The organism is Nonomuraea cavernae, from assembly GCF_014646355.1.
Classification (GTDB): Bacteria; Actinomycetota; Actinomycetes; order Streptosporangiales; family Streptosporangiaceae; genus Nonomuraea; species Nonomuraea cavernae.
On record NZ_BMNH01000035.1, the window covers coordinates 1 to 55,035 of the forward strand.

The following is a 55,035-nucleotide window of genomic DNA, read 5'->3' on the forward strand; positions in this document are numbered from 1 at the left end:
GAGTGCGATCAGAAGGGCGTCCAAGTCTGTCTTCACACACCGACCATGGACGCCCTTCGTCACGCCCGCAGCCGATTACCGAATTTCACATCAGCGATCTAGCCCACGTTTTCCGCCGGTCAAGGTGCTGAGGAACACCTACGTGCGGAAAAGTGGGCTAGCGCTCACATTCCTCATCATGTTTCGATCGACGGCATGAGCAACGACATGCTGTCCTTCTGGAACGGCATGGCCGTCGTTTGGCTGGTCATGACCATCCTTCTCACGCTCGGCATCTGGTGGGGCGTCCCGATCGAATTGTCCGATTACGTCGGGCTCACCATCGGCTGGGGCACGGTGAGCGTCGCCATCTGGCAGGAACTACGCAGGCCCTTGTCGGATCAGGGCCAGGGCGGCCCCTGGCAGCATCCTCGCTCCTCTTGACCGGGGCGGTCGGCCAGGTCAGAGCGCGATGCGATCGGTCCGGGAACCACCGAACCACCTGTTGTCGATGGCGCTGTTAAATCTGCTTACAAGGGCTTTACTCCTGATTGCTACACTTTCGCGATGTTCAGATCACCGGAATTCTGGAGGTCCGCGAAGAGCTGATCGAGGGGGCGTTCCGCTCGCGTGGGCCGAGACGGTGGTCCCGCGTCCGACCGGGGGTTGGGCAGGGGCTTCGCCGGTGGTTCTCCGATGCGACGGCACAGCCGGTGACGCGCGGGTCTCCCGCGAAGCGAGACGGGGGCACATATGACCCAGAGCGGCGCCGCTTGAGGGTTGCCGAGGCCGGGGTCACGACGGTGGCGGCCAAGACTGGTCCGGCGTCCCCGCGCCGACCGGTGGCCAGGGCGTCGGGGCGGTGCGACGCGGCAGGGCCCGGGTGCTGTTCAGGCGTGGGAAACAGGTCATGGACCGGGTGATCCGGTCCGTCCTTTCCGTGTGCGGCCCGGAAATTTCGCGCGCGTCCCCATAACGGCACAGGACCCGATTTTCCCCTCGCGCGCTCTCCTGGACCTCCGTTGTCGCCGCTCAGGAGACCGATGTCTTTTGCCTCACCGATCTTTCTCTGGTTCTTCATGCCGGTCACACTCGTGGCCTACTGGCTGCTCCCCGGCCGGTGGCGCAACGCGTTGGTGGCCGTGGTCAGCCTGGTCTTCTACACCTGGGGCGCGGGCGCCTACACCGGACTCCTGCTGTCAGCCATCGCGGTGAACTACGCCGCCGGTATCGCGATCGACTCCGATCGGCTGCGCGACCGGCCCCGGCCCCGCCTGTGGTTACTGATCGCCACCGTGGTGTGGAATCTGACGATCCTGGCCGTCTGGAAGTACGCCGGATTCGCCACCCAGCAGATCGACGCGCTGTCGAGCGCGCTCGGGCTGGGACACACGCCGATCATCAGTCTCGCGCTGCCGATCGGCATCTCCTTCTTCACCTTCCACCACCTGTCCTACGTGGTGGACGTCTACCGGCGCAGCCGGCCCGCGCAGAAGAGCCCGGTTCAGTTCGTCACCTACATCGCGATGTTCCCGCAGCTCGTGGCCGGACCCATCGTCCGCTACCACGAGATCTCCGAACAGCTCGCCGACACCGATCGCCGGAAACTGGACGACCTGGCCGCGGGCTTCCCCCGTTTCGCCCTCGGGCTGGCCAAGAAGGTGATCGTCGCGGACTCGATCGCGCCGGTCGCGGACGCGGCCTTCGCGCAGGCGGACGGGCAGATGACCACGGCGACGGCGTGGCTCGGGGCGCTCGCCTACGCCATCCAGATCTACTTCGACTTCTCCGGATACTCGGACATGGCCATCGGTCTCGGCCTGATGCTCGGCTTCCGGCTGCCGGACAACTTCGATCGCCCGTACTCGGCGTACTCCATCACCGACTTCTGGCGACGCTGGCACATGTCGTTGTCCCGGTGGTTCCGGGACTACGTGTACATCCCGCTCGGCGGCAACCGTCACGGCCGGTTGGCCACCTACCGCAACCTGTGCGTCATCTTCGTCCTCTGCGGGCTGTGGCACGGCGCCGACTGGACGTTCCTCGCCTGGGGCCTCTACCACGGCATGCTGCTCGTGTTCGAGCGGGCGTGCGGATTCGATCGGCTGCCGGAGAACGTCCTCGTCCTGGTGGCGCGCCGGGCGGTGACCTTCCTCCTGGTGGTGGTCGGCTGGGTGTTCTTCCGCGCGGAGACCATGACCGAGGCCGTGCACATGCTCGGCGCGATGTTCACCTGGCAGCCGGGCGCTCCGGATGAGTTCGTCGTGTTCGCGCTCGATCGTCAGCGCTCTCTCATCCTCGTCCTCGCGCTGGCCGTCGTGTTGTTCCCCGTCACGTTCTCGTTCGGCCGGCTGGTCGAGACGGGCCGGGGACCCGTGGCGACGGCGGCGCGTGCGGTGATGACGTGGGTGGCGGCTCCGTACGCCGGAGTGCTCGTCGCCGCCGGCACGTTCAGCCCGTTCCTCTACTACCAGTTCTGAGGCAGGTCAATGACGTCGTCCAACAGCACGAGACCCGTGGAGAACACCGGCGTCCGCCGGCCGCGCGCCCGGCGCGCGGCGGCCGTTCTCGCCGCGGGACTGCTCTTCTTCGGCCCCGTGGTGGCGTTCGCCACGGGCGAGCGGGCCGTGGAACTGGAGAACCGGAAGCTCCCCGACTTCCCGGACCTCACCGAGGGATGGGCGGTCATCCCCAAGCTCGAATCCTGGGCGAACGCTCATCTGCCGCTGCGGCAGCACGCGGTGAGCGGGAACGCCGCGCTGTCCCACCTGCTCTTCGAGCAGCCTCCGACCTACCACTCCGGCGGGCCGCCCACGTACCCGAGGGTGATCGAGGGCCGCGACGGATGGCTCTACTTCGGAGACGACGTGGCCGAGGGATGCAGGCCGAAGTGGTCGATCGACGAGACGCTGGACCGTGTCCACCGCCTCGCGCGGATCGTCCGGCAGTCCGGCAGGAAATTCGTGTTCACCGTGGCCCCCGACAAGACCACCATCCATCCCGAGCGGCTGCCGGAGCGGTTTCTCGGCAAGGGCTGCATGGAGCGGCGCAAGCGGGAGTTCTGGGCCGCGCTGGAGCGCGCCGATCCGGAGGGGTACGTCGACCTCCGCTCGGCCCTGTTGACAATGCGGAACGAGACGGGCAAGCCGGTCTACTGGCGCACCGACAGCCACTGGAACGACCGCTCCGCCGCGTTGTACGGCACGCTGCTCGCCGAGGCCGTCCAGCCCGGTCTCACCGAAGGCACCACGCTCACCCGGGCCGGCAGCCAGGCCAGGACGGGAGACCTCGGCCCGCTGATGGGCGTCCCCCGGGAGGAGATCATCGAGCTGTGGAGCCTGAAGCGCGACGGCGTTCGCCAGGTGAGCCGGGACGACAGCGGGACGCCCCTGTGGTTCGGGGTGTCCAACACCTCCAGGAAGGCCCCGCTGTTCAAGCCGAAGACCGTCCTGATCGGCGACTCGTTCACCCGGAACTCGGCGCCCTGGGTCACGCCGTACTTCGCCGACCTGACCGTGATGCGCAGCGACGCGCCCGCCAGGGCGGGGACGGGGCAGGTGGCCGAGCGGATCGCGGCGAGCGACGTGGTGATCTTCGAGATGGTGGAACGCTACTTCGTCGGCGGTCACGGCGAGATGCTGGACGACGCCACGCTCCTGGCCGTCGAGCAGGCGCTTCGGGAGGACACGTAGGAGCTTCCCGGCGCCGGGCGCGAGCCGGTGATCCTCGTACAGGTTCGATCCGGGTACGGTCCACGCCACAGTCCCGTTCACCCCAAGGGCGAAAGGCCCCTCGACAGGTAGCCTTTAGCGCAGGAATCCTCCTCGACTTCCCGAAGGGGTCATGCGCCATGTCCACTGGTAAACCCATGCGGCCCTGGGGTTTGGGACGAGCATCGGAAGACCTGCCAGAAGTCTCGCTCCCGTACGCCACGACACGACTCGATCCCTCCACCCAGCTCACCCACTTCTACGACGAGAAGCAGCGGATCGTCGAGATGAACGACCCCAGGGTCTTCGCGGCGCTCACGGTGTCCCAGCCGGGAGGCAGCACGAAGAACGCGGCCAACGCGGAGGATGACTCCAGCAGCGGCCAGCGGTAACGGATGCGGCCCCCGCGCGGCGCCGTCATGGTGATCACGTCCGCGGAGGACATCACCGCCAACCTGGTGATCGAGGCGCTGATCGAGCGCGACGTACGGGTTGCCCGCGTGGATCCCGCCGAGATCGGCGACGCCCTGTCGTTCGGCGCACGTATGGGAGCCGGCCGCGAGAAGTGGGCCGGCCGGCTCCGCACCCCGAGTCGCGACATCGAGCTCGACGACGTCAGGGCTGTGTACTACCGCCGCCCCACCCCTTTCTCCGCCCGATTCGCTCACCTGCCCGTCAGGGAGGCGGAGTTCGCCGCCGTCGAGGCCCGGCACGGACTCGGCGGCCTCCTTGAGGACCTGTACGGCGCCGCGTACGTCAACCATCCCGCGGCGATCAACCGGGCCGACTTCAAGCCCGCCCAGCTGCGGATGGCCGCGCAACTGGGACTGGCCGTCCCGGAGACCCTGATCACCAACGACGTGTCGCAGGCGCGGAAGTTCGCCGCGGAGCACGGCCCGATCGTCTACAAATCGTTTCGGGGCGTCCCCCGCGAGCCAGCTGACCGTGTCGCCGCGATCTGGACACAACGGGTCGCCGAGCACGAGCTCGACGACTCGATTTCGGTGACCGCGCACCTGTTCCAGAAGGAGGTGCGCAAGTCCGCTGACGCCAGGGTGACCGTGATCGGGCGTCAGGTGTTCGCCAGCAGGATCACCGCGCCCGCCGACACGCTCGACTGGCGCGGCGGAGATCCGGACCAGATCGGCTACGACCCGGTCGAGGTGCCCGCGTCGATCGAGCGCGCGCTACGCGCCTACCTCGACCGATTCGGGTTGGTCTTCGGCTGCTTCGACTTCGCGCTCGAAGCCGTCAGCGATCAATGGGTCTTCATCGAGTGCAATCCCAACGGGCAGTGGGCCTGGCTGCCCGACTCCGCCGCGATGGCGCACGCCTTCGCGGACGTACTGATCGGCGGGTGACCGTCAATCCCGGACGATGAGGCCCATGGAGCGGGCCGTCCCCGCGACGATCTTCTCGGCCTGGTCCAGGTCGGCGGTGTTGAGGTCGGGAAGCTTGGCCTGGGCGACCTCGCGGAGCTGGGCACGGGTGATCGAACCACCGCTCTGGTGACCTGGACGCGGGCTGCCACCGTCGAGCCCGGCGACGCTGCGGATCAGCGAGGCCGTGGTCGGCTGCTTGGTGACGACCTCGAACGACCTGTCCTCATAGACCGTGATGACGGCGGGGATCACGAACCCGCGCCGGTCCTGGGTCTGCGCGTTGTACTGCCGGCAGAACTCCATGAGGTTGATGCCGAGCGGCCCGAGGTCCTTGCCGACGTTCGCCGGGCCCGCCTCACCGGCCCGAATGTGCAGGGTGACGACCCTGGCTACCTTGTTCTTCGCCATGCCGGATAAGGTAAAGTCTCCCGTTACTGGAGACTCAACCGCATTATGAGCTACACGATCGGCCGCCTGGCCAAGCTCACCGGCCTGCCGGTGAAGACGATCCGCTTCTACTCCGACGCGGGCGTCCTGCCCGAGCGCGAGCGCACTCCCGCCGGTTACCGCATCTACGGCGACGAGGACCGGGCCCGGCTGGAGCTGATCCGCACGCTCAGAGAGATCGGGGTCGACCTGGCCACGATCCGCTCGCTCGGCGACCGCCGGCTGAGGAACGTGCTCGATCTGCACCTCAAGACGGTCGAGACGCAGCTCAGGTCGCTCCAGCGGACCAGAGCGGTGCTCAGGGCGACGCTCGCCCGCGACGGCGATCCCGCCGAGGAGGATCTGCGCAGGCTCCACGCGCTCGGCCGGGTCGGCGTGGCCGAGATGGAGCTCCTGCTCGACGACTTCGTCGACGAGGTCGGCGGCGGTGTCGAGGCGCTGCACGAGTGGCTGGCCTGCAGGCGTGACGCCCTGCTCCCCGAGCTTCCCGAGGAGCCGACCGTCGAGCAACTCGACGCGTGGCTGGAGCTGGCCGAGTTGCTCGCCGACGCCGACTACCGCGCCCGCCTGCACCGGCAGAGCAGGGAGTTCTGGGAGGAGGGAAGGGAGGTCGCCGCCTGGAACGAGGTCAACGCCCAGGTCACGCGGGAGGCGATGACCGCTTCGCGGGCGGGCGTCGAGCCCGGCTCACCCGAGTCCGAGCCGATTCTGGAGCGGATCCTGGCGCTCATGGGGCTGAGCCGCGAGGAGCTGCTGCGCTCGTTCGACGAGCACGATCCGCGGGCGGCCAGGCAGTGGGAGCTGGTGGCGATCATCCAGGGCACGCCCTGGCCGCCGGAGCCCACGATCGCGTACGACTGGATCGAGGCCACCTTGCGCAACCTGCCGAGCACGTAAGGTCGCCAGGGCGCCGCGGGCGGCCTCTGACCTGGCCGGAATCCGGGACGGAAACCACTTCCCCAAATAAGACAAACAGTGTTAAAGTCCATTTGCGGGCAATTGCGTCCCGTTAGTTATCGAATTGCGGACAACCTTTCGAAACGCCGCCCTAACAGCTGTAACTGGGAAGGTGGCCTCTCCTCCGATTCGCAGGATCAGGTTCACAGACGAGGTAGATCGTGATCAGACCCCTCACGTCGTCCGCGAATCTCGGCGAGAGTGCAACACACGAACGAACGCTCGCAAGGCGAGCTGCCGGAACGCGCGCGCAGCGGGCCCTGCCGTGACGGACAGGAGCGACGCCGTCCCCACGGCCGGAGGCTGGACCGGCGCGGAACGGCGCAGACTGGCCGGCATCGGCGGCGCCATCCTGCTGCTCCATGTGCTGGGCATCACCCTGTATCTCTTCCACTCCGGAGACCCGGCCACGGCCGGCGGGCTCGCGGGCGCCGGCATCCTCGCGTACCTCCTCGGCGTGCGTCACGCGTTCGACGCCGACCACATCGCCGCCATCGACGACACCACCCGCCTCATGCTGTTGCGCGGTCGGCGGCCGTTGGGCGTCGGCTTCTTCTTCGCGATGGGGCACTCCACGGTCGTGTTGCTGCTCTCGGTGGTCGTCGCGCTGGGAGCAGCCGCGTTGCACCAGTCCGACCTCGATGCGGCGCGTACGACGGGCGCCCTGCTGGCGCGACTCGTCGCCCTGACCTTCCTGGTGGTCGTGGCGGTGCTCAACGCGTTCGTCCTGCGTGACCTGCTGTTGCTGCGGCGCGGCGTGCGTCGCGCGGAGGTGACAGGGGAGAACCTGGAGCGGCTGCTCGCCAAGCGTGGAATCGTCCACCGGCTGCTGGGCAGTCGCCTACGCTCACTGATCAAGTCCTCCTGGCACATGTATCCGGTCGGGTTGCTGATGGGGCTGGGCCTGGAAACCGCCTCGGAGGTGGCCTTGCTGGGCCTCGCCGCCTCGGCCACGGCGCAGGGCGGGTTGCCGCTGCTCGGGATGCTGAGCCTCCCCCTTCTGTTCGCCGCGGGGATGAGCACCTTCGACACCGCCGACTCCCTGCTGATGACCAGGGTCTACTCGTGGTCATATCGCGACCCCGCTCGCACGTTGTTCTTCAACACGGCCACCACGGCGATGACCGTGGTGATCGCGGGATTCGTCGCCGCCATCTACTTCGCGGCGTTGCTGACCGAGCATGGCCCGGTGGACTGGCTCGGCCCGCTGGGCGCGCTGGCCGAGCACTTCGAGCTGCTGGGCTACGGCATCGCGGCGATCTTCGTCCTCTGCTGGGGAGGGGCGGCGCTGTGGTGGAGGTTGCGGGGACGCGGCAGCGGAACCGGTCTCACCCCTTCCTGAGAAAGGCTGCAGTCCCCATGAAAGCGATCGTTTGTTCACATGATGGTTCGCCGGTCACACCGGTGCGAGAAAGGGGCCGTGACAGATGAACGGCGCACATGACGTCGGCGGCGTCCTCGGCTTCGGGCCGGTGGTCAGCGAACCCGACGAGCCGGTCTTCAGCGCCGACTGGGAACGCCAGGCCTTCGCGATCGCCATCGCCTCGCTGTGCCAGGGCGTGGCCGCCGCGGACGAGAACCGCAACGCGATCGAGCGCATGGGCAACGTCGCCTACCTCTCGACCAGCTACTACGAGCACTGGCTGGTGGCGATGGAGAAGCTGCTGGTGCAGAAGGGCATCATCGACGAGCAGGAACGCGTGGAGAGGGTGCGGGCCTTCCTGTCCGGGAGGTCTCTGCCGAGTCGTGAGTCCGTGCCGGACGACGGCGAGCTGGCTCGAACGGTGCGCGACGCCATCGCCACCGGTGGCCCATCCGTGAGGGAGACGGGTGCCACGCCGAAGTTCGCGATCGGCGACGAGGTGGTCACCACCCCGTGGATCTCGCGCACCCACACTCGGCTGCCCGGCTACGCCCGCGGTAAGCGCGGCACGATCATCGCCTACCACGGGTCCCACGTACTGCCGGACAGCAGAGCCCACCTTCGGGGTGAGAACCCCGAACCTCTCTACACCGTCCGCTTCGACGCCCATGACCTGTGGGGCGACGAGGCGGAGGCACAGGCGGGGTGCGTGCACCTCGATCTGTGGGAGAGCTATCTGATCGAGCGAACGTCGGACGGCGAGAACATGGAGAACAGCCGGTCATGAGCGGACATCACCCCGAGCAGATGAGCGAGGTCGAGGCGCGAGCCCGAGCTCTGGAGTCGTTGCTGTACGAGAAAGGCATGCTCACCCCCTCGGCCGTGGACGCCATCGTCGACGCCTTCGAGCACGAGATCGGACCGCTCAACGGCGCGAAGGTCGTCGCCCGCGCCTGGGTGGACCCGGAGTACCGTGAGCGGCTGCGCGCCAACGCGACCGCCGCCATCGCCGAGCTGGGCTTCGCCGGCACACAGGGCGAGCACATGGTGGCCGTCGAGAACACACCCGAGGTGCACAACGTCGTGGTCTGCACGCTGTGCTCGTGTTATCCGTGGCCGGTCCTGGGCCTGCCGCCCAAGTGGTACAAGGATCTCGCCTACCGCTCCCGTGTCGTCCTGGAGCCCCGCGCGGTGCTGAAGGAGTTCGGCACCGAGCTCCCCGACGAGGTGGATGTGAGGGTGTGGGACTCCAGCGCCGAGATCCGCTACCTGGTGATTCCCGAGCGTCCGGCCGGCACCGAAGACATGACCGAGGAGCAACTGGCCGGCCTCGTCACGAGAGACTCGATGATCGGCGTCGCCCCGGCACTGGTCCCGGACAGGAGATAGTCATGGAACCGACCGTAGTGATCAACGACATGGCGGAAGCGGCGGACGCACCCCCACGCAGCAATGGCGAACTCGTCTTCGAGGCCCCCTGGCAGGGCCGCGTCTTCGGGATCGCCGTCGCGCTCCAGGAGCGGCAGGCCATCGGGTGGAACGACTTCCGCGACCGGCTGGTGCAGGCCATCACCGAAGGCGAGACCGGAGGCGAGGCGTACTACGAGAGCTGGCTGAAGGCACTCGATTCCATTTTGGTGGATTCGGACCACATCGACGCGGCCGAGCTGGAACAGCGAACTCGCGACTACCTCAACGGTGAGCGCGACGAGATCTTCTGACCACCGACGCGCCCGTTCTCCGAGGTGGGTGATCGTCGACGACGATCACCCACCTCGGAGGAGCCCACGGATCGGCTCAACCGGACGGACCCCGAGAGCGAACGAGAACCGAAGAGTCCCTAGTCATCTTCCGTGAACACCACCTCGCGGCGCCTGCGGATCGCCGGGAGGACGGCGACGACGAGCGCCGCCACGGTCAGGGCCAGGAGCACCGCGGAGATCGGCCGGGTCAGGAAGACCGACGCGTCGCCGCGGGAGATGATGAGCGCCCGCCGCAGGTTCTCCTCAAGCAACGGGCCGAGAACGAAGCCGAGCAGCAGTGGCGCCGGCTCGCAGCCACATTTGATCAGGATGTAGCCCAGGATCCCGAAGAACGCGATCGCGTAGACGTCGAACGCGTTGAACCCCAGCGAGTACGTGCCGATCGCGGCGAACAGGATGATCATCGGGAACAGCACCTGGTACGGGATGCGCAGCATGCGCACCCACAGGCCGATCAGCGGCAGGTTCAGCAGCACGAGCAGCACGTTGCCGATCCACATCGACGCGATCAGGCCCCAGAACAGCGCCGGTTCGTCGGTGATGACGTTCGGGCCGGGGGTGATGCCGTGGACGATGAACGCGCCGACCATCAGCGCCATGACCGGATGGGCGGGCAGCCCCAGGGTGAGCAGCGGGACGAACGACGTCTGCGCGGCGGCGTTGTTCGCCGACTCGGGGCCGGCGACACCCTCGATCGCGCCGTGCCCGAACTCCTGCCGCCGCTTCGAGACCCGCTTCTCGACGGCGTACGAGGTGAACGAGGCCAGCACGTGGCCACCGCCGGGCAGGACGCCGAGCGCGGCGCCGAGACCGGTGCCGCGCAGGATCGGGCCGACCATCCGGCGCCGGTCCTCGCGGGTCGGCCAGAGGTTCTTCACCTTGCCGACGATCGCCGTACGGGTCTGCTCGTTCTCCAGGTTGCGCAGGATCTCGGCCACCCCGAACATGCCGACGGCGACCGACACGAAGTCGATGCCGCCGTACAGCTCGCGCTGGTCGAAGACGAACCGGGGGGTGCCGGTGTAGAGGTCCTGGCCGATCGTGCCGAGCAGGACGCCGAGCGCGATCATCGCCAGTGCCTTGAGCGCGGTGCCGCGCGCCAGCGCGATCGACACGATCAGGCCGAGCAGCACCAGCGAGAAGTATTCGGCCGGGCCGAACTGTAACGCGACGCGGGCCAGCGGCGGGGCCGCGACGGCCAGCGCGACGGTGGCCACCGTACCCGCGATGAAGGAGCCGATCGCGGCGGCCGCCAGAGCCGCGCCGGCCCGGCCCTGCCGGGCCATCTCGTGCCCGTCCAGCGCGGTGACCGCCGCCGACGACTCACCGGGCAGGTTGATCAGGATGGCGGTCGTCGAGCCGCCGTACTGTGCGCCGTAGTAGATGCCGGCCAGCATGATCAGCGCCGTCACCGGCTCGAAGCTGAACGTGATCGGCAGCAACATCGCCACCGTCGCCGTCGGCCCGATGCCGGGCAGCACGCCCACCAGCGTGCCGAGCAGCACTCCCACGAAGCAGTAGAGGACGTTCTGGACCAGCAGGGCCGTGGAGAAGCCGAGCGCGAGGTTGTCGAGAAGTTCCATGCCTCATTCCGGATGTCGCGTCAGAACCCCAGCCACGGACCCCATAGCGGGATCCGCACCTGAAGTCCGACGACGAAGATGAGCGTGGCGGCCGTGGTCAGCCCGGCGGTCACGGCCACGGCCATGACCGGTCGTACGCGCGCACTGGCCAGCGTGGTGAGCAGGGCGGTCACCGCCGACGTCGGCACGAATCCGAGCCCCCGTACGGTGAATCCGAAGAACACCAGCGCGAGCACGATGACGGCGACCGCGCGCCACGGGATCGGCCCGAACGCGACCACCTCGCCGGCGATGAGTCCCTTGACGACGATCGCCAGGCCCAGCGCGGCCACGATCAGGCCGACCAGCAGCGGGAAGGCGCCGGGGCCCATCCGCAGCGGGGTGCCCAGCTGGTAGCCGAGCGACCCCACCACGAACGCGCCACCGATCAGGACGAAGATGCCCCCGGCGAGGACGTCCGGTAAGGACCGGCGGCGCTCCATCTCAGGAGGCCTTGACGCCGGCGTCGGCGATGACCTTCGCCCAGGTGCCGAGTTGCTCTTCGAGCTTGGCCCGGTGCGCCTGCGGGGTCGCGTTCTCGGCCGTGACCGGCGCGGTGCCGAGCTTGGCCATCTGGTCGATGACCTTCTGGTCGGCCAGGGCCGTCTTCAGCGCCTCGGACAGCTTCTGGACGACCTCCTGCGGCGTGCCCTTCGGGACGTAGAGGCCGTGCCACACGCTGACCTGGAGCTGGGGCAGCCCGGCCTCGGCCGTGGTGGGCACGTCGGGCAGGCTCTTCACCCGCTCCGGCGTGGTGACCGCGTACGCCTTCACCTCCCCGGCGGAGATCTGGCCGCTGGTGTTGGTCGTCTGGTCGCACATGAAGTCGACCTGGCCGCCGACGAGGTCGGTCAGCGCGGGGCCGGTGCCCTCGTACGGGACCTCCTGCAGCTTGACACCGGCGGCGCTCTGGAACAGCAGGCCGCACAGGTGGGACGCGGCGCCGATGCCGGCGTTGGCCAGCGTGACCTTGTCGGCGTTCGCCTTCACGTGGGTCACGAGGTCCTTGAGCGTCGCGGGCGCGAAGTCCTTGCGGGCGACGACCGTCATCGGCACTTCGGTGACCAGACCGACCATCTCGAAGTCCTCGAGCGGTTTGTAGCCCAGGTTCTGGTACAGGGCGGGTGCCGTGGACATGCCGATGTGGTGCATGAGCACGGTGTAGCCGTCGGGGTCGGCCCGCGCGACCTCGCCGGCGCCGACCGTGCCGCCGGCGCCCTCGACGTTCTGGACGACGACCTTGCCGCCGAGCTTGGCGGCCATCGGCTCGGCCAGCATGCGGGTGACGGTGTCCGTCGGGCCGCCCGCGCTGAACGGCACGACGAACGTGATGTTCTGGTCCGGATAACCACCGCTGGTGGCACCTCCGCCGGTGGTGCCCCCGTTGCCGGCACAGGCGGCGACTAGCGAAAAGACACCGATCGCGGCGATCATCCGCGCGGCAGCCCGGCACCTGCTGGTCGTTCTCATATCGCGGCCTCCTCGTCAGCGCATTCGCGTTCGTCGGTGAGTGCGCCGCCTCAGTCTGGGCTGGCGGGGACGCGGATAGTGTCAGAGGAATCCCAAGGAATGCGGCAGATGTCAGAGAAATCCCAAGACTGAAGGGCTAACACGCGCGTCGAGCCGGGTCGTACAATCCGGTATGCGGATCACCATCATCGAAGATGACGACCGCGTGGCGCGCGGTCTGGTGACCGTCCTGGCCCAGGCGGGCTTCGAGGTCCACCGCATCGCCACCGCCGCCGAGGCCGTGCGTGCCGCCCCGTCCGATGTGGTCCTCGTCGACCTGGGCCTGCCCGACGGCGACGGACTCGACGTGATCCGCAAGCTGCGCGACCGCCCGGAGACCGCCGTCATCGCCGTGACGGCACGCTCGGAGGAGCATGAGCGGGTCCGTGGCCTGCGCGCCGGCGCCGACGACTACATCGTCAAACCGTTCGGCATCCCCGAGCTGCTCGCCCGGATCGACGCCGTCCTGCGGCGCACCCGCGTGGCCCGCGCCCTGAGCCACCCGGACGAGCCGCTCGTCCTCGGCCCGATGCGGATCGGCATCGGCACCCGCGAGGTCACCGTCGACGGCACGCCCCTGACGCTGACCCGCAAGGAGTTCGAGCTGCTCCTGCTGCTGGCCCGGCGGGCGCCGAACGTGGTCAGCCGCGACGTCATCCTCGACCAGATCTGGGGCGCGACCTGGGAGTCCTCAAGCCGCACCCTGGACACCCACATCGCGGCGTTACGCCACAAACTCGGGCCGGCCGTGCTCATCGGCACGCTCCACGGGGTCGGCTATCGGCTCCTGGCCGACCGGCCGGAGCTCACCGGCTGACCCGCCGTGCACCGTCGCCTGCTGGTCGTCCTGGTCCCCCTCGCGGTGCTGCTCGTCACGGCGCTCGGGGTGCCGCTCGGTGTCACCGTGGCCGAACGGGAGGTGCAGGAGACGTACGTCGACCGGCTCAACGACGTCGGCCGGTTCGCGTCGCTGGCCGAGACCGCGCTGTCCACCGGGCGTACCGAGGCGCTCCAGCAGGAGCTCGCGCGCTACCACGAGCTGTACGGCATCCCGGTCGCGGTGATCGACACGTCGGGCACGGTGCTGCTCGGGCCGGCGGGCGCTTACGAGAAGGCGGCGCGGGCCGAGCCCGCGCTGCCCCGGATCGTCACCGCCGCGCTGGCCGGAGCGAGGCCCGAGCCGTCCGGGAAATGGGCCCCCTGGGACGACTCCGCGCTCGTGGTCGCCGAGCCGGTGGGCCGGGACAGCGAGGTCGTCGGCACCGTCGTGACGATCTCCGACCTGTCGCGCACGCGCCACCGCATCCTCGTGCGATGGGCGCAGCTCGCCGGGCTCGGGCTGCTGCCGTTGATCGCGCTGGTGACCGTCGCCTGGCCGGTGTCGGCGTGGGTGCTGCGGCCGGTGCGGGAGCTGGACGCGGCGAGCTCGCGGATCTCACAGGGCGACCTCACGATCCGCGCGGACGCCGAGGCCGGCCCGGTCGAGCTGCGGCGGCTGGCGGAGTCGTTCAACACCATGATGGACGCGGTCGAGAACGCCGTGCAGCGGCAGCGGGCGTTCGTGTCCGACGCGTCGCACCAGTTGCGCAACCCACTGACCAGCCTCCGGCTCGCCGTGGAGAGTCTGGAACCACATCTGCGCGCGACCGGCGACGGGCGGCAGGTGTACGACGTCGCCGTCGACGAGCTGAAGGCGATGCAGCGGCTGCTGAACTCGCTGCAGGCCAGCGCGCGGATGGAGAGCATCCGGACGGCGTCGCCGGTGGATCTCGACGCGGTGCTGGCGACCCGGGTCGACCGGTGGCGGGCGCTGACCGCGACGGCGGGCCAGACGCTGGCGGTGGACGTGCCGCCGGGACTCCGGTTGCTGGAGCCGTCGGGGGGCCTGGGCAGCATCCTGGACGAGCTGATCAGCAACGCCTTACGGCTGTCGGACGCGCGGGTGGTGGAGGTGACCGCCCAGGTCGTCCCTGGCGGGACGGATGCGGGACACGGCCGCCCTGGCGGAGCGGACACCGGACCCGGCGACGGCGCGGCGCCCGGAGGCGTGGTCACGATCGCCGTCCGTGACGACGGCCAGGGGATCGACGCGTCCGAACGGGCCCAGGCGCTCCAGCGGTTCTGGCGGTCGCCGCGGCACCAGAACGTGGCCGGGACCGGCCTGGGGCTGGCCATCTGCGCCGACCTGGTCGAGGCGGCCGGGGGCGAGCTGCGGCTGGAGGACGGCCTGCCGCGTCCGGACGGGTCCGGGCACGGATTCGCCGCGGTGATCGCGTTGCCGGTCGTGCCGCGCGCTTCGTCATCCGACACCCTGGCTCCATCACCGCTCTGAAGTCCTGCTGGCATAGGAATTGGTTGCTGAGGTCTCCGTCAAACATCAACAGCTTCCGTGTTGATCTCCACACTCACGGTGGGCATATTGTCATGATATGTAACCTAATATCCTATCTAGTAGAAAGAGTTAGCTCTCCCTATCGTGATCCTCTGGCACGGATACTGACTCCGCGACTGAAGTGAGAGCGGTTGCTGAAGGGGCGTAGAAGCGGGAGCTTGACGTACCGCTCGCCCTGCTCAAGGCAGCTTCTTGGGTGCAGCCATCTTCGCCCTGCGACCCGAGAAAGGGTGGGCTCTAGCAGTGGGATACATCATTTTTTGCCGAAAGCGGATCTAAGACCCTATCCTCCTTCAGGTTTTAGAGCCATAATCCTCATAGACTGAGGCGTGGGGTGCGTAGACTCACCCCTGGACTACAGAGCAATCTGCCCGACAGGAGGCCTGATGCTTCTCCGCTTCCGTGTCGCCAACTACGCATCGTTGCGCGATGAGCAGGAGCTCAGCTTGGTTGCTCTGGATGAGCACCGCAACCTCGCGGTACAGACCCCCACACAGGACGATCTGTCCGTGCTGCCGGTTGCGGCAATCTATGGCGGCAACGCCTCAGGCAAGTCGAACCTGTTGCAAGCCCTACGCTTTATGGCAGGCGCCGTCGAAAACTCTCATCAAAGATGGAAGCCTGGTTCCAGCATTCGCCGCAACAGCTTTCGCTTTGATGACGAGAGTCGCGATAAGGAATCAGAGTTCGCTGTCGATATTACGCTTAACGGCGTTCACTACGAATACGGCTTTTCTCTGAACAGCGAGGCCGTGCAGAGCGAGTGGCTATATAGCTTTGCCAGGCAACAGCGAACAGTTCGCCGAACTTTGTTCGAAAGGTCAAGCCCTGACGGTGAATCAATTCGATTCGGCGAGCACCTCAAGGGCAGAAAGAAATCCATACGCGACCTGGTGAGACCAAATAGCCTTTTTCTGTCCGCGGCGGCGGCAAACAATCATCCTCAGCTTACCGAGATATACCACTGGTTCGAAGATCAGATTATCTATATCGACGCAGGAGAGCCTTGGCTCAATCTAACCAAGACCCTGCATGAACTTGAGGCACACGGTCGCGAAAACGTGCTGCGCCTCCTCAATCATGCAGATCTTGGAATCGCCAACGTCAAACAAGAGCCTCGCCAAATAGAAAAGAGGGTGCGTGACGGGTTCGTCGCGCTACTGAGTGCGCTGGATCCGGACCTCACCCTTGACGAGGACATCGATTTCCAACCGCCCCCAAAGGTTGAGTTTGTTCATCAAGTAAGAGGGGGAGAATACGCGCTTCCAATGGAGTACGAGTCCAGCGGGACGCGTGCATGGTTTGCCCTATTGGGGCCCATATTGAATGGACTCTCACGGGGACGCCTGATTGTAGTGGACGAACTAGACGCCTTCCTTCACCCTCTCCTGGTCGGTGAACTTGTTAACCTGTTCCAAAATCCCAACTTCAATAAAAACGGCGCCCAGATAGTCTTCAATACGCATGATGTGACTCTTCTTTCCTCTCTTACCAAGGCGAGACTCAGGCGCGACCAAGTGTGGTTCACGGACCGCACACCGGACGGAGCAACAGAGCTTCACCCGTTGACTCGGTATCGCGTCAGGGATGGCCAAGACAGTGTCTTGCGTGGCTACCTCCTTGGCCGCTACAGAGGGGTGCCGATTTTTGACGATTACTTCCTCGACGTGGCTCTCGGCCGCCAGAATAGTCGGCATGCCGATCCATCGCCGCAGCAAGCCCTTGAAGCGGAAGCAGGAGAACCTGCCGGAGAGGAGCCGCTTCCTCATTTACTGCGAAGGGGAAGTAACTGAGCGTCTCTACTTTGCAGCCCTAAAACGGCAGCTCAGGATACCTGGGGTCCAGCTCGGGTCAGCACACGGCGAGCCGCTGGGATTGGTCCGAGCTGCCATTGACCACCGGGATCGGGCGCCTAAGTCAGCGGCGGACCAGTACGCGCCCTACTCAGAAGTTTGGTGCGTAGTGGATGTCGAAGCCCCAACGCCTCACGGTTCCCTAGAGAAAGCCCTAGACCTGGCGGACCGAAACGGGATAAGTTACGCGGTCTCAAATCCTTGTTTCGAGATTTGGCTCCTCCTTCACGCTAGAGACCAGCGCGGGTATGTTACGACAGATCAGGCTTGCAGCTTGCTGGAAGCACATGGTGGATGTGGATACACGCGGAACGGTAAGAGCTTCGATCCCGTAGCGCTGCTTGGTAGCTATGAAGTCGCGCGGCGGCGTGCCCAGTTGCTCGCGGAGACTCACATAGCAGAAAGCCGATGGGCGAGCCGCAATCCATCCGCCTCCGTATGGAAGCTGGTTGAGAGCCTTTGCAAGCAAGTGGATGGCTCGAACCAAGCTCCAGCGCGGTAGCAACCACAACAGCACGTACCAGATGACGCTCGCTCCCGTCTCAGGCTCTGCCACCGGCCTATCCGCTGTCCCGGGTCAGCGCTTGCGGTCGTGGAACCAGGCGGCCGCGCCGGGGTGGAGCGGCACCGACGCGGTGGAGATCCCGGTACGCACGTTGATCTGCCACGCTTCGGGAACGTCCTCGGCCTCGTCACGGCCGGCGGAGATGATCGCGCGGGTGTGCGTGAAGATCGTGTCGGTGATGGCGTAGACCAGGTCGTCGGGCAGGTCGTTGCGCCCGAGCAGCACGTTCGGCACAGCCACGGTGCGGGTGGCCGGCACGTCGGCGTAGGCGGTCGCGGGGATCATGGCCGGAGCATAGGGGCCCGGGAACGCCGTGAAGAGCGCGTCCGCCTGCGCGTCCAACGGGATCAGCCGGATCGGGTGCCGCTGCGCCAGCTCAGTGATGGCCGGTGTCGGGACGCCGGTCAGGGAGAACATCGCGTCGATCTCGCCGTCGCGCAGCGCCGCCGCCGACTCGGCCTGACTGAGGTACCGGCCGTCGGCCCGCACCATGCCGAGTTCCATGACCCGAAGCGACGTGAACTCCGTACCCGAGTCGCGGGCGCCCAGCGATATTCGCCTGCCCGTGAGGTCCCGGAACTCGTCGATCGCGGAACCCGCCATGACCACCAGATGCAGGTGACTGTCGTAGAGCCGGCATATCGCCGAGAGCCCCTCGGGCGCGCTGCCGTCGCTCGTGATCAGCGCGTCCAGGCTGGTCAGCCCCAGGTGCACCTCGCCGGCCCGCAGCATCCGGATGTTGTCGGTGGACGCCCCGCTCGGCACGGTGATCACCGCGGCGCCCGGCACCTGCTCGGAGATGTGCTGGGCCAGCGCGCCGCCGATGCGCCGGTACACCGCCCCCGCCGGCCCGGTGGCCAGTCGCAGCTGAACCCTGTCGACCTCGGGCTGCTGGGAGCACCCGGCGAGCAGCCCTCCGGCGGCCAGGAGCACCGCTCGCCGGCTGAGCCGTAGCCCCAGGTTCGGCACCATGCCGAGATGATACGTACGGCAGCCCCGGTCTTCTGTTCGGCCGACCGCGCGGGAGGACTTTCGGCTGCTCGGTCGCTGCGGCGATGTCGAGAATCCGTGACCGGCTCCGTCCCCGCGATGAGGCGACCACAATGGGTCGCGCCAGCACCGAGGAGGAACACGATGGCCAAGTATTTGCTGCTCAAGCACTACCGCGGCGCCCCGGCGCCGGTCAACGACGTGCCCATGGACCAGTGGACGCCGGAGGAGATCTCGGCCCATATGCAGTACATGAACGACTTCGCGGCCCGGCTGGAGGAGACCGGCGAGTTCGTCGACAGTCAGGCGCTCGCCCCCGAGGGGATGTTCGTCCGGTACGACGGCGAGGGTCGCCCGCCGGTCACCGACGGCCCATTCGCCGAGACCAAGGACCTCATCGCCGGCTGGATGGTGATCGACGTCGACAGCCACGAGCGTGCCGTCGAGCTGGCCGGGGACCTGTCGGCCGCCCCCGGGGCGGGCGGGAAGCCGATCCACGAGTGGCTCGAGGTGCGCCCGTTCATGGCCGAGCCCCCCACCATCACGGAGTGACCTCCCGGGTGAACGAGATCCTGCTCCGGAGCCTCACGCCGAGCGTGCTCGCGATCCTCGTCCGCCGCGGAGCCGACTTCGCCGCGGCCGAGGACGCCTTGCAGGACGCGCTGGTCGAGGCGATCCGCGTCTGGCCGGCCGACCTGCCGCAGGACCCGAAGGGCTGGCTGGTCACCGTGGCCTGGCGCCGGTTCCTCGACGCGACACGGGCGGACGCCGCGCGCCGCCGGCGTGAGGACCTCGTCGACGAGGAGCCGCCCCCCGGGCCCGCGCCCACGGTGGACGACACGCTCCAGCTCTACTTCCTGTGCGCCCATCCGTCGCTGACGCCGTCGTCTGCGGTCGCGCTCACGCTGCGCGCCGTCGGCGGGCTGACCACCCGCCAGATCGCCCAGGCCTACCTGGTGCCCGAGGCGACCATGGCGCAGCGCATCAGCCGGGCCAAGCGCACCGTCTCCGGCGTGCGGTTCGACCAGCCCGGCGACGTCGCCACCGTGCTGCGCGTCCTCTACCTGGTCTTCAACGAGGGCTACTCCGGCGACGTCGACCTCGCCGCCGAGGCCATCCGGCTCACCCGGCAGCTCGCGGCCGCGATCGACCACCCCGAGGTGGCAGGACTGCTCGCCCTCATGCTGCTCCACCACGCCCGGCGCGCCGCCCGGACCGCCCCCGACGGCAGCCTGGTGCCGCTCGCCGAGCAGGACCGCGGCCGGTGGGACACCGAGTCGATCGCCGAGGGCGTCGACATCCTGCAGGCGGCCCTCGCCCGCGACCGGCTGGGCGAGTTCCAGGCCCAGGCCGCCATCGCGGCACTCCACGCCGACGCGCCCACCGCCGAGGAGACCGACTGGGTGCAGATCGTCGAGTGGTACGACGAGCTCACGCGCCTGACCGACAGCCCGGTCGTCCGGCTCAACCGCGCGGTCGCCGTCGGCGAGGCCGACGGCCCGCGCGCCGGCCTGACGGCGCTCGCGGCGCTGGACACCTCGCTGCCCCGCCACGCGGCGGTGGCGGCCTACCTCCACGAGCGCGACGGCGACCTGGCGACGGCGGCACGGCTGTACGCCGAGGCGGCCCAGAAGGCACCCAACCTCGCCGAGCGCGACCACCTGACGCGCCAGGCCGCCCGGCTCAACACCCGCCGGTCTCGCTGACGGGCCGCGCTCGCGCGACCCGGTGCGGCACGTGAACGGTTGGTACGTTCCACGGCGGATCGCCGGGAACGCTACCTACGGCAGGTGCGGAGCATGTTGAGCAGGGCCACCTTCTCCTTGCGGGTCACGAAGAGCCGGTAGTGGTGTTTCACGCTGATCCATGAGGTCGCGTACTGGCACCAGTGGGCGCGGCGTTGCGGGCGCCAGCTCTGCGGGCCCTGGCCGCCCTTGGCGATGTTGGCGGAGTGGCTGACGGTGAGGAGTTCGGGGCGGGTCAGGTCGTTGGCGAAGGCGCGCCGCTTGGCCTGGCTCCATCGCTTGGCCCCCGAGCGCCAGGCGTAGGCGAGCGGCACCACGTGGTCGACGTCCACGTGCTTCTCGCTTCTCAGCCACTTGCCGTCGTACGGGCTGTACCAGAGGCCCTTGACCGGGTGGCAGGCGGCGTTGCGGCGTACCCGCCGCCCGTCGCGGACCAGGACCGCTTCGCGGACGTCGCACGCGCCCTTGTACTGCGCCCATCGAGGCTGGAACCGCTTGCGGCTGTAGCCGCGGATCGATAAGGGCCTGGCAACGTTGAGCTGGGCCAGCCTGAGCCGGGCGAGGGCTGCGGCCTGGGCCTGTGATCGCTTGCGCGGTTCGGCCGCCGCCTGCGAGGTGGTGAGGACGGCGGTGATCGGGAGGGCCACGAGAGTGAGTACGGCGACGTGAGCTGCCCGCCTCAGGTAGATCATGACTGCGCCTATACCCAGCGACATCCCCGTTCACGACGGCGGCCTCCAGGGATTACGGGCTGTGGCTGGCTCCCGCCGTCTTCGGCCAAGTCGTCGGGACGTTCGAGGGGTTTCCCGTTGGTGAAGACCGCTCCGACGCGAACGAGGGCGACCAGGTGGGGTGCGTTGACCGCGCGCCAGCGGGCTTGGGCGGATGCGTGTCGACAGACGCGTGCGACTCCCCCTCAAACCGCAGGATTTCTCGGCGTCTCGCCCACATCTCAGGCAATGGCTGCGATGTCCCCATCGTCGAAGTAGATCGACTGATGGAGCTGACCGCCGAGAGCAGTGGCGTACCGGGCGAGAACGTCCTGTCCGGAGATCTTGCCCTGCTCGATCTGCGAAACGCGGCCCTTGGTGACCCCCATGCGCTGTGCGATGTCCTGCTGGGTCATCCCCGACTACGGCGGATCTCGGCAAGCCGGTGTCCTTGCACCTTGGCGAGGAGTTCCCGCTTGCCCACCTCCACGGCTTCCTCGCCGCCGGCACGTTCGACGTGCTCAGTACGGATGTCCTTCCAGCGCGCATATCTCGTCACGATCCGCCCTCCTCCGCCTGCCGTTCCTTCATGTACACCTCGTAGCGCTGCTCGGCGATCGGGATGGCCTGCCTGTACCAGGTGTTCCACCGCCCGGCCTTATCACCCGCGACCAGCAGGATGCTGGATCGCCATGGATCGAAGGCAAACAAGATCCGCACTGTCCCCGGCCGTAGCTCCTTCAAGTTCTGCAGGCGTGAAGCGGTGATGGTATCGACCAGCGGCCGCCCCAGACCTGGCCCTCCTTCAGCAAGCAGATCAATCGCTTGCACGACACGCTTATGCGTCGCGTCGTCGAGTTGCTCGATCCATTCGGCGCACCTCGTCGACGAGGTAGACGTCCCATTCGTCGGCCACCTACCGCAGTATTTCGACCGAGTTCACGGCATAAGAAACCCCGCCTCCGGCGACCGGCAGGCGGGGTTTTCGCTGGTCAACGCCTACTTGAGCAACTGCCGAGCCATCACCATGCGCTGGATCTGGTTGGTGCCCTCGTAGATCTGGGTGATCTTGGCGTCGCGCATCATCCGTTCGACCGGGAAGTCCTGGGTGTAGCCGTAGCCGCCGAGCAACTGGACGGCGTCGGTGGTGATGTCCATGGCGGCGTCGGAGGCGGCGCACTTGGCCGCGCTGGACAGGAACGTCAGGTCCTTCTGCGGCTTGCCGTGCATGGCCAGCTCGGACTTGGCCGCGGCGTGGTAGGTCAGCTGACGGGCCGCCTCCAGCTTCATCGCCATGTCGGCCAGCATGAACTGCACGCCCTGGAAGTCGGCGACCGGCTTGCCGAACTGGCGGCGCTCCTTGACGTAGCCGATCGCGTAGTCGAGCGCGCCCTGTGCGATGCCCAGCGCCTGGGCGGCAATCGTGATGCGGGTGTGGTCGAGGGTGGCCAGCGCGGTCTTGAACCCCGTGCCCGGCTCGCCGATCATCCGCCAGGCCGGGATCCGCACGTCCTCCAGGATCACCTGGCGGGTCGGCGAGCCCTTGATGCCCAGCTTGCGCTCCTTGGGCCCGAACGACACCCCGGTGTCGGCCTTCTCCACCACGAACGCGGAGATGCCCCGCGCCCCGGCGGCCGGGTCGGTGACCGCCATCACCGTGTAGTAGTCCGACACCCCGGCGTTGGTGATCCACATCTTGACGCCGTTGAGCACGTAGTCATCGCCGTCGCGCACCGCGCGGGTCTTCATCGCCGCCGCGTCCGAACCGGCCTCCGGCTCCGACAGCGCGTACGAGAACATCGCCTCACCGCGCGCCACCGGCTCCAGGTAGCGCCGCTTGACCTCCTCGGAGGCCGACAGCAGCAGCGGCACGGTGCCCAGCTTGTTGACCGCCGGGATCAGCGACGAGGACGCGCACGCGCGCGCCACCTCCTCGATCACGATCACCGCTGCCAGCGCGTCCGCACCCGCACCGCCGTACACCTCCGGCACGTGCACCGCGTGCAGGTCGGAGGCCACCAGGGCCTTGTAGACCTCCCAGGGAAACTCCCCGGTCTCGTCCGCCTCCGCCGCATGCGGGGCGATCTTCTCGTCGGCCAGCGCCCTGACCGTCTCACGGAGCAGATCATGCTCCTCAGCAGGTGCGTACAGAGGAAAGTCCATACCCCAGATACTAGGACGTCCGAGCATCTTGCTACCACTGGGTACGGTTTGCCCAAAACGCCAGGTGGCACAGAACGGTGTAGCGGGGGCCCGGTAGCATGCCCTGGCGATCGAAAGGAGCTCACTCGTGCCATATCGCCTCACGGTGATCGGGACCGGTTATCTGGGCATCACACACGCGGCGTGCATGGCGGATCTCGGCTTCGACGTCCTGGGCCTCGACATCGACGCCGACAAGATCCGCCGTCTCAACAACGGTGAGCTGCCGATCCACGAGCCCGGCCTGGAAGCCGTGCTGCGTCGCGGCCTCGAGTCCGGCCGCCTCCGCTTCACCACCTCCTACGAGGAAGTGGGCGCGTTCGGCGACGTGCACTTCGTCTGCGTCGGCACCCCGCAGAAGCAGGGCGAGTACGCCGCCGACGTCTCGTACATGGACGCCGCGATCGAGTCGCTGGCCCCGTACCTCGGCCGCGAATGCCTGGTGGTCGGCAAGTCGACCGTGCCCGTCGGCACCGCGGGCCGCCTGGCCGACAAGCTCGCCCGGCTCGCTCCTGACGGCGTCCAGCCCGAGCTGGCCTGGAACCCCGAGTTTCTCCGCGAGGGCTTCGCCGTGAAGGACACCCTCAACCCCGACCGCATCGTGATCGGCGTCCGGTCGGAGCGGGCGGAGAAGGTGCTGCGGGAGGTGTACCAGCCGCTGGGCGAGGTGCCGATCGTGGTCACCGACTTCGCGACCGCCGAGCTGGTCAAGACCGCGGCCAACGCCTTCCTGGCCACCAAGATCTCCTTCATCAACGCCATGGCCGAGGTCTGCGAGGCCGCGCACGCCGACGTCAAGCAGCTGTCGGAGGCCCTGTCCTACGACGACCGCATCGGCGGCCGGTTTCTCAACGCCGGGCTCGGGTTCGGCGGCGGCTGCCTGCCCAAGGACATCAGGGCGTTCATGGCGCGCGCGGGCGAGTTGGGCGCCGACCAGGCGCTGACGTTCCTGCGCGAGGTGGACGCGATCAACATGCGCCGCCGTGCCCGCATGGTCGACCTGGCGCGCGAGCTGGCGGGCGGCTCCTTCCAGGGCTGTACGGTGGGCGTCCTCGGAGCGGCGTTCAAGCCCAACTCCGACGACATCCGCGACTCGCCCGCGCTCGACGTGGCGGTCACCATAGGGCATCAGGGCGGGCAGGTCACTGTCTACGACCCGATCGCGCTCGACAACGCCCGCAAGGCGCACCCCGAGCTCCGCTACGGCGCCTCGGCGCTGGAGGCGGTCCGCGGCGCGAACGTCGTGCTGCTGCTCACGGAGTGGCCCGAGTTCGTCGAGCTCGACCCCGAGGTGCTGGGGCAGGCCGTCGCCACCCGCAAGATCGTCGACGGCCGCAACGCGCTCAACGCCGAGACCTGGCGATCCGCCGGCTGGCACTACCGCGCCCTCGGCCGCCCGTAATCAGCCCGCGTAACCCCTGCCCCAACGCGGTCCCGCGCGCAGGGTGTCAGTCCAGGCTCGCCGCCTCCGCGCGGAGCCGCTCGCCCTTGGCGTGGGCCTGGGCCTTCAGGTCCTCCTGGAAGCCCGCCATGCGCTCACGCAGCCCCTCGTCGGACACCCCCAGGATCCGTACGGCCAGCAGCCCCGCGTTGCGAGCCCCGCCCACGGCCACGGTCGCCACCGGCACCCCGGCCGGCATCTGCACGATCGACAGCAGGGAGTCCATCCCGTCGAGGTACTTGAGCGGCACCGGCACCCCGATGACGGGCAGCGGGGTCACCGAGGCCAGCATCCCGGGCAGGTGCGCCGCGCCCCCGGCCCCGGCGATGATCACCTTGATGCCCCGGGACGCGGCCTGCCGGCCGTACTCGATCATTTCGAGCGGCATCCGGTGCGCCGAGACCACGTCGGCCTCGAACGGCACGCCGAACTCGGCGACAGCCTCGGCCGCCGCCTTCATCACGGGCCAGTCGGAGTCGCTGCCCATCACGATGCCGATGGTCACGCCGCCTCCTTCGCCGCCGGAGCGGGGGTGGGGATCGTCACGAGTATTCTCCGGTGGTCAGGTAGACGGCGGCGTGCCGGGCGCGGGCGCGTACGGTCTCGAGGTCGTCGCCGAGGGCGGTCACGTGGCCGATCTTGCGGCCCGGCCGCACCTCCTTGCCGTAGAAGTGCAGCTTGACGCCCGGGTCGTGGGCCATCACGTGTTCGTAGCGCTTGAACAGGTCGGGATCGTCACCGCCGAGCAGGTTGGCCATCACGACGACGGGCGCGGTCATCGCCGGCGAGCCGAGCGGCAGGTCGAGCACCGCCCGCAGATGCTGCTCGAACTGCGAGGTGTTGGCGCCCTCGATCGTCCAGTGGCCGCTGTTGTGGGGCCGCATCGCCAGCTCGTTGACCACCATCCCGCCGGCCGTCTGGAACATCTCCACCGCCAGCAGCCCCGTCACGCCGAGCTTCTGGGCGATCTCCAGCGCGATGCGCTGGGCCTGCGCGGCGTCCTCCGGGTCGAGACCGGGGGCGGGCGCGAGCACCTCGACGCAGATGCCGTCACGCTGCACGGTCTCCACGACCGGGTAGCTGACGCCCTGCCCGTGGGGTGAGCGCGTTACCAGCACGGCCAGCTCCCGCTCGAACGGCACGAAAGCCTCGGCCAGCAGCGGCACCCCCGACTCGAAGGCGACCTCGGCGTCGGCGGCCGAGTGGCAGACCCATACGCCGCGCCCGTCGTAGCCGCCCCGGATCGCCTTCAGCACCACCGGCCAGCCGTGTTCGGCGGCGAAACGGGTGACGTCCTCGACGCCGGACACTCGGGCCCAGGCGGGACAGGGGGCGCCGAAGGAGGTCAGCCGCTCGCGCATGACCGCCTTGTCCTGGGCGTGCACCAGCGCGTCGGCGCCGGGACGCACCGCGACGCCGTCGGCGGCTAGCGCCCGGATGTGCTCGGTCGGCACGTGTTCGTGGTCGAACGTGATCGCGTCGCAGCCCTGGGCGAACGCGCGCAGGTCGGCCAGGTCGCGGTAGTCGCCGATCCGGGTGTCGACGATCACCCGGGCGGCGCTCTCGTCCGGAGCGGCGGCGAGCACCCGCAGCTCGACGCCGAGCGCGATGGCGGGCTGCTGCGTCATCCTGGCCAGTTGGCCGGCGCCGACCACGCCGACGACCGGCCCGATGGGACTGTATGAACTCACGGCTCGTGAGCTTACCGGGGCGAAATGGCTTCTCATCCGTCGCGTCCCTGTTCAGCGGCACAGGACGGGGCAGTCGCGGCGGCGATCTCAGCGGGCTTGCCCTCGGGCGCGATGGTGGCCAGTACGCTGGGTAGGTCATGCCCCATATGCACCATGGACAGGAAGGACCGACCAGGAGACGTGGACTTCATAAGGCCCCTCTACCAGCGGTTCTCGGCCCTGCTGCGTGAGCTGACCAAGTTCGGCACCATCGGTGCCCTGGCTTTCGTCGTCGACACGGGCATGTACAACGTGTTCCTGCTGGTGGTCGACCTGGGCCCGCTGACGTCCAAGGTGCTGGCCACGATCATCGCGGCGACGTTCGCCTACCTGGGCAACAGGTTCTGGACGTTCAGGCACCGCGAGCAGAGCGGCCTGGGCCGCGAATACTTCCTGTTCTTCCTGCTCAACGGCATCGCGCTGCTGTTCGGGCTGCTGGTGATCGGATTCACCAAGTACACCCTGCACCTGGACGACCCGCTGAGCCTCAACATCGCCAACTTCGTGGGCGTCGGCCTCGGCACGTTGTTCCGCTTCTGGTCGTACAAGAAGTGGGTGTTCCTGGAGGCGACCACGCCGATCCCGGCCGAGCTGCCCGAGGCCGATGTCAGGCAGGACCGCTGACGACGCGGGTCCGTTCGTTCTGCTCGGCCGGACGCAGGAAGATCGCGAACGTGGCGGGGCGGCGGCGGACGAGTTCGAGACGGCCGCCGTCGGCGGCGGCCAGCGCGCGGGCGAGCGTCAGCCCCAGCCCGGTGCCACCGCCGCCGCTGATGTTGCGCTCGAAGACCTTGGGCGCGATGTCGTCGGAGATGCCGGGCCCCTCGTCGGCCACCTCGATCACGATGTAGTTGTCGCCACTCGTGGTGGTTATGGTGACCGTGCCGCCGCCGTGGCGGACGGAGTTTTCCAGCAGCGTGGCGATGACCTGACCGAATCCGCCCGTGGTGGCCAGTGCCTTCAGCTCCCGAGTGCCCTGGAGCATCAGGCGGCGGCCCACTCCCCGGAAGACCGGCTCCCATTCGATGATCTGCTGGTCGATGACCTCGTCGATGCAGATGGGCTCGGCCTGGGCGTGGCGCTGACGGCGGGCCGCGGCGAGCAGCTCGTCGATCACCGCGGTGAGCCGTTCGGCCTGCACGATGGCGGCCTCGCCCTCTTCGCGGACGACGTCGGGCTCCTCGGAGGCCGCGACGATCTCCTCCAGGCGCATGGTCAGCCCGGTCAGCGGGGTGCGCAACTGGTGGGAGGCGTCGGTGGCGAACTCTCGTTCGCGGGTGAGCAGATCGGAGATGCGGGTGGCGCTCCGGTCGAGGACCTCTGCCACCCGGTCGAGCTCGGGGATGCCGTAGCGGTGACGGCTCGGCCGCGCGTCACCGGAGCCGAGCCGGTCGGCGATCTTCGCCAGGTCCTGCAGGGGCAGCGTGAGGCGGCGTGACTGCACGATGGCCAGCCCCACCGCGACGGCGAGCGCCGCGCCGGCCAGGGCCACGATCAGCAGCAGGCGTGCTCGGACGTCCTGCTCGACCTGGGCCCTGTCACGACTGACCCGGACGTAGATGCCGTTCTCGGACTGTGCGTCCTCGGCCATCTGCCGGCCGGTCGGCGGCGAGGTGCCGACGATGGTCGCCTTGGGAGGGTTCGCGCGTTCGTAGATCTGGATGTAGCGGCCTGGATATTTCTGTTCGAGCTGCTGGGGGTCCAGCGGCGTCTCCTGGATGCGGGCATACTCGACTTCCCCCACCAGGCGGGTCGCATCCGCCCTGAGCTCCTGGGCCGCCTCCTCGAGGATCAGGCGGCTGACCACGATGCCCAGGGGGACCCCCAGCAACAGGACCGCGATGACCGCGACGACCAGGGTTGAGGAGAGCAGGCGGCGGCGCATCTCCTACTCGCGCTCGAACCTGAAGCCGACCCCTCGGACCGTGGTGATGTAGCGAGGTTTCGCGGCGTCGTCGCCGAGTTTGCGGCGCAACCAGGAGATGTGCATGTCGAGTGTCTTGGTGGAACCCCACCAGTTGGTGTCCCACACCTCGCGCATGATCTGTTCTCGGGTGACCACCTTGCCCGCGTCACGGACCAGCACGCGGAGCAGGTCGAACTCCTTGGTCGTGAGATGCAGCTCCTTCTCCCCCATCCAGGCGCGCCGGGAGTCGGCGTCGATGCGGACGCCCTGCACGACCGGGGTCTCCGACGTGCCGCGCCGCAGCAGCGCGCGCACGCGGGCGAGCAGCTCGGCCAGCCGGAAGGGTTTGGTGACGTAGTCGTCCGCGCCGGCGTCGAGACCGACGACCGTGTCAACCTCGTCGACGCGGGCGGTGAGTATGAGAACCGGAGTGCCGTGCCCTTCGGCGCGGATCCGGCGAGCGACCTCCAAGCCGTCCATTTCTGGCAGACCGAGGTCGAGAACGATGAGGTCGATGCCCCCCGACAGAGCCCTTTCGAGGGCCTGCGGGCCGTCGGGGCTCACCTCAACCTGATAGCCCTCACGGCGCAGTGCGCGCGCGAGCGGCTCGGAAATCGAGGTGTCATCCTCGGCGAGAAGTACGCAGGTCATGAAGCGATCGTAGGACCTTAGGCGATCGTTTCCCGGGTACAGCGCACGGTTTGACTCGTCGTTGACCTATCCATTGACCTGGGCAAACGATGATAAACATCAGTTAGTCCGGCTTAAATTACCGTGACTGCCGGGATGAAAGGCGAAACTCGACCCTGGCGTGTTCAAAGAAACCCATGCGCCGTTCGGCGTGTCGCGTCGGAACGTTTCGCGGGGAAATGACGCGCGGTGGAATGGCTTGCTCCGGGACATCTCGCGCAGGGAAAACGCGAGCGCCCGCCGGAATCGGTCCGGCAGGCGCGTCGCGTGTCGTGAGAGTCGCTCTGGAGTCCTGGCAGTCTGGCCAGTCCTGGAAGTCCTGGAAGTCCTGAGGGTGTGAGTCTTAGTCGTCCCGAGAGTCCTAGGCGCCCCGAGTCCTAGGCGTCCAGGAACTCCTTGGCCGACGTGTCCGCGTAGCGGGCGAGGTAGAGCTGCTCACCCAGCGCCTGGATGAGGCCGAGCTCGGTCTCCAGGTAGTCGATGTGCTCTTCCTCGTCGGCCAGGATCTCCTCGAAGATCCGGGCCGAGGTGATGTCGCCCTTCTCCCGCATCAACGCGATGGCCGGCCGCAACCGCCGCACCACCGCGAGCTCGACGTCGAGATCGGCCCTCAGCTGCTCCTCGACCGTCTGCCCGATGTGCAGCGTGCCGAGTCGCTGGTAGTTGGGCAGCCCCTCCAGAAAGAGAATGCGGTCGGTGAGGCGCTCGGCGTGGCGCATCTCGTCGAACGACTCGTCGCGGGTGTGCTTCGCCAGCTTGGTGTAGCCCCAGTTCTCCTGCATCTTGGCGTGCAGGAAGTACTGGTTGATCGCGGTCAGCTCAGCTGTCAACTGCTCGTTGAGCAGCTCAATGATCTGCTTGTCGCCCTGCATGGAACGGGCCCCCTGCGGTTAAGCGGTCGTCAGTTCTTCAGACCGCTTCAGGATCGCACAGATCTTCCGGACACAAGTGGCACAGTCCCCGCCGGCGCCCGTGGTGTCGCGAACCTGGCGAGCGCTCCGGGCGCCTGCCGCGATGCAGTCGTGCACATCGTTCTCGGTCACGGCACGACACACGCAGACGTACATCCCGGGAGAGCCTCTCAAGCGAAGGAAGCACCCAACGAAGGTTAGGCATGCCTAAGATAACCCACTTCGGTAAGGCTTGCCTATGTGACCTGCGCCACACAGGTCATGCTCCCCCGGCAGACTTCAGTGCCCTCGGGCGATCCACTCCTCAAGATGCGGGGCCTCGGCCCTGATCGTGGTGGAGTCGCCGTGGCCGGTGTGCACCACGGTCTCGCCGGGCAGCACCAGCAGCCGCTCCCGGATCGACTCGATGATCTGCTCGAACGAGGAGTGGGACCGCCCGGTCGCGCCGGGACCGCCCTTGAACAGCGTGTCGCCGCTGAACACCGTGCCGGACTCGGGGGCGTACAGGCAGACGGCGCCCGGCGCGTGGCCCGGGGTGTGCAGCACCTCCAGCGAGATCCCGCCGACCTCGATCTTCTCGCCGTCGCTCAGCGGTTGGTACGGGACCGTGTCGTCGTACACCTGCTCCCACAGCACCTGGTCGGCCGGGTGCAGCAGGATCGGCGCGCCGGTGAGGTCGGCGAGCTCGGCGGCGGCGTTGATGTGGTCGTTGTGCGCGTGGGTGCAGACGATGGCCTTGACCGTCCGCCCGCCCACGCGGTCGGCGATCGCCCGCGCGTCGTGCGCGGCGTCGACCACGATGACCTCGCGGGCGTCGCCGACCACCCAGACGTTGTTGTCGACGTCCCACGTGCCGCCGTCGAGCGAGAACGTTCCCGAGGTGATGACCCTGTCGAGCATCTAGAGGATCACCACCGAGCGCAGGACGTCGCCGCGGTGCATCTTGGCGAACGCCTCCTCGACCTGGCCGAGCTCGATCGTCTCGGTGACGAACCTGTCGAGCGGGAGCCGGCCCTGCAGGAACAGGTCGATCAGCATCGGGAAGTCACGGGACGGCAGGCAGTCGCCGTACCAGGAGGACTTGAGCGAGCCGCCGCGGCCGAACACGTCGAGCAGGGGCAGCTCCAGCTTCATCTCCGGAGTCGGCACGCCGACCAGGACCACCGTGCCCGCCAGGTCGCGGGCGTAGAAGGCCTGCCGGTAGGTCTCGGGACGGCCCACGGCCTCGATGACCACGTCGGCGCCGAACCCGCCGGTGAGGTCGCGGATGGCCTCGACGGGGTCGTTGGCGCGGGAGTTGACCGTGTCGGTGGCGCCGAAGTCGCGCGCCCATTCGAGCTTGCGGTCGTCGACGTCGACGGCGATGATCTTCGACGCGCCGGCCAGGGAGGCGCCGAGCACGGCGGCGTCGCCGACCCCGCCGCAGCCGATGACGGCCACCGTGTCGCCGCGCGTGATGTCGCCGGTGTTGAGCGCGGCGCCGAGACCGGCCATGACACCGCAGCCGAGCAGCCCGGCCACCTCGGCGGGGGCGTCGGCCGACACCTTGGTGCACTGTCCGGCGGCGACCAGGGTCTTGCCCAGGAACGCGCCGATGCCCAGGGCCGGCGAGAGCTCGGTGCCGTCGCTCAGCGTCATCTTCTGGGCGGCGTTGTGGGTGTTGAAGCAGTACCAGGGGCGTCCGCGCAGGCAGGCGCGGCACTGACCGCACACGGCCCGCCAGTTGAGGATCACGAAGTCGCCCGGCTCGACCTCGGTGACGCCCTCGCCGACCGCCTCGACCACGCCGGCCGCCTCGTGCCCGAGCAGGAACGGGAAGTCGTCGCTGATGCCGCCCTCGCGGTAGTGGAGGTCGGTGTGACAGACCCCGCAGGCCTGGACGGAGACGACCGCCTCGCCCGGTCCGGGATCGGGCACGATCACCGTCTCGACTGACACTTCCTGGCCTTTACCTCGGGCGATGACGCCCTGCACTTCGTACGGCATGGCAGCCATCTTGTGTCAGTGGGGTGATCTCCGCAAGACGTGGGGCTGCACCACGCCGAGGCCGCGTGCCGGTCGGCGCCTGAGGCGGCGCACCTCGAACTCGGGCCGGTCGCCGAGATCCTCGGCCATGCCGGTGTCGACGACGATCGCGCCGGGCCGGGCGATCGAGGTGAGCCGGGCGGCCAGATTGACCGTGGTGCCGAAGACGTCGCCCAGGAGAGGCAGCACCGGCCCGTACGCGATGCCGATGCGCAGCTCGTCGGCCTCGACCAGGTCGAGCGCGATCGCCGCGGCCTGGGCCGGGGTCGGCGCGGTGAAGAGCACCTCGTCGCCGAGCGTCTTGACCAGCCGGGCGCCGTGCGCGGCCACCACGTCGGCGGCGCGGGCCTCGAACCCCTCGACCAGCTCGGCCAGCTCCCGCTCGGTCAGCTCGCTGGAACGCCGGGTGAACGAGACCAGGTCGGCGAAGCCCACCGCCAGCAGCAGGCGGGTGGGCACCGCCTCGGCCTGGGAGTCGGCCATCGTGAGCAGGCGGGTGCCGGCGGCGGCGAGCTGGGTGCGCCAGACGTGGACCAGCACCTGCTCGAAGCCGGGCAGCAGCTCCCTCGCGGTGTCGAGGATGCGGGTCAGGTCCTCGTCGGACGGCTCCTCGTCCGGCGGCAGCATCGCGCCGATCATGATCTCGGCCTGCCACTGGGCCAGCCTGGCCGTGGTCTGGCCGAGCGCGCGGGCCATCCGGATGACCGTCTGCTCGTCGAGCAGCTCGCTGTCGAGCATCATCCGCACCCGCCGCAGCGCGGCCACGTCGCCGTCGGAGAACGCGACGGCGTCGTCGGCGAGCGAGGCGAACCCGAGGGCCCGCCAGATGCGCTCGGTCAGGGCGGTCGGGACGCCGGCCTCCGCGGCGACCTCGCCGCGCGTGTAGCGGGCGGGCATGCCGAGGAGCAGACCGTCGATCTCCTCGGCGGTCGGCCTGCCCCTGGTCTCTGACGCGTCCACGGTGTGGAGGCTACGTCACGTCAGCGGCCGTCGATGGTGCCGTCGGAGGCGTCCTCCAGCAGGCGGAACAGGTCGGTGCGGACATCCTGGATCTTGGGGATGTCGCGGAGCACGATCTGGCCCCTGTCGCCGGCCGACTCCACGGACAAGGTGCCGCAGCCGAGCAGGCGTTCGGCGAACGTCTGGTCGGAGCTGACCGTGTTGACCTTGGCCATCGGGATCTCGTCGGTCGACTTGTTGAGCACGCCCGTGCTGATCGTGAACCGATGGGTGGTGAGGACGTAGGCGGTGTTCTTCCACTGCAGGTAGGGGACGAACGTCCAGACGGTCAGCAGGATCAGCGCGACGACGCCCACGGCGACGCGGGCGAAGAAGGCGTACTCCCAGTCACCCGGGATGAAGTACAGTCCCGCGCCCGAGGCCGCGGCGATCAGCACGAGCGCGACGGCGGGGACGACGAGTCGCTTCCAGTGCGGATGGAAGGACCTGATGCGCCGCTCACCCTGCGTCAGATGGTGGTCCGGGATGGTCATGCGCAAATCGTGCCACCTCGGAGTCGCCCCCGGCTACGTCGAGGGTCGAACGTGCACCACGTCTCCGGCGCTCAGCGTGTGGCGCTCGCCGCCGGCGGTCACCTGGAGGTGGCCGGCGTGGTCGATGCCGGTCGCGGTGCCGGTCAGCATGCGCTCGCCGGGCAGCTCGACCCTGATCTCGCGGCCGATGGTGGCGCTCGACGCCTGGTAGGCGGCACGCAGCCCGCAGGCGTCGGCGTCGCCGGCGGCCTCGCTCCAGTCGCGGTAGTGCGTCTCGACCTCTCTGAGCACCGCCCGCAGCAGCGGGTCGCGGTCGACGAAGGGCGCGATCCCGGGCCCGCCGGATTCGAGGGCCAGCGAGGTGGCGGTCTGGACGGGCAGCTCGTCGGCCCTGACCGAGACGTTCAGCCCCATGCCGATGACCACCGCGTCGCCTGAGCGCTCGGCCAGCACCCCGGCCAGCTTGCGTTCGCCGATCAGCAGGTCGTTGGGCCACTTGAGGCGTACGTCCACCTCGGCCAGCCGGCGGACGGCCGAGGCGGCGGCCACCCCGAACAGCAGCGGGAGCCAGCCGAGGGTGCCGACCGGCGGCACCGGCCTGAGCAGGACGGAGACCGTCAGGCCCGAACGCGGTGGCGCGCTCCAGACGCGGCCGAGCCGGCCGCGACCGGCGAACTGTGTCTCGGCCACCAGCACCGCTCCCTCAGCCGTGCCCTGGCGGGCGACCTGGGCGAGGTCGGCGTTGGTGGAGCCGGTGCGGTCGACGACGGTCACCCCGGTCCACAGGCTGCCTGGCCGCACCAGGGCGCGGTTGAGCGCCGCCTCCGAGAGCGGAGGGCGGTCGAGGTCGGAGTAACGCGAGTCGGGCACCCTTCCATCTTCGCCGACGTATCGGGTGCCCTCTACCGACGCCGCTGGCGGGGCGTTTCGCCGTCAAGGGCAAGATGGGGGCGAAAGACCTGAACAACCGGAATGTGGTGAGCGATTCATGGCGCGTCTGGACCCACGCAACTGGGCGTCGTGGCGGCCGTTCGGCATCGGACTGCGCAAGCCGAACAACTACCTGGAGCTGGCGAAGGCGTTCCGGTCGGTCAAGGGCAACCGGCGCTACGCGTGGCGGATCCTCAACCAGGGCACCTGCGACGGCTGCGCACTGGGCACCCGCGGCATGCGTGACTGGACCATGGATGAGATCCACCTGTGCAACATCAGGCTCCGGTTGCTCTCGCTGAACACGATGCCGGCGCTCGACGTCTCGCTGCTGCGTGACGTCTCGGGCCTGACCGGCAGGAAGAGCGCCGAGCTTCGTGGTCTGGGGCGGCTGCCGTACCCGATGTTGAGGCGCGCGGGCGAGCCGGGCTTCACCCGCGTCTCGTGGGACGAGGCGCTGCGGGTGGCGGCCGACGGCCTGCGCGACGCGCGCTTCGGCACCTATCTGACCAGCCGGGGCGTGCCGAACGAGAACTACTACGCGGCGCAGAAGGCGGTGCGCGCGCTCGGCACCAACAGCGTCGACAACGCGGCCCGCATCTGCCACTCGCCGTCGACCGTGGCGCTCAAGGAGACGATCGGCGCGGCCGCCACCACCTGCTCCTACACCGACTGGATCGGCTCCGACCTGATCGTCTTCATCGGGTCCAACCCGTCGAACAACCAGCCGGTGGCGATGAAGTACCTCTACCACGCCAAGAAGGCCGGCACCCGGGTGGCCATGGTCAACGCCTATCGCGAGCCGGGAATGGACAAGTACTGGGTGCCGTCCAACGCGGAGTCGGCGGTGTTCGGGACGAAGATCACCGATGAGTTCTTCGGCGTCAACGTGGGCGGCGACATCGGGTTCCTCAACGGCGTGCTCAAGCATCTGATCGAGAACGACTGGGTGGACAAGGTGTTCGTCGACGAGCACACCACCGGGTACGAGCGACTGCGGAGCACGGTGTCGGAGCAGTCGTGGGAGGAGCTGGAGGCGCTGTCCGGGGCCTCGCGCGAGGAGATGTTCCGGCTGGCCCGGCTGCTGGGCGAGGCGAAGTCGGCGGTGCTCGTCTGGTCGATGGGCATCACTCAGCACACCTACGGCGAGGACAACGTACGGGCGATCGTCAACCTGGCGCTGGCGCGCGGCTTCGTGGGGCGCGACCACTGCGGGCTGATGCCGATCCGCGGGCACAGCGGGGTGCAGGGCGGCGCCGAGATGGGCGCGTACGCCACGGGCCTGCCGGGCGGGCTGCCCATCACCGCCGAGAACGCCGCGACGTTCGCCGAGCTGTGGGGCTTCGAGGTGCCCGTCACGCCCGGACTGACGGCCGGCGAGATGATCGACGCGGCCCACGCGGGCGAGCTCGACGCGCTGGTCTCCAGCGGCGGCAACTTCCTGGAGGTGATGCCCGACCCCGGCTACTGCCGCGAGGCGCTGTCACGGCTCGGGCTGCGCGTGCACATCGACATCGTGCTGTCGTCGCAGATGCTGGTGCCGTCCGACGGCGACGTGCTGCTGCTGCCCGCGCAGACCCGCTACGAGATGGTCGGCGGGGTGACCGAGACCTCGACCGAGCGGCGGATCATCTTCTCGCCGGAGATCGAGGGGCCGCGCGTCGGTGAGGCGTGGCCGGAGTGGAAGATCTTCACCGAGCTGGCCGCCCGCACCCGGCCCGAGATCGCCGCCGCCGTGCGCTTCACCGGCACGCCCCAGATCCGGGAGGAGATCGAGCGGGCCGTGCCGTTCTACGAGGGCATCGCGAGCCTGCGCTCCTTCGGAGACAACGTGCAGTACGGCGGGCGTCACCTGCTCGCCGGCGGCCGGTTCCAGACGGCCGACGGCCTGGGCAGGTTCTCGGCCGTCCGGCTGCCCGCCGTAGAACGTTCTGACGGCACGTTCACCGTGGCCACGCGGCGGGGTAAGCAGTTCAACAGCATGGTCCACGAGCGCCGCGACGGCTTCAACGGCGCGACGCGCGAGGCGGTCCTGATGAGCCCGTACGACGCCGACCGGCTCGACCTGCCCGACGGCGCCGAGGTCGAGCTGCGCTCCGGCGAACGCACCTACCAGGGCAGGGTGCTGCGGGCGCCGCTGACGCCCGGAAACCTGCAGATCCACTGGCCGGAGGGCAACGTGCTGCTCCACGAGACGCGTCGCTCGCCCGACGCGAAGATCCCCGACTACAACGCCGCCTCCGTGACCGTGCGGCGGCTGTGAGGGAGCGCCCGGGCCCCACGAGGCCGGTCCGCGTCCTGGAGCTCTCGGGCTCCGACTCCCGCGAGCGCCGCGACGACCTGGCCACCGAGGAGCCGCTGGAGATCCGCCTCACCGCCCCTGGCGGCGCCCGCAAGACCGTGGCGATCACCATGCGGACCCCTGGCCACGACTTCGAGCTGGCCGCCGGGTTCCTGCACGGCGAGGGCCTGGTCGAGCCGGGCGGCATCGCGGCCATCGGCTACTGCGTGGACGACGACCTGCCGCCCGAGGCCCGCTACAACACGGTCACGGTGCGGCTGCACGGCCCGATCCCCGACCTGCCGGCGCTCGACCGTCACTTCCTGACGTCCAGCGCCTGCGGCGTCTGCGGCTCGGCCAGCCTCGACGCGCTCCGCGACCGCTGCCACCCGCTCCCCCGGGGCGGCGTCGAGCTCACCCCCGACGTCCTGTACGGGCTGCCGGAGAGCCTGCGCGGGGCGCAGGGGGTGTTCGGCAAGACCGGCGGGCTGCACGCGGCGGGGCTGTTCACCGCCGAAGGCGAGCTGGTGGCGGTCCGCGAGGACGTGGGCCGGCACAACGCGCTGGACAAGCTGGTCGGCTGGTCGGCCCTGAACGAGGGTCTGCCGCTGGACCGGCACGTGCTCATGGTCAGCGGCAGGGCCAGCTACGAGATCATGCAGAAGGCGCTGTCCGCGGGCGTCGGCGTGGTGTGCGCGGTGTCGGCTCCGTCGTCGCTGGCCGTCGACGTGGCCAGGGACTTCGGGATGACGCTCGTCGGGTTCCTGCGCGGGGAGCGGTGCAACGTCTACGCGGGACAGGAGCGGATCATCCGCTGAGCCGAATCCGACTTTGGTCGGGCCGGTGAACCCCTGTGCTGGCACGGGCCGATTGTGGCGGAGCGTCCGGAAATGCTCATTCTGTTCGGCGTGCTCGCCGTGGCCAACCTGGTCTCCGTGACGTTGGGTATCGAGGCGCTGGAGTGGGCGACCAAGCCGCTGCTCTGCCTGGTGCTGGCGGTGTACGTGCTGCGGGAGGCGCCCCGGCATCGGCTGCTGGCGGCCGGGCTGGTGTTCGCCATGGCGGGGGACGTCGCGCTGCTGGTGGACGGGCAGGTCGCCTTCGTGGTGGGCATGTCGGCGTTCCTCGTCATGCAGGTCTGCTACCTCACCGTCTTCACACGGGAGGGCGCCTGGGACGGGCTGCGGGCCCGGCCCTGGATCGCGGGGGCGTACCTGGTGGTCTGGCTGGGTGCCGGGGTCCTGCTGTGGGAGCCGCTGGGCGGACTGCGGGTGCCCGTGCTGCTGTACGGGCTGGCGCTGGTGACGATGGCGGCGTTCGGGGCCGGGCTGAACCGCGTCGCCGGGCTGGGCGGGGCGCTGTTCGCGTTCTCCGACCTCCTGGTGGGGCTCGGCGTGACGGGGACGGATTTCACCGGCCGGAGCCCGGTGCTGATGGCGACCTACATCGCGGCGCAGTTCCTGATCGTCCGGGGCGTGACCGCCGGCCGGTCCGCCGCCCGGAACGACGGCTCGATGGCGCCCGTGAGCCATCCTTCGTAGGTCTCCGGCCGACCGGCCAGGACGCCGTCAGCCGGTGTTCTGCAGGCCCGCCGCCACGCCGTTGACCGACAGCAGGAGCAGCGTGGACAGCCGGTCGCGCTCGTGGTCCGAGGGGTTGCCGGTGCGCAGGGCCCGCAGGGCGCGTAGTTGCAGGTGCGAGAGGGCGTCCACGTACGGGTCGCGCAGCTGGACGGCCCGTGAGAGGACCTTGCGGTTGGCCAGCAGCCGAGCGTGCCCGGTGACCTCCAGGACGAGGGAACGGGTGCGGTCGTACTCCTCCAGCACCTGCCGGGCGAAGTCGGGCCGGCCCCCCAGCGCCAGGTAGCGCTCGGCGATCGAGCGGTCGGTCTTGGCCAGCGACATCTCGGCGTTGTCCAGCAGGGCGTTGAACAGCGGCCACTCCCGGTAGGCCGCCCGCAGCTCGTCCATGGAGCCGATCGAGGCCAGGCCGGTGCCGAGGCCGTACCAGCCGGGCAGGTTGACCCGGGTCTGAGCCCAGGCGAAGACCCAGGGGATGGCGCGCAGGTCGTCGAGCGAGCGCGGCGCGCCGAGACCCCGGCGGGCCGGGCGCGAGCCGAGGCGCAGCGAGCCGATCTCCTCCAGCGGGCTGACCAGGGCGAACCACTCGGGAAAGCCGTCCGCCTCGGTGAGCGAGCGGTAGGCCTGCTCGGAGGCGGTGGCGACCTGCTCGGCGAGGGGGCGGAAACGGCTCGCGGCGGCGGCCGTGGCGGCGGCGACCGAGGGCGAGGAGGTCATCAGCACGGCGTTGGCGACCTGCTCCATGTGCCGGCGGGCGATCGCCAGGTGCCCGTAGCGGGCGAAGATGACCTCGCCCTGCTCGGTGACCTTGAAGCGGCCGGCGACCGAGCCGGGCGCCTGGGCGAGCACCGCGCGGTTGGCGGGGCCACCGCCCCGGCCCAGAGCGCCGCCGCGGCCGTGGAACATGAGCAGATGGACGTCGTGCTCGGCGGCCCAGGCGGTGAGCCGCTCCTGGGCCTCGTACAGACGCAGGGTGGCGGCGGCCGGGCCGAGCTCCTTGGCCGAGTCGGAGTAGCCGAGCATGATCTCCAGGCTGCGCCCGGTGGCGGCCAGCCGGTCGCGCACCTGCGGGATCTCCAGCATGCCGGAGAGCACCTGCGGGGAGTTGGCGAGGTCCTGGCCCGACTCGAACAACGGCACCACGTCCAGCACCGGCGCCCGGCTGCCCAGCGCGTGCTGGGCCAGCTCGTAGACGGCGGCGACGTCGGCCGCGTCGCGGGTGAAGGAGACCACGTAGCGGGAGCAGGCCCGCACGCCGAACCGCTCCTGGATCCAGGCGATCACCCGGATCGTGGCCAGCACCTCCTCGGTGCGTTCGGACAGCTCGCCGCCCGCATGGAGCTCCTCCAGCGCCGCCGCGTGCACCTGGGAGTGCTGGCGCACCTCCAGCTCGGCGAGGTGGAAGCCGAACGTCTCGACCTGCCAGATCAGGTGCTGCAACTCTCCGTACGCCTGGCGGACGGCGTGGCCGGCGAGTGACTCCTGGGCGAGGCGCAGGTCGGCGATCAGGTCGCCGGGCGCCAGGTAGGCGAGGTCGAGGTCACGGCGGCGGGTGGCCGCGATGCGGGCGGCCACGTACAGCAGCCACTGCCGGTGCGGCTCCTTGGGCGAGCGGGTGCCCAGCTCGGAGACCAGCTCGGGGTGGGCGTCCCTGGCCGCGGTCAGCGCCGCGTTCAGGTCGAGGGAGGGCGGGGCGAACTGGGCGGAGGCGGTGAGCGTGCGGGCGATGCGCGTGGTGGCGGTCTCCAGCGCGGTCAGCACATGCTCGGACTGGATCTGCACGGCCTCGCGGGTGACCTTGGCGGTCACGTTGGGGTTGCCGTCGCGGTCGCCGCCGATCCAGCTGCCATAGCGGATGAACGGCCTGGCCAGCGGCGGCCGGGTGCCGCTGTCGTCGCCGAGCGCGGCGTCGAGCGAGCGGTAGACCTGCGGGACCACCCGGAACAGCGTCTCGTCGAAGGCGGCCATGGCCGTACGGACCTCGTCGAGCGGGTCGAGCTTGGTGGAGCGGAGCTGGGCGGTGCGCCACAGCAGGTCGATCTCCTCCAGCAGCCGCCGCGTGTTCTCGGCGCGCTCGGAGGCGCCGCGGCCGGGCGTGTTGTAGTCGGTGAGCTGGGCGCTGACCCGCTGGATGGCGGTGACGACCGCGCGCCGGCGCGCCTCCGTCGGGTGCGCGGTGAGCACGGGCCGCAGCTCCATGTCGCCGACCAGCTCGGCGACGCGCTCGCCACCCAGCTCGTCCACGGCCTGCGCCAGCGACTCGCGCTGCACCCCGCCCTCGGTGTCGCGTTCGCGCAGGGTGCGGATGCGGTAGTGCTCCTCGGCCAGGTTGGCCAGGTGGAAGTAGCAGGTGAACGCGCGGGCGATCTGCACCGCCCGGTCGATCTCCCACTCGGCGACCATGGCGGTGATCTCGTCGGCGGAGGTCTCTCCCCTGCGGGCGGCGATGACCGCCTTGCGCAGCCGTTCGACGTCGGCCAACAGGTCTTCGCCACCCTGCTCGGCGATCACCTGGCCGAGCAGTTTGCCGAGCAACCGCACATCGTTGCGGAGCTCGTCGGGCATCTCTGTGACGGCCGCACTGCGACGCTCGATCCGCTGGTCAATCATGCTTCGCAGATTACCGAGTCGCTCGGAACGGGCGCAGACCGGTCTCGCCAAATGGACTAGACCACTGGTCAGGTGGGCCGCGAGACCGCCGCCACCAGCTCGGGGAGCCGGGCGAACCCGATCTTGGCGCCGAGCCGCCTGCCGAGCGTCTCGACCAGCAGCCCGTAGAACGGCGCCAGCACGCAGACCCAGGTCCAGCCGAGCGCGATCGGCACCACGAACGGCAGCGACAGGGCCATGATGCCGAGCAGCGCGCCCATGGAGGAGGCGAAGGCCTGGCCGCCCTGGCCGGGCGCGGCCCCGCTGAAGGCGTTGAGCCGCTCGGGCACCGTGTAGGGGATGGTCACGCTGGTCACCGAGCCGACGCCGAGCCCGATGCCGAGGGCGCCCCAGCCGGCCAGCAGAGCGGGCACGATCGCTCCCGGGTTGCCGCTGAACAGGCTCGCGGCGACGGAGATCAGGAGGAGCACGGGTGTGGCGAGCGCCGCGTTGGCCAGGTGGCGCCCGGCCAGGTCGGTGCGGAAGCTCTCCTCGGAGCCGCAGGCCACGACGTTCATCCAGATCGACGGCCCGTCGATGCCGTAGGCGTTGCCCGACTGCAGCGCGATCATCAGCGCGCCCGACGAGGTCAGCAGGATGGCCAGCCACGGCCCGACCTCGCCGCCGCTGCTGTCGCCGATGCTGTTGCCGAGTGAGAACGCCAGCACGACGGTGACCACGACCGCGGAGAACCAGCCGACCCGGAACCGGGGCTCCCGCCGGATGTACTTGAGCTCCTTCGTCACCACGGCCGCCAGCGGCCCGTCGGGCAGGAAACGGTCGACCAGGCCGCTCTCCTTGCGTACGGAGGCCGCCTGGGTGGAGGAGTCGGGCATGACCAGCGCCCGGCTGAGCGCCTTGATCCACAGCCAGCCGACCAGGAGCACGATCAGCGCCAGAACGGCCAGCTCGGCCAGGCCGACGAGCCCGCCGTCGGAGATGGCGTGGGCGGCCAGGCCCGAGGGCGCCCACCGGAAGGCGTCGGCGGTGCCGCGCAGGATCGCCAGCGGGTCGCCGAGGTCGCTGTTGACGAGCAGGTTGGGCAACTGGGCGAGCAGCACCACGAAGATCGCCGCCACGGCGAGCACGTCGCGCCCGCGCCGGGTGCGCAGCGCGCCGGACAGCGCGGTGGTGATCAGCCGGGAGGTGACCAGGCAGAGCGCGAACTGCAGGAGCACCGCCACCAGCCCGACCAGCAGGCCGCCGACGCCGGTGGCCAGCCCGGCCAGCGCGCCGGCCGTGACGATCAGGGTCGCGGCGGGCCACACCCCGGTGGCGGACGCGGTGAACATGCCGAGCGCGAGCCGCCCGGTGCTCAGCGGGAACAGCGACAGCCGCGCCGGGTCGATCGTGTCGTCCAGCCCGAACGCGAGCAGCGGCACGATCATCCAGCCGATGAGGAAGAACGTGTAGACGACGATCACGATGTCGGTCGCGATGTCGTGCGGCGCCAGCCGGATCAGGCTCATCAGGAAGAAGCCCAGCGCCGCCAGCAGCACGGCCATGACCAGGGTGAAGACGAACCCGAGTTTGCGGGACAGGTCACCGCGCAGGTTGCCGGCCAGCAGCCGGAGCTTGAGCTGGGCGAAGAGCGCGACCGTGCTCACTTCGGCTCCCCGTCACCGGCGCCGAGGTCTCCGCCTGGGAGGTTCCTGGAGCCGAGATCTCCAGCGCCGAGATCTTTGGCGCCGAGGTTTTTGGCGCCGAGCCAGGTCAGGCCGGTGTCGCCGCCGTCACGCTGGCCGCCCACCAGCGCCAGGAACGTGTCGTTGAGGCTGCGGTCGCCGCGCACCTTCTCCAGGGGGCCCTGCGCCACGATGTGGCCGCCGTTCATCACCGACACCCAGTCGCACAGCCGCTCGACGAGGTCCATGACATGGCTGGAGAAGATGACGGTGGACCCCGAGGCGGTGAAGCGCTGGAGCACCTCGGTGAGCGTGTTGGCGCTGACCGGGTCGACGCCCTCGAACGGTTCGTCGAGGAAGAGCACCGAGGGGTTGTGCAGCAGCGCCGCCGCGAGCCCGATCTTCTTGCGCATGCCGGTGGAGTAGTCGACGACCAGCTTGTCGGCGGCTCCGGCCAGGTCCATCACCTGCAGCAGGTCCTCGGCGCGCCCCAGGACGTCGGCCTTGGGAATGCCGCGGAGCCGGCCGCTGTAGTGCAGTAACTCCCGGCCGGACAGCCGCTCGAACAGCCGCAGGCCCTCCGGCAGCACGCCGATGCGGGCCTTGACCTGGACCTGGTCGCGCCAGACGTCGAGCCCGTCGACCTCGGCCCGGCCGCCGTCGGGACGCAGCAGGCCGGTGATCATGCTGAGCGTGGTGGTCTTGCCCGCGCCGTTGGGCCCGACCAGACCGGCGAAACTGCCCGCCGGGACGACGAGGTCGACCCCCGCCACCGCGACCTGCGGGCCATACCGTTTGAACAGGCCTTGTGTGCGAACGGCGTCCGTCATGGATCCACTCTAAGAGGAGGGGTTACCCTTGCGCGCATGAGCGCTGTTGCCCCAATGCCGGACATACCGGATATTCACACCACTGCTGGCAAGATTGCTGACCTCGAGCGCCGGCTCGACCAGGCCGCGCACGCCGGGTCGGCGGCGGCCGTGGAGAAGCAGCACGCCAAAGGCAAGATGACGGCCCGCGAGCGCGTGCTGGCCCTGCTCGACGAGGGCTCGTTCGTGGAGTTCGACGAGTTCGCCCGGCACCGGTCCACGATGTTCGGGCTGGAGACCCGCCGGCCGTACGGCGACGGGGTGATCACCGGCTACGGCACCGTGGACGGCCGCCAGGTCTGCGTCTTCTCGCAGGACGTGACGATCTTCGGCGGCTCCCTCGGCGAGGTCTACGGCGAGAAGATCGTCAAGGTGCTGGACATGGCGCTGAAGACCGGCTGCCCGGTCATCGGCATCAACGAGGGCGGCGGCGCGCGCATCCAGGAGGGCGTGGTCGCGCTCGGCCTCTACGCGGAGATCTTCAAGCGCAACGTGCACGCCTCAGGCGTGATCCCGCAGATCTCGCTGATCATGGGCGCCGCGGCGGGCGGGCACGTCTACTCCCCCGCGCTGACCGACTTCGTGGTCATGGTCGACCAGACCTCGCAGATGTTCATCACCGGACCCGACGTGATCAAGACCGTGACGGGCGAGGAGGTCACGTTCGAGGAGCTCGGCGGGGCGCACACGCACAACACGAAGTCGGGCGTGGCCCACTATCAGGCGTCCAACGAGGAGGACGCGCTGGAGTACGTCAAGACGCTGCTGTCCTACCTGCCGTCCAACAACCTGGACGAGGCCCCGGTGTTCGAGCCGGCCGCCGACCTGGAGCCCGACGCGGAGCTCGACACGCTGATCCCCGACTCGGCCAACCAGCCGTACGACATGCACCGGGTGATCGAGCACGTGCTCGACGACGGGGAGTTCCTGGAGGTCCACGCGCTGTTCGCGCCGAACCTGGTGGTGGGCTACGGCCGCGTGGACGGCCAGTCGGTGGGTGTGGTGGCCAACCAGCCGATGCATTTCGCCGGCTGCCTGGATATCGACGCTTCCGAGAAGGCGGCACGATTTATTCGAACATGTGACGCTTTCAATATCCCGATCCTCACTTTTGTTGATGTTCCGGGTTTCCTCCCTGGAACCGATCAGGAATGGAACGGAATCATCCGTCGCGGCGCCAAGCTGCTCTACGCCTACGCCGAGGCCACCGTCCCGCTGATCACGGTCATCACCCGTAAGGCCTACGGCGGCGCGTACGACGTCATGGGGTCCAAGCACCTCGGCGCGGACGTCAACCTGGCCTGGCCGACGGCGCAGATCGCGGTGATGGGCGCGCAGGGCGCGGTCAACATCCTCTACCGGCGCGAACTGGCCGCGGCCGGTGACGCCGACGCCGAACGGGCCAGGCTGGTGACCGAGTACGAGGACACCCTGGCCAATCCGTACATCGCGGCCGAGCGCGGCTACGTCGACTCGGTGATCAAGCCGTCCGAGACGCGGGCGCACGTCGTCCGGGCCCTGCGGGCGCTGCGGAACAAGCGGGCCACGCTGCCCCCGAAGAAGCATGGGAACATCCCGCTATGAGCGGACATCTGCGGATTGTCCGGGGCGACGCGACCGCCGAGGAGATCGCCGCTCTCGTGGCCGTCCTCGCGGCTCGTCAGGTCGCTCCGGAGCCTCCAGCCCCGCCCAGAACACAAACATGGCGAAACCCATCAAGAGCCATGCGTAAGCCGCTCTCTCCAGGGAAGTCGGCTTGGCGGACGAGCGGCCTACCCTAGATAGATCCCGGGAAACGGGTGTCAAGTTCTCCGGGAGTTGGGACTATCTAGAGAAAGTGGACGTATATAGTCGGCCGATCAACTAACGCCGCGGCCTGGAGGACGACATGGCCATCCCAGACCTCATGCCGCACCCTGTGGCAGCTAAGTACGCCGTCCTGGTGGACGTCGGTTATCTCTACGCTGCAGCAGGTGAAGTGCTGCTTGGCGCGAAGGAACGCAAGGAATATCGGGTGGCCGCGGATGAGCTGATCCAGAGCCTCCAGAAACATGCATTGGAACGTATTTCCGGCGAACTCCTGCGGATCTATTGGTATGACGCAGCCCGTGACCGCGTGCCCACCGTCGATCAGCGGGTCATCGCCCAGCTCCCCTGGGTCAAGGTACGGCTTGGCAACCTCAACGCCCGTGGCCAGCAGAAGGGTGTCGACGCGCAGATCAGGAGCGACCTGGAGGCGCTGGCCCGACACCACGCGGTGACCGACACCATTCTGCTGGCGGGCGACGAGGACATGGTGCCCGCCGTCGAGGCGGCCCAGGCGTACGGCGTTCGCATCCACCTGTGGGGCGTCGAGCCGCCGTACGGCACCAACCAGGCCGAACGCCTCGTTTGGGAGTCCGACACCGTCGAAGTGATCACCGCTGATTTCCTGAGGCCCTTTTTCAGCCGTGCTCCGCAGCCCGTTCCGGTCGCACCGCCGGCCGCCGCCCCGTCGCCCGCCCAGGTGTTCGCCGGACGGGCTCCGGTCAAGCCGCACGTCAAGCCCGGACAGGTCGCCAAGCTCGGGCCCAGCCGCCCCCGGGTCGAGGACGTCGGCGAGCACGTGGCCCAGAAGTGGATCCTCACCCGGGGCCGCGACAACATCCGCGACCTGCTGCCGGGGCCGATCCTGCCGACCGTCATCGACACCGAGCTGCTGATCGAGGCGGAGAAGGAGCTCGGCCACTCGCTGCGCCCGTTCCCCGAGGCCCGGGTCTGGCTGCGCGACGGGTTCTGGGCGCGCGTCTACCGGGAGTTCGACCTGGGGGTCGGGGTCTCGTCCAAGTGAGCTGACCAGGGCCTCCGGCGTGGCGACGGAGGCCCTGCCCGAATCAGCCTCTCCAGAGAGTCCGATTTCCGCCACTCACCGGCTCCGACCTGCTCACCCGCGATTTCACGGTGAGGTCCGATTTCCGCCGGTCACCCGATGCCACCAGTGCGTATCGTCGAAGACATGGCACCCACCGAGCTCGACTTCGACTCCTGCTACCGGGCGGTCTCCGCGCGGGACGCCCGGTTCGACGGGCGCTTCTACACGGCGGTGACGACGACGCGCATCTACTGCCGCCCGATCTGCCCGGCCCGCACCCCGGCGACGCGCAACGTGCGCTTCTACCGCCACGCGGCCTCGGCGGAGGCGGCCGGGTTCCGCCCCTGCAAGCGCTGCCGCCCCGAGCTCTCCCCCGGCGACCCCGGCTGGGACCTGCGCGGCGACCTCGTCGGCCGGGCCCTGCGGCTCATCGACGACGGCGACGCCGACGACAGCGGCGTGGCCGGGCTGGCCAGGCGGCTGCACATCACCGAACGCCACCTGCACCGGCTGTTCGTCGCCGAGCTGGGCGTGGGGCCGCTCGCGGTGGCCCGGACGAAGCGGTTGCTGCTGGCCAAGCAGTTGCTGACCGAGACCGCTCTGCCGGTGACCTCGGTGGCGTTCGCGGCCGGGTTCGGCAGTGTCCGGCAGTTCAACGCGGCCATGCGCGAGACGTACGGCTTCACGCCGAGCGAGCTGCGCGCCACGGCCCGCGGGCCCGCGGCGGCCCGCGCCGTCCGCGACGGTTCCGCCCCCGACAACGGGGTGGCCGCCGCCCCGGCGGTGTTCCGGTTGCGCCTGCACCGGCGGGAGCCGTACGACGTGGAGGGGGTGTTCGGTTTCCTGGCCTCGCGGGCCATCCCGGGGCTGGAGCTGGCCGATGCCACCTCCTACAGCCGGGCCGTCCCAGGCGGCACGATCACGCTCACCCCGAAGCCCGGCCACCTGGCCCTGGACGTCGAGGTGGACGACACCCGGCAGCTCGCCCGCATCGTGGCCCGCTGCCGCCGCCTGCTCGACCTCGACGCCGATCCGCACGCGATCGCCGCCGCGCTGGGCCAGACGTCGCTGGCCCCGCTGGTCGAGGCGCGTCCGGGGCTGCGGGTGCCGGGCACGTTCGACGGTTTCGAGCTGGCCGTACGCGCCGTGGTGGGGCAGCAGATCTCGGTCGCCGGAGCGCGCACCCTGCTGGGCCGCGTCGTGGCCAGAGCCGGGCGGGGCACCGAGGGCACCGGCCTCACACACCTCTTCCCCACCCCGGCCGAGCTCGCCGAGGCCGACCTGCAGGGTCTCGGCCTGACCAATCGCCGGATCGCCACCCTCAAGGAGCTGGCCTCCCGTACGAGCGGCGGCCGGATCGACCTCGACGGCGGCCAGGATCCGGCCGAAGCCGTGACCGAGCTGCTCCAGGTCCCCGGCATCGGCCCCTGGACGGCGAGCTACATCGCGCTGCGCGCGCTGCGCGACCCCGACGCCTGGCCCGTCGGCGACCTGGTGCTCACCAAGCGCCTGGCCTGCCTGGGCATTCCCGATGACCACATCGAACGGTGGCGCCCCTGGCGGGCCTACGCCGCCCTGCACCTATGGAGTTCATCATGATCGAAGCACAGGTCCTGCCGACCCCGATCGGCCCGCTGTCCCTGCTGACGCGCGAGGGCGTGCTCGTCGCGGGCGGCTTCACCGCCGACCCCGAGGAGATGTACGCGCGGCTCGCGCCGGCCCTGCGAGCCGAGGGCCTGGACGCGGTCGACGACCTCGGCCCCGCCGGCCAGGCGGTCCGCGACTACTTCGACGGCGACCTCACGGCCCTCGACGCCATCGCGGTCGAGCAGCCGGGCAGCGCCACCCGCCGGCGCCTGCACCAGGCTCTGCGCGAGGTGAAGCCCGGCACCACGGTCTCCTACGCCCAGCTCGCCGAACGCGCCGGGCTGCCCAGGACGGCCGCCCGCGCGGCGGGCTCGGCCTGCGCCCAGAACCTGATCGCGCCGTTCGTCCCCTGCCACCGCGTCCTGCCCAGTACGGGCGGATTCGGGGGCTACTACTACGGCACTCCGGTAAAGGAATGGCTGCTGGCTCACGAAGCGGGAAAACTTTCGGTCACGACCTGACAGCGGTCGGTAACATCCCCGGGTGACCGGATCTTACGAGCACAAGAGCGAGTTCATCATCAGCTGGCTCCGCAAGGAGCGAGCCAGATCGGCGCCTCGGTCCGTGATCGGTTTCCTCGACGCTCGCGGCATCCCCGTGACCGACGAGGCCCGGGCCCGCATCTCCGGATGCACGGACGAGGCGCTGCTCGACGAGTGGACGTTCAAAGCGCTCAGCGTGCGAAGCGTTGACGAGTTGTTCGACTGATCAGAGCCTGGCGAGGGCCGGTACGGCAAGCCCGTACCGGCCCTTCGGCGTCTGAGCGGACCTGGGCTAAGGGTTGCGCACGTTGCTCTGCACCTCACCGACCGGCACGTCGCGCGTGGCGCTCACCTCGACCGGCGCGAACTGGAACGGCACCACCCGGTCGGCCACCTGGACCGGCCAGGTGCTCGACACGGTCAGCTCATAGACCTCGCGCGGCTGGTCGATCGATGCCCGCAGATACTGCACGCCGCAGGTGAACGCCGCCCCCTTGACGTAAGGGGTGCCGACCTGGCCACAGCCGTCCTGCACCACCTTCGCGCGGTCGTCGGTGGTGCCCGACGTGATCGTGATGTTCTGCCGCGTAGCGACCACGGTCGCGCTCATGATGCCCGGCAGCGTCGCGGTGACCGAACGCTGAGAGTCGCCGGGGTTGTCGAGCCAGACGAAGGTGGGCAGGTTGACGTAGCTCTTGACGTCGGGATTGAGCTTGATCACCGGCTCGGGCACGGTCAACGCGGCCCTCGCGATCTCCGCCAGCTGCTCGAACGTGATCCCGGAAGGCGGCGTGGTGTCGGGCGGCACGAAGAGGAACAGCTCCAGCTCGGCCCAGCACGCCGCGCCCTCTGGGTGGCTCGTGTCGTAGGCGGGTGTCCACCAGCGGCCCGGCTGGCCCTTCTTGTCCTTGAACTGCTGGACGAACCTGTCGAAGCTCCGGTCGTCGGCCTTGATCCTGGCGAACTGGGTGCGGGGGTCGGTCTGGAACTTCAGCATCGCGTCGGCGTCCAGGCCCGGTTCGTACCAGCAGGGACTCTTGACGCGGTAGCCGTCGCTCTTGCCGCCCTTGACGTCGCCCTTCAGGACGATGCTGGAGTTGGACAGCGTGATGCCCCGCTCGTTGCCGCGCTCGGTGCCCTCGATCGTCGTGTCGCCACCCGGCTTGGGGGTGGGGGCGAGGACCAGCAGCCCGGCGACCAGTGCCGGGACCAAGGGGTTCATCGTTTGCACCTTTCGTCGTCGGACACGAGTGCCCTGATGCGCCACACACCGTCGTCGCCGCGGTGCGCGAGCGCGGCCTGGTGGTAGGGCTCGCGCGTCCAGTCGGGCTGGGACGTCACCGCCTTACCGGTGCGCGTGGAGATCAGGCGCAGCTCTGACTCGTCCACGCACATGTCGATCTGGGCCCCCTTGCTCCGGGCGGCGCTGACGCGCAGGTCGTAGAGCCGCGCGACACCGCGCAGCGACTGGTCGGTGTCGGTGAACTCCCGGATCCACTCGGTCGCCTGCACCTCCGCGTCGATCTCCAGGTCGCGGCTGTAACGATCGACGCCGGTGACCACGGCCTTGCGGGTGCCGAGGTAGTAGTTGGTCAGCACCTTCAGCAGCGGGTCGGGGTTCGCCGGCCACTCGATGCGCACCCTCATCCCGTCGCCGACCGCGACCGTCCGCGGCCCGGCCGTGGGCGAGGCCCGCGCCGCCGTCTTCGCCGGGGACGCCGCCTCGCGCGGGGTGTAGGGCCGCTCGGCCTGGGCTGCGCATCCTGCCACCAGCAGCGCCAACGCCACGGCCCCCCTCATAACCCCCGTCATAGCCCCCCTCATGGCCGCCCTCATAGCCCCCCTCATAGCCCCCGTCATGGCCCCCGTCATGGCCCCCGTCATGGCAGCCCCCGAGCGGACTCTCGATAGGGCCCCCGACGGGACCAGCCGCATCACGCCAGCGCCTTTCCCACCCGTAGGCGGGCGTTCAGTCGCGTATGAGTGCTCGCTGCCGACCTGGCACCGAGGTGGCCGTCGCTTCCGTGAACGGCCGGTCATACGCCCTGGCACGTCCCTTTGCGGTGAACCCGTCACACGTCTCATGCGGTGGACTCCCTCACCACGTGCAGGCGCCACGACGGCAGCAGCTCGTCGATGAGCGCCTCGGTCTCGGGGGCCGGCCCGCCGCCGTACGCGTGCGAACCGGCCCTTCTGGTCAACGCCTCGATGACCGCGCGCAGCCGTACGAGATCGCCCGTGGCGTGGGTGGCGCGCAGCAGGTCGCGCCAGAGCCCCTCGTCGTCGGCGGCGAGCAGCAGGCCGGCCCGGACGGCCGCGACGGCGGCGTCCGGCTCGCCGTGCGCCAGCCTGATCTCGCACAGGCGGTGCGCGGCGTCGGCGACCCCGGCCGTCACGTCGTACTCCAGCTCGTCGGCGGCCAGCCAGGAGTATCGGCCCGACGGACGCCCGCTCAGCAGGGGGCCTCTGACCAGGCCGAGCGCTCGCTCCAGGAGCACGGTCCGCGCGCTGGGATCGCCGTGGGACCGGCGAACCATCTCGCGGAACAGCGCCCAGTCGGTGCGGACCTCGGGCCCCAGTCTGAGCCTGCCGGCCTCGTCGACGCGCAGGTGCCGCTTGCCGAGCCAGGCGGCGACCCGGGCGATCGTCGCGTCTCTGACCATGGGCTGCACGCCCCGCGGCCACAGCACGCCGCCCAGGACGACCGGGTGCACGCCTCCGGGATGGGTGGCGAGGTAGACCAGCAGCTCGGCGGCGAGCGCCATCCGGCCTTCCTCCAGCGGGTCGAGACCGACGATCTCGATGGGTCCGAGCATCCGCACCTCGACGGCGGGCAGGCCGTAGTCGGCGAGCGGCTCGGCCTCGGGGACGGCCTCGCCGTCGAGCTGCTCGGTCGTGCGGAACAGCGCGACCAGGGCCTGGTAGTGGCGGCGGGGCAGGAGCTGCGCGGTCACCTCGAAGCCGAGTTCGGCGATCTTCGCCTTGCCGTCGTCGGTGATCTCCAGGGTCCAGGTGGCGTGCGGCACGTCGCCGGTCACCACGTACCCGGCCGTGTCCTTGCGGGCCAGCAGCGCCAGCCGTCTCGCCTCGTCGTGGTTCGGCGTCACCGCCGACAGCAGGTAGTGGGCATCGCGCGGGCGGCCGGTGATCCGGCCGGTCAGCACCTCCTGGCGGGGTGTCGCGGTCGCCTCCAACTCGGGCAGCACCTCGGCCAGGCCGCCCACGGCCCTGATGCGGTCGGGGGCGATCGCGGTCAGCTCCTCACCGAAGCCGACGAGCGTGATGCGCATGCGGTCGGACCACCGGTTGGTGGCCAGCTCGACGGCCAGCGCGGCGAGGGCGGCGGTGGTCTGCCTGCCCCGGATGTTGATCAGGCCCTGCGTGGCCTCCAGGTCGATCAGCACCCGTCCGCTCGCGTCGGTGCCGAGAGACACCAGCCCCGGGTAGGGGGCGCCGCCCAGCGGACTCTCCTGCGAATCGGGCAGCAGGCGCCCCTCGTGGGCGGACAGCCGCCACACCTGGCCACCGTCCTGGGCGGTCCAGGGGGCGGGCGCGTCACCGTCGGGCGGATGGATCCACAGGTCGAGGTTGCCCGGTGACAGGTGGGCCGCGTAGACGGTCGGCGGGGTGCGGCCGGCCGCGGCCAGTTCGGCGCCGAGCAGTCTCAGGCCGACGTCGAGAATCCGGGTGCCGGGCGCGTCGGCGCCCAGCCGGAGCGCCACCTCGGCCTCGGCGGCGTCGTCGCGCGGGCGCACGATGCGGTGGCCGAACGCGCGCCGCCACAGCTGAGCCCGGCGCCGCCTGCCGAGCACGGCCAGCAACCCGGCGGCGGCCAATGACGCCCCGGCGAGATACTCGACGAGCTCCAGCCCAGGACGCTGCTCCGCCGGACCCTGTTCTTCGGCCGGGCGCTGTTCTTTGGTCGGGCGCTGCTGGTCGGCCGGACGCTGCTGGTCGGCAGTGTCCCGCCGAGTGTCGCGCGTCTCGCCGGCCTCGTGTTCTCCCTGCTTCCTCTCGACCGTCTGCTGCTGCTCCGCGCCGACACGAGCCGGGCTGGTCGAGGCTCTGCCGGGGTGTTCGCGCAGGGTCTCGGCACGCGGCTGCCTGGCGGGTACGACGTGCACGTTGCGCGCGTCGTCGGGCATGTCGAGCACCCAGCCCGGCCTGATCAGGTCGGCCATCCGGAGGCGGGCGCCGTCGGGTTGTTCCTTGTGCTGGTTGAGCTGGAAGATCTCCGGATATCGCCGGCCGTCGCCCAGGCACTTCTCGGCGATCTCCCACAGGCTCTCGTGGTGGCGGCCGTGCGGCGGCTGCACCACGTACACCTTCTTGCTCCGCTGGGTCTCCAGCGGCTGCTCCACGACCGGAGTCGAGAACGCGACCGCGGCCATGGGCGGCGGGGCGGGCGGCGGTGTGCCGAGCCGCGCGATGGGCACGGCCGCCGCCCCAACGGTGAACAGCAGCAGCACCGCCGAGACCAGCCGGTTGGCCAGCCACTGGGTGCCGCCGGACAACGGCACCCTGGCCGGCATGCCGATCCGGCGGACCCCGGCGTACACCTCGACGATCACGCACGCGACCAGCTGCAGCCAGGCCAGCCAGACGAGCAGGACCAGCACGGCGGTGATCGTGGACGGGCCGACGCGGCTGGTGAGCAGGTCGAGGTCGAGCAGTTGCGGCCCGAGCGGCGGCCCGACGAACGTGAGCAGGGCATAGGGGACGCCGCCGACGAGCGCCACCAGCACCACGAGTGCCGCGAGCCCCGCGAACACGTCGCCGGCGGACCGCCTCGCCGGGATGCGCGCGGGCGGCCGCACGGGCACCCGCCCGGGTGGACGCACCGGCTCTCGCGTGGGCATCGCTTCTCCTTTCTCGCGTCCAGCGTCCTTCCGCACCGATCTCCGGGCCACCAAGTGGTCGGAATCGGTCTGACTCATCTGGCCTCGGGTCCGGCCGTCGCCGTGCCCTCCATCTCGGTGCCGGGGAAGCCGATGGCGCCGAGGAAGAACGCGGTCCAGGACACCTTGACGGTGACCGTCACCGCGGTCTGCTCCTGCTCCACGGCGCAGGCGCCGGTGGACACGTCGTCACCGCCGTGAGCCGCGATCACCTCATCGGCCCTGGCGCACACCTGGCCCTCGTCCAGCAGCCGGGTCTGACCGGTGGCGCGCAGGTGGTCGACGTCGATCGTGTCGGCGCCCGCGCGAGCGGCCTGCTCGGCGACGTCGGCGGCCCGCAGCCGGGCGTTGATCGCCGCCCCGCCGTCGACCAGCAGCCCGGCGAGCAGGAAGACGACCACGGAGAAGAGCACGGTGAACACCGACATGGACCCGCGCTCCCCTGCCAGCCGGGAGCTCACTCGATCCTCCGCAGTTGTTCCAGCGGCACCACGGCCGTGCCGGTCATCTGTTTGGTGCCGTTGAATCCCAGGAAGCTCAGATCCAGCTCGCAGGTGACCTCGGCCCGCACCTGACCGCCCGCCTCCCACTCGGATCCGGCCAGCGAGACGGCGGGCTGCGCGCACCGCCCCTGCAGCGCGGCCGTGGTGGTCGCCTCGGCGGCCGTGCCGGCGTCGTCCAACGTGCGCTGCACCGAGGCGGCCCTGGCCGCGTCCCTGGCGGCCCCGTTGACCTGGCCCTGAGCTTCGACCAGCCGGCCGGCTCCGGCCAGGAACATCAGGAAGAGCAGGAAGACCGGTGCGAGCATGACCGTCTCCACGGCCATCGACCCCCGCTCGCCTCCCACCGCCCGGCTTACGGCCCCCGCACGATCCACCGCCGCCGCCCGATCCACGGCCCCCGCCCGATCCACCGCCGCCGCCCGATCCACGGCCCCCGCACGATGCACGGCCCCCGCCCAGCGGACGGCCTTCACCCGGCGTGCGACTCCCGCCTGGTCTCCGGCTCCCGGCTCCCGGGCGCCGGCGCGGTCTGCTCGGCCCGTCTCGTGGTGGCTCATCCGCAGTCGTCACCCCCGTCGTCGGGCCGGAAGCACTCCACCGGACCGCCCGCGGTGGCCGTGATCGTGAAGGTGAGCTCGGGCAGCAGCGGAATGACCTGGACGGCGCTGCCCGTGACCGTGACGAACCGCTGGTCGGGCTCCCTGACCGAGGTCGTGGCGGTGGCGTCGGAGAGCAGCCGGGGGCCGATCGCCCGCACGATGGACGTGGCCTTGGTCTGGGCCTCGCCCTCCCAGGAGCCCGAGTCGAAAGGGGCCGAGCGGGCTACCCGGGCGCCCTCGCGGGCGGCGGCCTCCGCGACCTGGCGGCCGTGGAACCAGAGCGTCACCTGCACGATGAGGAGTACGACCGCGAGGACGACCGGCATCAGCAGGGCCAGCTCGACCACCGTGACACCGCGTTCGCGACGGAGCCGGTGTTCGCGACGAAGTCCGAGTTCGCGAACGAGCCAACGTTCACGACGGAGCCGGTGTTCGCGAACGAGCCAACGTTCACGACGGAGCCGGTGTTCGCGAACGAGCCGACGTTCACGACGGAGCCGGTGTTCGCGAACGAGCCGACGTTCACGACGGAGCAGGGACGAGATCACGTGTCCCCGCTGCCGCCACCGAAGGAGTTCTGGATGTCGTTCTGCCTCTGCTCCACGAGCGTCTTGATCAGCGTGGCGAGGCCGAGCGCGACGCCGGCGATGATGGCGGTGATGATCACCCATTCGACAGCGGAGGCCCCCCGGCTGGGCGCCGTGCGGGCGCGATGGACGCGGACACCGAGGTAGGC

The 55,035-nt window shown here is 69.6% G+C and carries 59 protein-coding genes and 1 pseudogene (1 of these 60 only partly in view); 27 read left to right on the plus strand and 33 right to left on the minus strand.

Translation table 11 applies throughout. The features are described 5' to 3' along the window. Positions 1-195 precede the first annotated feature (195 nt). The 5 genes from IEY82_RS34260 (at position 196) to tgmB (ending at position 5,050) form a co-directional block, all read left to right on the plus strand. Complete coding sequence (locus IEY82_RS34260; RefSeq protein WP_189128433.1) at positions 196-423, plus strand: hypothetical protein; 228 nt, start codon at positions 196-198, stop codon at positions 421-423. Between the two features lie 599 nt (positions 424-1,022). Then, positions 1,023-2,459: an MBOAT family O-acyltransferase gene (locus IEY82_RS34265; RefSeq protein ID WP_189128434.1), complete on the plus strand. Its 1,437-nt coding sequence runs from the start codon at positions 1,023-1,025 to the stop codon at positions 2,457-2,459. 36 nt (positions 2,460-2,495) lie between these two features. Beyond that, positions 2,496-3,671 carry an alginate O-acetyltransferase AlgX-related protein gene (locus IEY82_RS34270; protein WP_189128435.1) on the plus strand — a complete coding sequence of 392 codons (1,176 nt, stop codon included), beginning with the start codon at positions 2,496-2,498 and terminating at the stop codon, positions 3,669-3,671. 158 nt (positions 3,672-3,829) lie between these two features. Next, complete coding sequence (gene tgmA, locus IEY82_RS34275; RefSeq protein ID WP_189128436.1) at positions 3,830-4,081, plus strand: putative ATP-grasp-modified RiPP; 252 nt, start codon at positions 3,830-3,832, stop codon at positions 4,079-4,081. A 27-nt stretch (positions 4,082-4,108) separates the two neighbouring features. Then, positions 4,109-5,050 (plus strand): ATP-grasp ribosomal peptide maturase, encoded by a 942-nt coding sequence (tgmB, locus tag IEY82_RS34280; RefSeq protein ID WP_229697770.1) that lies wholly within the window; start codon positions 4,109-4,111, stop codon positions 5,048-5,050. A 3-nt stretch (positions 5,051-5,053) separates the two neighbouring features. Here tgmB and rplK read toward each other — a convergent pair whose 3' ends face one another. Continuing rightward, positions 5,054-5,479, minus strand: a complete 426-nt coding sequence (rplK, locus tag IEY82_RS34285; RefSeq protein ID WP_189128438.1) for a 50S ribosomal protein L11 — start codon at positions 5,477-5,479, stop codon at positions 5,054-5,056. A gap of 45 nt (positions 5,480-5,524) precedes the next feature. Between rplK and IEY82_RS34290 the strand changes: the two genes are divergently transcribed. From IEY82_RS34290 to IEY82_RS34310, 5 genes are all read left to right on the plus strand, one after another. Continuing rightward, positions 5,525-6,415, plus strand: coding sequence for a MerR family transcriptional regulator (locus IEY82_RS34290; protein ID WP_189128439.1), 891 nt, complete (start codon positions 5,525-5,527; stop codon positions 6,413-6,415). Positions 6,416-6,740: 325 nt separating this feature from the next. After that, a complete protein-coding gene (locus IEY82_RS34295) occupies positions 6,741-7,817 on the plus strand; it encodes a HoxN/HupN/NixA family nickel/cobalt transporter (protein ID WP_189128440.1) in 1,077 nt (358 codons plus the stop codon). An 85-nt stretch (positions 7,818-7,902) separates the two neighbouring features. Then, a complete protein-coding gene (gene nthB / locus IEY82_RS34300) occupies positions 7,903-8,625 on the plus strand; it encodes a nitrile hydratase subunit beta (RefSeq protein ID WP_189128441.1) in 723 nt (240 codons plus the stop codon). Beyond that, positions 8,622-9,227: a nitrile hydratase subunit alpha gene (gene nthA / locus IEY82_RS34305; RefSeq protein WP_189128442.1), complete on the plus strand. Its 606-nt coding sequence runs from the start codon at positions 8,622-8,624 to the stop codon at positions 9,225-9,227. Before nthB ends, nthA begins: the two co-directional genes overlap by 4 nt. A 2-nt stretch (positions 9,228-9,229) precedes the next feature. Further along, positions 9,230-9,559, plus strand: a complete 330-nt coding sequence (locus IEY82_RS34310) for a nitrile hydratase accessory protein (protein WP_189128443.1) — start codon at positions 9,230-9,232, stop codon at positions 9,557-9,559. Positions 9,560-9,678: 119 nt separating this feature from the next. On the opposite strand, the gene IEY82_RS34315 is transcribed toward IEY82_RS34310, so the two are convergent. The 3 genes from IEY82_RS34315 to IEY82_RS34325 are packed head-to-tail and all read right to left on the minus strand — an operon-like array spanning position 9,679 to position 12,693. Next, positions 9,679-11,184 (minus strand): tripartite tricarboxylate transporter permease, encoded by a 1,506-nt coding sequence (locus IEY82_RS34315; protein ID WP_189128444.1) that lies wholly within the window; start codon positions 11,182-11,184, stop codon positions 9,679-9,681. Between the two features lie 20 nt (positions 11,185-11,204). Continuing rightward, the gene (locus IEY82_RS34320) at positions 11,205-11,666 is read right to left on the minus strand and encodes a tripartite tricarboxylate transporter TctB family protein (RefSeq protein WP_189128445.1); all 462 of its coding nucleotides are present in this window, start codon (positions 11,664-11,666) and stop codon (positions 11,205-11,207) included. A gap of 1 nt (position 11,667) precedes the next feature. Then, entirely contained in the window at positions 11,668-12,693 is a 1,026-nt protein-coding gene (locus tag IEY82_RS34325) for a tripartite tricarboxylate transporter substrate binding protein BugD (RefSeq protein WP_189128446.1), read from the minus strand. Positions 12,694-12,865: 172 nt separating this feature from the next. Here IEY82_RS34325 and IEY82_RS34330 point away from each other — a divergent pair, with 172 nt between their 5' ends. From IEY82_RS34330 to IEY82_RS40460, 4 genes are all read left to right on the plus strand, one after another. After that, positions 12,866-13,549, plus strand: coding sequence for a response regulator transcription factor (locus tag IEY82_RS34330; protein ID WP_189128447.1), 684 nt, complete (start codon positions 12,866-12,868; stop codon positions 13,547-13,549). Between the two features lie 6 nt (positions 13,550-13,555). Continuing rightward, the gene (locus IEY82_RS34335; RefSeq protein ID WP_189128448.1) at positions 13,556-15,064 is read left to right on the plus strand and encodes a HAMP domain-containing sensor histidine kinase; all 1,509 of its coding nucleotides are present in this window, start codon (positions 13,556-13,558) and stop codon (positions 15,062-15,064) included. Positions 15,065-15,510: 446 nt separating this feature from the next. Then, positions 15,511-16,917 carry an AAA family ATPase gene (locus tag IEY82_RS34340; RefSeq protein ID WP_189128449.1) on the plus strand — a complete coding sequence of 469 codons (1,407 nt, stop codon included), beginning with the start codon at positions 15,511-15,513 and terminating at the stop codon, positions 16,915-16,917. Next, a complete protein-coding gene (locus tag IEY82_RS40460; protein WP_189128450.1) occupies positions 16,820-17,479 on the plus strand; it encodes an RloB family protein in 660 nt (219 codons plus the stop codon). Before IEY82_RS34340 ends, IEY82_RS40460 begins: the two co-directional genes overlap by 98 nt. 75 nt (positions 17,480-17,554) lie before the next feature. On the opposite strand, the gene IEY82_RS34350 is transcribed toward IEY82_RS40460, so the two are convergent. Further along, positions 17,555-18,514 carry a TAXI family TRAP transporter solute-binding subunit gene (locus tag IEY82_RS34350; protein WP_189128451.1) on the minus strand — a complete coding sequence of 320 codons (960 nt, stop codon included), beginning with the start codon at positions 18,512-18,514 and terminating at the stop codon, positions 17,555-17,557. 162 nt (positions 18,515-18,676) lie between these two features. On the opposite strand from IEY82_RS34350, the gene IEY82_RS34355 reads away from it, so the two are divergent. Both IEY82_RS34355 and IEY82_RS34360 read left to right on the plus strand, forming a co-directional pair. Next, entirely contained in the window at positions 18,677-19,084 is a 408-nt protein-coding gene (locus tag IEY82_RS34355; RefSeq protein WP_189128452.1) for a YciI family protein, read from the plus strand. Between the two features lie 8 nt (positions 19,085-19,092). Beyond that, complete coding sequence (locus tag IEY82_RS34360) at positions 19,093-20,238, plus strand: RNA polymerase sigma factor (RefSeq protein ID WP_189128488.1); 1,146 nt, start codon at positions 19,093-19,095, stop codon at positions 20,236-20,238. Positions 20,239-20,309: 71 nt separating this feature from the next. Here the strand turns inward: IEY82_RS34360 and IEY82_RS34365 are convergent, their stop codons facing one another. From IEY82_RS34365 to IEY82_RS34385, 6 genes and pseudogenes are all read right to left on the minus strand, one after another. Further along, entirely contained in the window at positions 20,310-20,969 is a 660-nt protein-coding gene (locus IEY82_RS34365) for an HNH endonuclease family protein (protein WP_189128453.1), read from the minus strand. A gap of 8 nt (positions 20,970-20,977) precedes the next feature. Continuing rightward, positions 20,978-21,163, minus strand: a pseudogene (locus tag IEY82_RS34370) (hypothetical protein); the annotation flags it as partial. Between the two features lie 66 nt (positions 21,164-21,229). Continuing rightward, entirely contained in the window at positions 21,230-21,403 is a 174-nt protein-coding gene (locus IEY82_RS39615; protein ID WP_225264118.1) for a helix-turn-helix domain-containing protein, read from the minus strand. Next, the gene (locus IEY82_RS39620; RefSeq protein WP_225264116.1) at positions 21,400-21,546 is read right to left on the minus strand and encodes a hypothetical protein; all 147 of its coding nucleotides are present in this window, start codon (positions 21,544-21,546) and stop codon (positions 21,400-21,402) included. Before IEY82_RS39620 ends, IEY82_RS39615 begins: the two co-directional genes overlap by 4 nt. Then, complete coding sequence (locus IEY82_RS34380; protein WP_308016012.1) at positions 21,543-21,818, minus strand: type II toxin-antitoxin system RelE/ParE family toxin; 276 nt, start codon at positions 21,816-21,818, stop codon at positions 21,543-21,545. Before IEY82_RS34380 ends, IEY82_RS39620 begins: the two co-directional genes overlap by 4 nt. Positions 21,819-21,986: 168 nt before the next feature. Beyond that, positions 21,987-23,150 (minus strand): acyl-CoA dehydrogenase family protein, encoded by a 1,164-nt coding sequence (locus tag IEY82_RS34385; RefSeq protein WP_189128454.1) that lies wholly within the window; start codon positions 23,148-23,150, stop codon positions 21,987-21,989. A 127-nt stretch (positions 23,151-23,277) separates the two neighbouring features. On the opposite strand from IEY82_RS34385, the gene IEY82_RS34390 reads away from it, so the two are divergent. Beyond that, the gene (locus IEY82_RS34390) at positions 23,278-24,591 is read left to right on the plus strand and encodes a UDP-glucose dehydrogenase family protein (protein WP_189128455.1); all 1,314 of its coding nucleotides are present in this window, start codon (positions 23,278-23,280) and stop codon (positions 24,589-24,591) included. Between the two features lie 46 nt (positions 24,592-24,637). On the opposite strand, the gene purE is transcribed toward IEY82_RS34390, so the two are convergent. Both purE and IEY82_RS34400 read right to left on the minus strand, forming a co-directional pair. Next, positions 24,638-25,117, minus strand: a complete 480-nt coding sequence (gene purE / locus IEY82_RS34395) for a 5-(carboxyamino)imidazole ribonucleotide mutase (protein WP_189128489.1) — start codon at positions 25,115-25,117, stop codon at positions 24,638-24,640. A 55-nt stretch (positions 25,118-25,172) separates the two neighbouring features. Then, positions 25,173-26,321 (minus strand): 5-(carboxyamino)imidazole ribonucleotide synthase, encoded by a 1,149-nt coding sequence (locus IEY82_RS34400; RefSeq protein WP_372459756.1) that lies wholly within the window; start codon positions 26,319-26,321, stop codon positions 25,173-25,175. A gap of 180 nt (positions 26,322-26,501) precedes the next feature. Between IEY82_RS34400 and IEY82_RS34405 the strand changes: the two genes are divergently transcribed. Continuing rightward, a complete protein-coding gene (locus IEY82_RS34405; RefSeq protein ID WP_225264114.1) occupies positions 26,502-26,984 on the plus strand; it encodes a GtrA family protein in 483 nt (160 codons plus the stop codon). Here IEY82_RS34405 and IEY82_RS34410 read toward each other — a convergent pair. From IEY82_RS34410 to IEY82_RS34450, 9 genes are all read right to left on the minus strand, one after another. Beyond that, positions 26,968-28,245 (minus strand): ATP-binding protein, encoded by a 1,278-nt coding sequence (locus tag IEY82_RS34410; protein WP_189128458.1) that lies wholly within the window; start codon positions 28,243-28,245, stop codon positions 26,968-26,970. The genes IEY82_RS34405 and IEY82_RS34410 overlap by 17 nt on opposite strands. A 3-nt stretch (positions 28,246-28,248) precedes the next feature. After that, positions 28,249-28,917 (minus strand): response regulator transcription factor, encoded by a 669-nt coding sequence (locus IEY82_RS34415; RefSeq protein ID WP_043620820.1) that lies wholly within the window; start codon positions 28,915-28,917, stop codon positions 28,249-28,251. A gap of 416 nt (positions 28,918-29,333) precedes the next feature. Further along, complete coding sequence (gene bfr, locus IEY82_RS34420) at positions 29,334-29,828, minus strand: bacterioferritin (protein WP_189128459.1); 495 nt, start codon at positions 29,826-29,828, stop codon at positions 29,334-29,336. Positions 29,829-29,846: 18 nt separating this feature from the next. After that, the gene (locus IEY82_RS34425) at positions 29,847-30,023 is read right to left on the minus strand and encodes a (2Fe-2S)-binding protein (RefSeq protein ID WP_189128460.1); all 177 of its coding nucleotides are present in this window, start codon (positions 30,021-30,023) and stop codon (positions 29,847-29,849) included. 123 nt (positions 30,024-30,146) lie between these two features. Beyond that, positions 30,147-30,767 carry an MBL fold metallo-hydrolase gene (locus IEY82_RS34430; RefSeq protein ID WP_189128461.1) on the minus strand — a complete coding sequence of 207 codons (621 nt, stop codon included), beginning with the start codon at positions 30,765-30,767 and terminating at the stop codon, positions 30,147-30,149. Further along, complete coding sequence (locus IEY82_RS34435; RefSeq protein ID WP_189128462.1) at positions 30,768-31,853, minus strand: S-(hydroxymethyl)mycothiol dehydrogenase; 1,086 nt, start codon at positions 31,851-31,853, stop codon at positions 30,768-30,770. A gap of 15 nt (positions 31,854-31,868) precedes the next feature. Then, positions 31,869-32,852, minus strand: a complete 984-nt coding sequence (locus tag IEY82_RS34440; RefSeq protein WP_308016011.1) for an adenylate/guanylate cyclase domain-containing protein — start codon at positions 32,850-32,852, stop codon at positions 31,869-31,871. Positions 32,853-32,872: 20 nt separating this feature from the next. Further along, positions 32,873-33,385, minus strand: coding sequence for a PH domain-containing protein (locus IEY82_RS34445; protein WP_189128463.1), 513 nt, complete (start codon positions 33,383-33,385; stop codon positions 32,873-32,875). A 33-nt stretch (positions 33,386-33,418) separates the two neighbouring features. Continuing rightward, a complete protein-coding gene (locus IEY82_RS34450; RefSeq protein ID WP_189128464.1) occupies positions 33,419-34,255 on the minus strand; it encodes a biotin--[acetyl-CoA-carboxylase] ligase in 837 nt (278 codons plus the stop codon). A gap of 118 nt (positions 34,256-34,373) precedes the next feature. On the opposite strand from IEY82_RS34450, the gene IEY82_RS34455 reads away from it, so the two are divergent. The 3 genes from IEY82_RS34455 to IEY82_RS34465 all read left to right on the plus strand — a co-directional run bounded on the left by IEY82_RS34455 (position 34,374) and on the right by IEY82_RS34465 (position 38,137). Then, positions 34,374-36,578, plus strand: a complete 2,205-nt coding sequence (locus tag IEY82_RS34455; protein WP_189128465.1) for an FdhF/YdeP family oxidoreductase — start codon at positions 34,374-34,376, stop codon at positions 36,576-36,578. Then, entirely contained in the window at positions 36,575-37,414 is an 840-nt protein-coding gene (fdhD, locus tag IEY82_RS34460; RefSeq protein ID WP_189128466.1) for a formate dehydrogenase accessory sulfurtransferase FdhD, read from the plus strand. The genes IEY82_RS34455 and fdhD overlap by 4 nt, the downstream gene beginning before the upstream one ends. Before the next feature lie 72 nt (positions 37,415-37,486). Beyond that, positions 37,487-38,137 carry a lysoplasmalogenase gene (locus IEY82_RS34465; RefSeq protein ID WP_189128467.1) on the plus strand — a complete coding sequence of 217 codons (651 nt, stop codon included), beginning with the start codon at positions 37,487-37,489 and terminating at the stop codon, positions 38,135-38,137. Positions 38,138-38,164: 27 nt separating this feature from the next. On the opposite strand, the gene IEY82_RS34470 is transcribed toward IEY82_RS34465, so the two are convergent. The 3 genes from IEY82_RS34470 to IEY82_RS34480 form a co-directional block, all read right to left on the minus strand. Further along, a complete protein-coding gene (locus IEY82_RS34470; protein ID WP_189128468.1) occupies positions 38,165-40,786 on the minus strand; it encodes a phosphoenolpyruvate carboxylase in 2,622 nt (873 codons plus the stop codon). A 68-nt stretch (positions 40,787-40,854) separates the two neighbouring features. Then, a complete protein-coding gene (locus IEY82_RS34475; RefSeq protein WP_189128469.1) occupies positions 40,855-42,432 on the minus strand; it encodes a hypothetical protein in 1,578 nt (525 codons plus the stop codon). Beyond that, the gene (locus tag IEY82_RS34480) at positions 42,429-43,280 is read right to left on the minus strand and encodes an ABC transporter ATP-binding protein (protein WP_189128470.1); all 852 of its coding nucleotides are present in this window, start codon (positions 43,278-43,280) and stop codon (positions 42,429-42,431) included. The genes IEY82_RS34475 and IEY82_RS34480 overlap by 4 nt, the downstream gene beginning before the upstream one ends. 36 nt (positions 43,281-43,316) lie before the next feature. On the opposite strand from IEY82_RS34480, the gene IEY82_RS34485 reads away from it, so the two are divergent. From IEY82_RS34485 to IEY82_RS34510, 6 genes are all read left to right on the plus strand, one after another. Beyond that, positions 43,317-44,903, plus strand: coding sequence for an acyl-CoA carboxylase subunit beta (locus IEY82_RS34485; protein WP_189128471.1), 1,587 nt, complete (start codon positions 43,317-43,319; stop codon positions 44,901-44,903). Continuing rightward, positions 44,900-45,100, plus strand: a complete 201-nt coding sequence (locus IEY82_RS34490) for an acyl-CoA carboxylase subunit epsilon (RefSeq protein WP_189128472.1) — start codon at positions 44,900-44,902, stop codon at positions 45,098-45,100. Before IEY82_RS34485 ends, IEY82_RS34490 begins: the two co-directional genes overlap by 4 nt. Before the next feature lie 107 nt (positions 45,101-45,207). Beyond that, positions 45,208-46,149: an NYN domain-containing protein gene (locus IEY82_RS34495; protein ID WP_189128473.1), complete on the plus strand. Its 942-nt coding sequence runs from the start codon at positions 45,208-45,210 to the stop codon at positions 46,147-46,149. A gap of 165 nt (positions 46,150-46,314) precedes the next feature. Further along, on the plus strand, positions 46,315-47,769 hold the full coding sequence (locus IEY82_RS34500; protein ID WP_189128474.1) for a DNA-3-methyladenine glycosylase 2 family protein: 1,455 nt from the start codon (positions 46,315-46,317) through the stop codon (positions 47,767-47,769). After that, entirely contained in the window at positions 47,766-48,278 is a 513-nt protein-coding gene (locus tag IEY82_RS34505) for a methylated-DNA--[protein]-cysteine S-methyltransferase (RefSeq protein WP_189128475.1), read from the plus strand. Before IEY82_RS34500 ends, IEY82_RS34505 begins: the two co-directional genes overlap by 4 nt. 22 nt (positions 48,279-48,300) lie before the next feature. Then, on the plus strand, positions 48,301-48,525 hold the full coding sequence (locus IEY82_RS34510) for a hypothetical protein (protein WP_189128476.1): 225 nt from the start codon (positions 48,301-48,303) through the stop codon (positions 48,523-48,525). 66 nt (positions 48,526-48,591) lie between these two features. On the opposite strand, the gene IEY82_RS34515 is transcribed toward IEY82_RS34510, so the two are convergent. The 8 genes from IEY82_RS34515 to IEY82_RS34550 form a co-directional block, all read right to left on the minus strand. Next, positions 48,592-49,521, minus strand: coding sequence for a hypothetical protein (locus tag IEY82_RS34515; protein WP_189128477.1), 930 nt, complete (start codon positions 49,519-49,521; stop codon positions 48,592-48,594). Continuing rightward, positions 49,518-50,099: a hypothetical protein gene (locus tag IEY82_RS34520; RefSeq protein ID WP_189128478.1), complete on the minus strand. Its 582-nt coding sequence runs from the start codon at positions 50,097-50,099 to the stop codon at positions 49,518-49,520. The genes IEY82_RS34515 and IEY82_RS34520 overlap by 4 nt, the downstream gene beginning before the upstream one ends. A gap of 281 nt (positions 50,100-50,380) precedes the next feature. Further along, positions 50,381-53,158, minus strand: a complete 2,778-nt coding sequence (locus IEY82_RS34525; protein ID WP_189128479.1) for a BTAD domain-containing putative transcriptional regulator — start codon at positions 53,156-53,158, stop codon at positions 50,381-50,383. A 74-nt stretch (positions 53,159-53,232) separates the two neighbouring features. Next, complete coding sequence (locus IEY82_RS34530; protein WP_225264112.1) at positions 53,233-53,658, minus strand: Rv3654c family TadE-like protein; 426 nt, start codon at positions 53,656-53,658, stop codon at positions 53,233-53,235. Next, positions 53,655-54,257, minus strand: a complete 603-nt coding sequence (locus tag IEY82_RS34535; RefSeq protein WP_189128480.1) for a TadE/TadG family type IV pilus assembly protein — start codon at positions 54,255-54,257, stop codon at positions 53,655-53,657. The genes IEY82_RS34530 and IEY82_RS34535 overlap by 4 nt, the downstream gene beginning before the upstream one ends. After that, positions 54,254-54,646, minus strand: a complete 393-nt coding sequence (locus IEY82_RS34540) for a TadE/TadG family type IV pilus assembly protein (RefSeq protein WP_225264110.1) — start codon at positions 54,644-54,646, stop codon at positions 54,254-54,256. Before IEY82_RS34540 ends, IEY82_RS34535 begins: the two co-directional genes overlap by 4 nt. Continuing rightward, a complete protein-coding gene (locus IEY82_RS34545) occupies positions 54,625-54,825 on the minus strand; it encodes a hypothetical protein (RefSeq protein ID WP_189128481.1) in 201 nt (66 codons plus the stop codon). The genes IEY82_RS34540 and IEY82_RS34545 overlap by 22 nt, the downstream gene beginning before the upstream one ends. A gap of 18 nt (positions 54,826-54,843) precedes the next feature. Beyond that, positions 54,844-55,035, minus strand: the 3' portion of a protein-coding gene (locus IEY82_RS34550) for a Flp family type IVb pilin (RefSeq protein ID WP_189128482.1). It continues 30 nt past the right edge of the window; 192 of the gene's 222 nt are visible here — the last part of the coding sequence; its start codon lies beyond the right edge, outside the window; its stop codon occupies positions 54,844-54,846.

Coding starts and splice junctions, on each gene's coding strand:
- tgmB (WP_229697770.1), top strand. CDS start 4,109: ATGGTGATCACGTCCGCGGAGGACATCACCGCCAACCTGGTGATCGAG.
- IEY82_RS34265 (WP_189128434.1), top strand. CDS start 1,023: ATGTCTTTTGCCTCACCGATCTTTCTCTGGTTCTTCATGCCGGTCACA.
- IEY82_RS34490 (WP_189128472.1), top strand. CDS start 44,900: ATGAGCGGACATCTGCGGATTGTCCGGGGCGACGCGACCGCCGAGGAG.
- IEY82_RS34495 (WP_189128473.1), top strand. CDS start 45,208: ATGGCCATCCCAGACCTCATGCCGCACCCTGTGGCAGCTAAGTACGCC.
- IEY82_RS34525 (WP_189128479.1), bottom strand. CDS start 53,158: ATGCCCACGCGAGAGCCGGTGCGTCCACCCGGGCGGGTGCCCGTGCGG.
- IEY82_RS34535 (WP_189128480.1), bottom strand. CDS start 54,257: ATGAGCCACCACGAGACGGGCCGAGCAGACCGCGCCGGCGCCCGGGAG.
- IEY82_RS34425 (WP_189128460.1), bottom strand. CDS start 30,023: ATGTACGTCTGCGTGTGTCGTGCCGTGACCGAGAACGATGTGCACGAC.
- IEY82_RS34505 (WP_189128475.1), top strand. CDS start 47,766: ATGATCGAAGCACAGGTCCTGCCGACCCCGATCGGCCCGCTGTCCCTG.
- IEY82_RS34365 (WP_189128453.1), bottom strand. CDS start 20,969: ATGATCTACCTGAGGCGGGCAGCTCACGTCGCCGTACTCACTCTCGTG.
- IEY82_RS34470 (WP_189128468.1), bottom strand. CDS start 40,786: ATGATTGACCAGCGGATCGAGCGTCGCAGTGCGGCCGTCACAGAGATG.
- IEY82_RS34290 (WP_189128439.1), top strand. CDS start 5,525: ATGAGCTACACGATCGGCCGCCTGGCCAAGCTCACCGGCCTGCCGGTG.
- tgmA (WP_189128436.1), top strand. CDS start 3,830: ATGTCCACTGGTAAACCCATGCGGCCCTGGGGTTTGGGACGAGCATCG.
- IEY82_RS34445 (WP_189128463.1), bottom strand. CDS start 33,385: ATGACCATCCCGGACCACCATCTGACGCAGGGTGAGCGGCGCATCAGG.
- IEY82_RS34340 (WP_189128449.1), top strand. CDS start 15,511: ATGCTTCTCCGCTTCCGTGTCGCCAACTACGCATCGTTGCGCGATGAG.
- IEY82_RS34385 (WP_189128454.1), bottom strand. CDS start 23,150: ATGGACTTTCCTCTGTACGCACCTGCTGAGGAGCATGATCTGCTCCGT.
- IEY82_RS34410 (WP_189128458.1), bottom strand. CDS start 28,245: ATGCGCCGCCGCCTGCTCTCCTCAACCCTGGTCGTCGCGGTCATCGCG.
- IEY82_RS34485 (WP_189128471.1), top strand. CDS start 43,317: ATGAGCGCTGTTGCCCCAATGCCGGACATACCGGATATTCACACCACT.
- IEY82_RS34515 (WP_189128477.1), bottom strand. CDS start 49,521: ATGAACCCCTTGGTCCCGGCACTGGTCGCCGGGCTGCTGGTCCTCGCC.
- IEY82_RS34325 (WP_189128446.1), bottom strand. CDS start 12,693: ATGAGAACGACCAGCAGGTGCCGGGCTGCCGCGCGGATGATCGCCGCG.
- IEY82_RS34430 (WP_189128461.1), bottom strand. CDS start 30,767: ATGCTCGACAGGGTCATCACCTCGGGAACGTTCTCGCTCGACGGCGGC.
- rplK (WP_189128438.1), bottom strand. CDS start 5,479: ATGGCGAAGAACAAGGTAGCCAGGGTCGTCACCCTGCACATTCGGGCC.
- IEY82_RS39615 (WP_225264118.1), bottom strand. CDS start 21,403: ATGACCCAGCAGGACATCGCACAGCGCATGGGGGTCACCAAGGGCCGC.
- nthA (WP_189128442.1), top strand. CDS start 8,622: ATGAGCGGACATCACCCCGAGCAGATGAGCGAGGTCGAGGCGCGAGCC.
- IEY82_RS40460 (WP_189128450.1), top strand. CDS start 16,820: ATGCCGATCCATCGCCGCAGCAAGCCCTTGAAGCGGAAGCAGGAGAAC.
- IEY82_RS34260 (WP_189128433.1), top strand. CDS start 196: ATGAGCAACGACATGCTGTCCTTCTGGAACGGCATGGCCGTCGTTTGG.
- IEY82_RS34320 (WP_189128445.1), bottom strand. CDS start 11,666: ATGGAGCGCCGCCGGTCCTTACCGGACGTCCTCGCCGGGGGCATCTTC.
- IEY82_RS34480 (WP_189128470.1), bottom strand. CDS start 43,280: ATGACGGACGCCGTTCGCACACAAGGCCTGTTCAAACGGTATGGCCCG.
- purE (WP_189128489.1), bottom strand. CDS start 25,117: ATGGGCAGCGACTCCGACTGGCCCGTGATGAAGGCGGCGGCCGAGGCT.
- IEY82_RS34455 (WP_189128465.1), top strand. CDS start 34,374: ATGGCGCGTCTGGACCCACGCAACTGGGCGTCGTGGCGGCCGTTCGGC.
- nthB (WP_189128441.1), top strand. CDS start 7,903: ATGAACGGCGCACATGACGTCGGCGGCGTCCTCGGCTTCGGGCCGGTG.
- IEY82_RS34330 (WP_189128447.1), top strand. CDS start 12,866: ATGCGGATCACCATCATCGAAGATGACGACCGCGTGGCGCGCGGTCTG.
- bfr (WP_189128459.1), bottom strand. CDS start 29,828: ATGCAGGGCGACAAGCAGATCATTGAGCTGCTCAACGAGCAGTTGACA.
- IEY82_RS34315 (WP_189128444.1), bottom strand. CDS start 11,184: ATGGAACTTCTCGACAACCTCGCGCTCGGCTTCTCCACGGCCCTGCTG.
- IEY82_RS34415 (WP_043620820.1), bottom strand. CDS start 28,917: ATGACCTGCGTACTTCTCGCCGAGGATGACACCTCGATTTCCGAGCCG.
- IEY82_RS34500 (WP_189128474.1), top strand. CDS start 46,315: ATGGCACCCACCGAGCTCGACTTCGACTCCTGCTACCGGGCGGTCTCC.
- IEY82_RS34465 (WP_189128467.1), top strand. CDS start 37,487: ATGCTCATTCTGTTCGGCGTGCTCGCCGTGGCCAACCTGGTCTCCGTG.
- IEY82_RS34435 (WP_189128462.1), bottom strand. CDS start 31,853: ATGCCGTACGAAGTGCAGGGCGTCATCGCCCGAGGTAAAGGCCAGGAA.
- IEY82_RS34350 (WP_189128451.1), bottom strand. CDS start 18,514: ATGGTGCCGAACCTGGGGCTACGGCTCAGCCGGCGAGCGGTGCTCCTG.
- IEY82_RS34520 (WP_189128478.1), bottom strand. CDS start 50,099: ATGAGGGGGGCCGTGGCGTTGGCGCTGCTGGTGGCAGGATGCGCAGCC.
- IEY82_RS34355 (WP_189128452.1), top strand. CDS start 18,677: ATGGCCAAGTATTTGCTGCTCAAGCACTACCGCGGCGCCCCGGCGCCG.
- IEY82_RS34310 (WP_189128443.1), top strand. CDS start 9,230: ATGGAACCGACCGTAGTGATCAACGACATGGCGGAAGCGGCGGACGCA.